General features: G+C 65.6%; 49 protein-coding genes, 1 tRNA gene and 2 pseudogenes (1 of these 52 running past the window's edge). 16 read left to right on the top strand and 36 right to left on the bottom strand.

All coding sequences use genetic code 11. The annotated features are described in order from the left end of the window. Both E3T42_RS00905 and E3T42_RS16565 read right to left on the bottom strand, forming a co-directional pair. On the bottom strand, window positions 1-1,051 hold the 5' portion of the coding sequence (locus E3T42_RS00905) for an ROK family transcriptional regulator (RefSeq protein WP_241975743.1). The gene continues 200 nt to the left of window position 1, outside the view; the window shows 1,051 of its 1,251 coding nt (coding positions 1-1,051); its start codon is at window positions 1,049-1,051; the stop codon falls past the left edge of the window. 9 nt (window positions 1,052-1,060) lie between these two features. Continuing rightward, complete coding sequence (locus E3T42_RS16565; RefSeq protein WP_166805290.1) at window positions 1,061-1,210, bottom strand: hypothetical protein; 150 nt, start codon at window positions 1,208-1,210, stop codon at window positions 1,061-1,063. A 90-nt stretch (window positions 1,211-1,300) separates the two neighbouring features. Between E3T42_RS16565 and E3T42_RS00900 the strand changes: the two genes are divergently transcribed. Beyond that, window positions 1,301-2,479, top strand: coding sequence for a helix-turn-helix domain-containing protein (locus tag E3T42_RS00900; RefSeq protein ID WP_166806091.1), 1,179 nt, complete (start codon window positions 1,301-1,303; stop codon window positions 2,477-2,479). Between the two features lie 18 nt (window positions 2,480-2,497). Here the strand turns inward: E3T42_RS00900 and styD are convergent, their stop codons facing one another. From styD to E3T42_RS00885, 3 genes are all read right to left on the bottom strand, one after another. After that, entirely contained in the window at window positions 2,498-3,988 is a 1,491-nt protein-coding gene (gene styD / locus E3T42_RS00895) for a phenylacetaldehyde dehydrogenase StyD (RefSeq protein ID WP_134402299.1), read from the bottom strand. Window positions 3,989-4,013: 25 nt separating this feature from the next. Beyond that, complete coding sequence (locus tag E3T42_RS00890) at window positions 4,014-5,576, bottom strand: GMC family oxidoreductase (RefSeq protein WP_134366616.1); 1,563 nt, start codon at window positions 5,574-5,576, stop codon at window positions 4,014-4,016. Window positions 5,577-6,072: 496 nt separating this feature from the next. Beyond that, window positions 6,073-7,731: a hypothetical protein gene (locus E3T42_RS00885; RefSeq protein ID WP_134366615.1), complete on the bottom strand. Its 1,659-nt coding sequence runs from the start codon at window positions 7,729-7,731 to the stop codon at window positions 6,073-6,075. 588 nt (window positions 7,732-8,319) lie between these two features. Between E3T42_RS00885 and E3T42_RS00875 the strand changes: the two genes are divergently transcribed. After that, window positions 8,320-10,053, top strand: coding sequence for an alpha/beta hydrolase (locus E3T42_RS00875; protein ID WP_241975742.1), 1,734 nt, complete (start codon window positions 8,320-8,322; stop codon window positions 10,051-10,053). A gap of 271 nt (window positions 10,054-10,324) precedes the next feature. Here E3T42_RS00875 and E3T42_RS00870 read toward each other — a convergent pair whose 3' ends face one another. Then, window positions 10,325-11,011, bottom strand: coding sequence for a nuclease-related domain-containing protein (locus tag E3T42_RS00870; RefSeq protein ID WP_241975741.1), 687 nt, complete (start codon window positions 11,009-11,011; stop codon window positions 10,325-10,327). A gap of 444 nt (window positions 11,012-11,455) precedes the next feature. Between E3T42_RS00870 and E3T42_RS00865 the strand changes: the two genes are divergently transcribed. Further along, complete coding sequence (locus tag E3T42_RS00865) at window positions 11,456-12,178, top strand: hypothetical protein (protein WP_134366612.1); 723 nt, start codon at window positions 11,456-11,458, stop codon at window positions 12,176-12,178. A gap of 205 nt (window positions 12,179-12,383) precedes the next feature. After that, window positions 12,384-12,842 (top strand): hypothetical protein, encoded by a 459-nt coding sequence (locus E3T42_RS00860; RefSeq protein ID WP_134402298.1) that lies wholly within the window; start codon window positions 12,384-12,386, stop codon window positions 12,840-12,842. Between the two features lie 41 nt (window positions 12,843-12,883). Here E3T42_RS00860 and E3T42_RS00855 read toward each other — a convergent pair whose 3' ends face one another. The 4 genes from E3T42_RS00855 to E3T42_RS00840 form a co-directional block, all read right to left on the bottom strand. Next, entirely contained in the window at window positions 12,884-14,143 is a 1,260-nt protein-coding gene (locus tag E3T42_RS00855; RefSeq protein WP_134366610.1) for an IS256 family transposase, read from the bottom strand. 651 nt (window positions 14,144-14,794) lie between these two features. Then, window positions 14,795-15,130 carry a hypothetical protein gene (locus E3T42_RS00850; RefSeq protein ID WP_166805284.1) on the bottom strand — a complete coding sequence of 112 codons (336 nt, stop codon included), beginning with the start codon at window positions 15,128-15,130 and terminating at the stop codon, window positions 14,795-14,797. Further along, window positions 15,076-15,810 (bottom strand): FRG domain-containing protein, encoded by a 735-nt coding sequence (locus E3T42_RS17525; protein WP_166805288.1) that lies wholly within the window; start codon window positions 15,808-15,810, stop codon window positions 15,076-15,078. The genes E3T42_RS00850 and E3T42_RS17525 overlap by 55 nt, the downstream gene beginning before the upstream one ends. 383 nt (window positions 15,811-16,193) lie before the next feature. After that, the gene (locus tag E3T42_RS00840; RefSeq protein ID WP_134402295.1) at window positions 16,194-20,861 is read right to left on the bottom strand and encodes an ATP-binding protein; all 4,668 of its coding nucleotides are present in this window, start codon (window positions 20,859-20,861) and stop codon (window positions 16,194-16,196) included. A 380-nt stretch (window positions 20,862-21,241) separates the two neighbouring features. On the opposite strand from E3T42_RS00840, the gene E3T42_RS00835 reads away from it, so the two are divergent. Continuing rightward, window positions 21,242-21,772, top strand: a complete 531-nt coding sequence (locus E3T42_RS00835; RefSeq protein WP_134402294.1) for a hypothetical protein — start codon at window positions 21,242-21,244, stop codon at window positions 21,770-21,772. A 268-nt stretch (window positions 21,773-22,040) separates the two neighbouring features. Here the strand turns inward: E3T42_RS00835 and E3T42_RS17095 are convergent, their stop codons facing one another. The 4 genes and pseudogenes from E3T42_RS17095 to E3T42_RS00820 all read right to left on the bottom strand — a co-directional run bounded on the left by E3T42_RS17095 (window position 22,041) and on the right by E3T42_RS00820 (window position 25,558). Beyond that, entirely contained in the window at window positions 22,041-22,415 is a 375-nt protein-coding gene (locus E3T42_RS17095; protein ID WP_241975740.1) for a DUF559 domain-containing protein, read from the bottom strand. A gap of 33 nt (window positions 22,416-22,448) precedes the next feature. Beyond that, window positions 22,449-23,543, bottom strand: a pseudogene (locus tag E3T42_RS17520) (zinc-ribbon domain-containing protein); the annotation flags it as partial. A gap of 407 nt (window positions 23,544-23,950) precedes the next feature. Next, window positions 23,951-24,793, bottom strand: a complete 843-nt coding sequence (locus E3T42_RS00825) for a metallophosphoesterase (RefSeq protein ID WP_134402292.1) — start codon at window positions 24,791-24,793, stop codon at window positions 23,951-23,953. Window positions 24,794-24,961: 168 nt separating this feature from the next. Then, the gene (locus E3T42_RS00820; protein WP_134402291.1) at window positions 24,962-25,558 is read right to left on the bottom strand and encodes a hypothetical protein; all 597 of its coding nucleotides are present in this window, start codon (window positions 25,556-25,558) and stop codon (window positions 24,962-24,964) included. Between the two features lie 304 nt (window positions 25,559-25,862). On the opposite strand from E3T42_RS00820, the gene E3T42_RS00815 reads away from it, so the two are divergent. After that, window positions 25,863-27,632, top strand: a complete 1,770-nt coding sequence (locus tag E3T42_RS00815) for a hypothetical protein (protein WP_134402290.1) — start codon at window positions 25,863-25,865, stop codon at window positions 27,630-27,632. Between the two features lie 216 nt (window positions 27,633-27,848). On the opposite strand, the gene E3T42_RS00810 is transcribed toward E3T42_RS00815, so the two are convergent. Further along, window positions 27,849-28,283 carry a hypothetical protein gene (locus E3T42_RS00810; protein WP_166805286.1) on the bottom strand — a complete coding sequence of 145 codons (435 nt, stop codon included), beginning with the start codon at window positions 28,281-28,283 and terminating at the stop codon, window positions 27,849-27,851. Between the two features lie 282 nt (window positions 28,284-28,565). Between E3T42_RS00810 and E3T42_RS00805 the strand changes: the two genes are divergently transcribed. From E3T42_RS00805 to E3T42_RS00780, 6 genes are all read left to right on the top strand, one after another. Beyond that, window positions 28,566-28,922, top strand: coding sequence for a hypothetical protein (locus tag E3T42_RS00805; protein ID WP_134402288.1), 357 nt, complete (start codon window positions 28,566-28,568; stop codon window positions 28,920-28,922). Beyond that, the gene (locus tag E3T42_RS00800) at window positions 28,922-29,227 is read left to right on the top strand and encodes a hypothetical protein (protein WP_134402287.1); all 306 of its coding nucleotides are present in this window, start codon (window positions 28,922-28,924) and stop codon (window positions 29,225-29,227) included. Before E3T42_RS00805 ends, E3T42_RS00800 begins: the two co-directional genes overlap by 1 nt. 39 nt (window positions 29,228-29,266) lie before the next feature. Beyond that, the gene (locus E3T42_RS00795) at window positions 29,267-29,569 is read left to right on the top strand and encodes a hypothetical protein (RefSeq protein ID WP_134402286.1); all 303 of its coding nucleotides are present in this window, start codon (window positions 29,267-29,269) and stop codon (window positions 29,567-29,569) included. After that, window positions 29,566-30,474 (top strand): site-specific integrase, encoded by a 909-nt coding sequence (locus tag E3T42_RS00790; protein WP_134402285.1) that lies wholly within the window; start codon window positions 29,566-29,568, stop codon window positions 30,472-30,474. Before E3T42_RS00795 ends, E3T42_RS00790 begins: the two co-directional genes overlap by 4 nt. 92 nt (window positions 30,475-30,566) lie before the next feature. Further along, window positions 30,567-31,568 carry a tyrosine-type recombinase/integrase gene (locus E3T42_RS00785; protein WP_166805285.1) on the top strand — a complete coding sequence of 334 codons (1,002 nt, stop codon included), beginning with the start codon at window positions 30,567-30,569 and terminating at the stop codon, window positions 31,566-31,568. Continuing rightward, window positions 31,565-33,490, top strand: coding sequence for a hypothetical protein (locus tag E3T42_RS00780; RefSeq protein WP_134402283.1), 1,926 nt, complete (start codon window positions 31,565-31,567; stop codon window positions 33,488-33,490). The genes E3T42_RS00785 and E3T42_RS00780 overlap by 4 nt, the downstream gene beginning before the upstream one ends. Window positions 33,491-33,733: 243 nt before the next feature. On the opposite strand, the gene E3T42_RS00775 is transcribed toward E3T42_RS00780, so the two are convergent. Continuing rightward, a tRNA-Pro gene (locus tag E3T42_RS00775) sits at window positions 33,734-33,810 on the bottom strand. Between the two features lie 442 nt (window positions 33,811-34,252). Between E3T42_RS00775 and E3T42_RS16945 the strand changes: the two genes are divergently transcribed. Continuing rightward, window positions 34,253-34,630, top strand: a complete 378-nt coding sequence (locus E3T42_RS16945) for a GNAT family N-acetyltransferase (RefSeq protein WP_198415926.1) — start codon at window positions 34,253-34,255, stop codon at window positions 34,628-34,630. On the opposite strand, the gene E3T42_RS00765 is transcribed toward E3T42_RS16945, so the two are convergent. The 11 genes from E3T42_RS00765 to E3T42_RS00725 form a co-directional block, all read right to left on the bottom strand. Beyond that, window positions 34,627-36,324, bottom strand: coding sequence for a chitinase (locus E3T42_RS00765; RefSeq protein WP_134402282.1), 1,698 nt, complete (start codon window positions 36,322-36,324; stop codon window positions 34,627-34,629). The genes E3T42_RS16945 and E3T42_RS00765 overlap by 4 nt on opposite strands. Further along, window positions 36,321-36,806, bottom strand: a complete 486-nt coding sequence (locus E3T42_RS17515) for a hypothetical protein (protein ID WP_370261373.1) — start codon at window positions 36,804-36,806, stop codon at window positions 36,321-36,323. Before E3T42_RS17515 ends, E3T42_RS00765 begins: the two co-directional genes overlap by 4 nt. Before the next feature lie 39 nt (window positions 36,807-36,845). Beyond that, window positions 36,846-37,679, bottom strand: coding sequence for a glycosyltransferase family 2 protein (locus E3T42_RS17510; RefSeq protein ID WP_370261371.1), 834 nt, complete (start codon window positions 37,677-37,679; stop codon window positions 36,846-36,848). An 18-nt stretch (window positions 37,680-37,697) separates the two neighbouring features. After that, on the bottom strand, window positions 37,698-38,630 hold the full coding sequence (locus E3T42_RS17505; protein ID WP_370261369.1) for a hypothetical protein: 933 nt from the start codon (window positions 38,628-38,630) through the stop codon (window positions 37,698-37,700). Between the two features lie 282 nt (window positions 38,631-38,912). After that, window positions 38,913-40,403, bottom strand: a complete 1,491-nt coding sequence (der, locus tag E3T42_RS00755) for a ribosome biogenesis GTPase Der (protein ID WP_370261434.1) — start codon at window positions 40,401-40,403, stop codon at window positions 38,913-38,915. Window positions 40,404-40,426: 23 nt separating this feature from the next. Beyond that, window positions 40,427-41,113 carry a (d)CMP kinase gene (gene cmk, locus E3T42_RS00750; protein WP_134402281.1) on the bottom strand — a complete coding sequence of 229 codons (687 nt, stop codon included), beginning with the start codon at window positions 41,111-41,113 and terminating at the stop codon, window positions 40,427-40,429. Between the two features lies 1 nt (window position 41,114). Further along, entirely contained in the window at window positions 41,115-42,197 is a 1,083-nt protein-coding gene (locus E3T42_RS00745; protein ID WP_241975739.1) for a prephenate dehydrogenase, read from the bottom strand. A gap of 22 nt (window positions 42,198-42,219) precedes the next feature. After that, window positions 42,220-43,032, bottom strand: a complete 813-nt coding sequence (locus E3T42_RS00740; RefSeq protein ID WP_134365045.1) for a pseudouridine synthase — start codon at window positions 43,030-43,032, stop codon at window positions 42,220-42,222. Continuing rightward, a complete protein-coding gene (locus E3T42_RS00735; RefSeq protein ID WP_134365044.1) occupies window positions 43,029-43,649 on the bottom strand; it encodes an SMC-Scp complex subunit ScpB in 621 nt (206 codons plus the stop codon). The genes E3T42_RS00740 and E3T42_RS00735 overlap by 4 nt, the downstream gene beginning before the upstream one ends. Then, window positions 43,639-44,448, bottom strand: coding sequence for a ScpA family protein (locus tag E3T42_RS00730; protein ID WP_134365043.1), 810 nt, complete (start codon window positions 44,446-44,448; stop codon window positions 43,639-43,641). The genes E3T42_RS00735 and E3T42_RS00730 overlap by 11 nt, the downstream gene beginning before the upstream one ends. Further along, window positions 44,432-45,352 carry a ParA family protein gene (locus E3T42_RS00725; RefSeq protein ID WP_241975738.1) on the bottom strand — a complete coding sequence of 307 codons (921 nt, stop codon included), beginning with the start codon at window positions 45,350-45,352 and terminating at the stop codon, window positions 44,432-44,434. Before E3T42_RS00725 ends, E3T42_RS00730 begins: the two co-directional genes overlap by 17 nt. 153 nt (window positions 45,353-45,505) lie before the next feature. Between E3T42_RS00725 and E3T42_RS00720 the strand changes: the two genes are divergently transcribed. Next, window positions 45,506-46,819 (top strand): glycosyltransferase, encoded by a 1,314-nt coding sequence (locus E3T42_RS00720; protein WP_241975737.1) that lies wholly within the window; start codon window positions 45,506-45,508, stop codon window positions 46,817-46,819. Further along, window positions 46,816-47,613 carry a PIG-L deacetylase family protein gene (locus tag E3T42_RS00715; protein ID WP_134402280.1) on the top strand — a complete coding sequence of 266 codons (798 nt, stop codon included), beginning with the start codon at window positions 46,816-46,818 and terminating at the stop codon, window positions 47,611-47,613. Before E3T42_RS00720 ends, E3T42_RS00715 begins: the two co-directional genes overlap by 4 nt. A 94-nt stretch (window positions 47,614-47,707) precedes the next feature. Here the strand turns inward: E3T42_RS00715 and xerD are convergent, their stop codons facing one another. The 9 genes from xerD to E3T42_RS17090 form a co-directional block, all read right to left on the bottom strand. Then, complete coding sequence (gene xerD, locus E3T42_RS00710; protein WP_134402279.1) at window positions 47,708-48,703, bottom strand: site-specific tyrosine recombinase XerD; 996 nt, start codon at window positions 48,701-48,703, stop codon at window positions 47,708-47,710. Between the two features lie 134 nt (window positions 48,704-48,837). Then, the gene (locus E3T42_RS00705) at window positions 48,838-49,515 is read right to left on the bottom strand and encodes an NUDIX domain-containing protein (RefSeq protein ID WP_370261363.1); all 678 of its coding nucleotides are present in this window, start codon (window positions 49,513-49,515) and stop codon (window positions 48,838-48,840) included. Window positions 49,516-49,519: 4 nt separating this feature from the next. Continuing rightward, entirely contained in the window at window positions 49,520-51,271 is a 1,752-nt protein-coding gene (locus E3T42_RS00700; protein ID WP_134365056.1) for a CTP synthase, read from the bottom strand. Between the two features lie 44 nt (window positions 51,272-51,315). Further along, window positions 51,316-53,013: a DNA repair protein RecN gene (recN, locus tag E3T42_RS00695; protein ID WP_134365039.1), complete on the bottom strand. Its 1,698-nt coding sequence runs from the start codon at window positions 53,011-53,013 to the stop codon at window positions 51,316-51,318. Window positions 53,014-53,022: 9 nt separating this feature from the next. After that, window positions 53,023-53,943 carry an NAD kinase gene (locus E3T42_RS00690; RefSeq protein WP_134365038.1) on the bottom strand — a complete coding sequence of 307 codons (921 nt, stop codon included), beginning with the start codon at window positions 53,941-53,943 and terminating at the stop codon, window positions 53,023-53,025. Beyond that, window positions 53,940-54,755, bottom strand: coding sequence for a TlyA family RNA methyltransferase (locus tag E3T42_RS00685; protein ID WP_134402340.1), 816 nt, complete (start codon window positions 54,753-54,755; stop codon window positions 53,940-53,942). The genes E3T42_RS00690 and E3T42_RS00685 overlap by 4 nt, the downstream gene beginning before the upstream one ends. Window positions 54,756-54,796: 41 nt before the next feature. Then, entirely contained in the window at window positions 54,797-54,979 is a 183-nt protein-coding gene (locus tag E3T42_RS00680) for a hypothetical protein (RefSeq protein ID WP_134365037.1), read from the bottom strand. Between the two features lie 10 nt (window positions 54,980-54,989). Next, window positions 54,990-56,021, bottom strand: coding sequence for an HAD-IIA family hydrolase (locus E3T42_RS00675; RefSeq protein WP_134402278.1), 1,032 nt, complete (start codon window positions 56,019-56,021; stop codon window positions 54,990-54,992). Then, complete coding sequence (locus tag E3T42_RS17090) at window positions 55,996-56,910, bottom strand: hypothetical protein (protein WP_241975736.1); 915 nt, start codon at window positions 56,908-56,910, stop codon at window positions 55,996-55,998. Before E3T42_RS17090 ends, E3T42_RS00675 begins: the two co-directional genes overlap by 26 nt. Here E3T42_RS17090 and E3T42_RS00665 point away from each other — a divergent pair. Further along, window positions 56,875-57,671: pseudogene (locus E3T42_RS00665) on the top strand (hypothetical protein); the annotation flags it as partial. The gene E3T42_RS17090 and the pseudogene E3T42_RS00665 sit on opposite strands and share 36 nt — an antisense overlap.

Genomic DNA, 57,671 nt, shown 5'->3' with positions numbered 1-57,671 from the left:
CGCCGAATACCACGCGATCGACGTCGAGTAGGTTGGCGATAACAGCCACCGCTTTCGACATCCGAACGGCTGATCGCTCCACGATCTCGATCGCGGTGGCGTTGCCCGCCTCCGCAGCCGCACACAGCTCCGTGAACCTCGAATCGACAGTTCGCGTGTCGTTGGCGACCCAGGTAGCGTCAAGGACACCCAATCGCTCTGCTTCCTGAACGAGCGCCTGGGGCGTACAGGTCACAGCGATGCACCCGCGCAACCCGCAGAAGCACTGCGGGCCTGCTGGATCGGTGACGATGTGCCCGATCTCTCCCGCGTTTCCGGAGCTTCCCCGGACCACTTCGTCGTGCATCACGAGACCGACCCCGATGCCAGTGCCAAGGTAGAAGAAGGCAAAACTGCCCAATCCGGATTCCCCGCCCGCCCACATCTCGGCGATCGCTGACGCGGTGACGTCCTTGTCGAGGATCGAGGGAAGCCCGACGCCCGACTGGAGCGCGTCCCGCAGCGGAACCCGATGCCAACCGGCCAGGTGCGGCGGGTCGACCACCGTACCCAGCAGATTGTCGATCGGCCCGGGGGCCGCAATGCCCACTCCGCCGATCCGTTCCCGCGGCACTCCTGAGTCGTCGATTAGCTGCTCGAGCGTCGCGACGATCTCTTCGATGATTAGGGTCGGGTCCATCACCGCCGGGGTCGGAAAACTCGACCGTCTCACGACGCTGCCGGTGAGATCGAGCATGACGAAGGTCACGACCGTCGGATCGACGTGAACTCCGAGCGCGTAGCGCCCGCCGGGATTGAGCCGCAACATCGTGCGGGGTTTCCCAGGCCCGGTGCCCGTCTTGCCGGCTTCCTCTATGAACCCGCTATCAAGCAGGCGCCTGGTGATGTTCGAAATGGTCTGGGGCGAAAGCCCGGTAGCCGTCACGAGCTCGACGCGACTCAGGCCCGTGGCGGATCGACGGATGGCGTCGAGAATAACCGACTGATTGAAGTCGGCCATCGCTGGGAGGTTAGTGCCGCGACGCGCCGTGACGTCCATATGGTCGCTCATGTCACGACGCTAACGCGTCGACACAGCTTTTTCGACGATGAAAGCCTTCACGGCGTTGTCGTGCATCGCGTGATCTTGGTCGGTTGGCATGAACTCGATGTTAGCGGTCAGCCACAGGGGAGCCATATCAACGCCGCAAAGGCCGCCAAGTACAGACACCTGAGTGGCCTTCCTGGCAGCGAATCCTGCCAGGAGAGCACGCACTCCCTAGGAGTCGATACTCACGACAACCCGCAAAGGCATGGCGAAATGCTCAATTCCTATGAGGGGTTACTCACTGAACGTTTGTTCTGTATGGTTCGGAAGAAGCAACGTGCTTGGAACCAAAGCCTCAACGAAACTCGTCACATCGACCCGGAGCCACAGAGTAGTGGCCGGCGAACAGTCGCCGAAGGATTGTGCACAGTGGGATATGTCCAACCAAAAGCACTGGCGCCGACTAGAGCGCGCTCGATTCTTGACTGTGCTTCGCTCGAACCCGGCGATCGATTCGATGCTTGGACCGATGCAGTCAGCAGAAGCTTCGTACCTCTCCGAGCTGACTTGAAAGATCCAGTCCACGGCCGGGGCTTCGATGGGCGTATTGTTTCGCAATCACTCGGTCGCTCGGAGATCTCCACTGTTGCGGGCTCTGGCATGGCAGTGCACCGCTCGCCTCGAGCTATCGCACGCAATGATCCAGGTTTCATCAAGCTCGGCCTCCAGGTGCGCGGTTACAGCGTCATCTCGCAGGACGATCGCGACGCGGCGCTGGCGCCCGGCGATTTCGCAATCTATGACACGAGTCGGCCATATGTTCTCGACTTCGCAGAATCGTTTGAGATGTTCGTGGTCATGTTTCCGGCAGAACTCATCCGCTTCGATCGCAGCCTACTGTCGACCCTCACAGCATCCCGCTTTTCGGGCCGGAGCGGTCTCGGAGCAATCACGTCGAGTTTGCTGCGCGAGATGAGCCGGCAGCTCGACGCGGAGCCGCTGGTGGGAGACTTCTCTCTCGGCGACGCTGTTCTCGACCTCGTAACTGCGAGCCTTGCTGAGCGACTCGGCCCAGACGGTGTTACCGATGAGGACAGCCGCCGACGGTCCCTGCTCGTCCGCATCGAGACCTACATCGCAGCGAACCTCAGCGATAGCGACCTCAGCGTTGCTGAGATCGCAGCCGCACACCATGTCTCCGTGCGCTATCTCCAGAAGCTCTTCGAAGAACAGCACGAAACGGTGAGTGGATGGATCCGCCACCGCCGACTCGAACAGTGTCGCAAAGATTTATCGAATCCTGCTTTCGCCGACCGCACGGTCGGGGCGATCGGATCAGCCTGGGGATTCCCTGGCGCTGCCAGCTTCTCGCGTGCATTTCGCCAGGAGTTCGGCCTGACGCCGAGCGATTTCCGTACACGGCGGAACTCGGCTGACGACCTATGGTCGTAGCCGAGTCCCAGCTCCGTACTACAGCACGATGGTGATGACCTTCTCCTCTGTGTTGGCGAGAATTCCTGCGTAGCCGAGTTCACGGCCGACACCGGATGTCTTCATCCCCCCCCCCCACGGCAGAGCGGGATCAATGGCTGCCCACCCGTTGACCCAAACTGCGCCGGCCCGAATTTCGCCCGCGACGCGGTGCGCGGTCGAGACGTTCGACGTCCAGATGGACGCAGCGAGTCCGTATGGCGTTGCGTTGGCAATCTCGATCGCCTCCGCCTCGGTGTCGAAGGGGATCACGACGCCGACTGGGCCGAAGATTTCTTCTTGGGCGATCTTCATGCTGTTGTCGACGCCGGCGAAGATCGTCGGTCGAACAAAGAATCCCTCTGACTGTCCGGAGTCTCCCCCGGCGACGAGGCGGGCCCCCTCAGCTTTGCCCTCCTCGATGTAGCCGAGCACCGAGTCCTGCTGCTTCTTGTTGATGAGCGACCCGATCGACGTCGCCGGATCGAACGGGTCACCGAGTACCTGAGCGGATGCCGCGCCGGCCAGCCCTTCCACGACCCGATCGTAGATCGACCGATGCACCAGGATCCTCGTGCCGGCAGCGCAGACCTCACCTTGGTTGAAGAACAGCCCCATGGCTGAGCCGCCGATGGCCGCCTCGACGTTCGCATCGGCGAAAATGATCTGCGGCGACTTGCCCCCGAGCTCGAGCACGACGCGCTTGAAGGTCTGCGCCGCGGTGGCACCGATTCTGCGTCCGACCTCAGGGCTGCCCGTAAAACTGATCTTGTCGACATCCGGGTGCTCGACCAGGGCCTGACCGGCCGTGGCACCGAGCCCCGGCACGACGTTGACCACACCGTCGGGCACGCCGGCCTCGGTGATCAGGGTCGCGAGGTGCAGGATCGACAGAGGGGCATCTTCGGCGGGCTTCACGACCAGCGTGTTGCCGGCGGCGAGGGCCGGCGCGATCTTCCAGGCGGCGATCATCAGCGGAGTGTTCCAGGGAACGATGGCACCGATGACGCCGATTGGCTCGCGCACGGTGTACGACAACGTCGGCTGCCCCATTGCCCCGGCGGTCGGGATGGTTTGGCCCTGGATCTTGTCTGCCCACCCGGCGAAGTGTCGGAAGGTCGCTGCCGCATTCGGGATGTCGAGCATTCCGGGCTGGGCAACGGGCTTGCCGATATCGAGGGCCTCGAGACGGGCGAGGTATTCACCGTCGCGCTCGATGAGGTCCGCGATCTTGTTCAAGAGCTTGCCGCGCTGAACGCCCGGCGTCTTCTTCCACACTCCGTTGAGGGCTGCGCGAGCAGCCTTGACCGCATCGTCGATATCCGCGCCCGTGCCGCTCGCGATTTCGGCAAGCGGCTGGCCGGTGGCCGGGTTGAGGTCCGTGAAGGTTTCGCTTCCCGGGCGCCACGTCCCTCCAATGAGCATCCCGGTGGTGAAGACCGGCTCATTCGTGCTGTCGTGCGGGGTCGCGGTGGGGGTCTCAATTGTCATGTTGTTCTTCTCCTGTGCTCGTGGCTCAGCGTGAGGTTGTGGCGAGGGCGGGTTCAGACTTGGTGCTCGCACCCAGCAGGATCTCGGCGAGTTTTTCGCCGATCATGATCGATGCGGCGTTGGTGTTCGCGCTCGGAATACTCGGCATGACTGAGGCATCCGCGACGCGAAGCCGGTCGATACCGAAAACCTTCAGGGTGGGGTCGACGACCGCGAGGTCGTCGGTTCCCATCCGGCAGGTACCGACCTGGTGGTGGTACGTGCCTGCCATGCGACGGCAGTATTCACGGAGCTCATTGCGCGTGGTGACGTCTGGTCCCGGCTTGAACTCCAGTTTGCGGAACGGTGCGAACGCATCCTGCTGACCGATTTCACGGCACAGGATGAGCGCGTCGACCATCGCTTCGAGGTCATAGTCCTCGGAGAAGATATTCGGGTCGGAGATCGCCTGTTCGTTCGGGTCGGCCGAGGCAAGCTTCAGGGTTCCGCGCGATGCGGGGCGCACGATGCCCGGCGCGATGGTGTAGCCGTTCTCAGGGGTCGCCCCCCCGTCAGTCGGGTACGGCAAGTGGAGGAACAGAGGCTGCAGATCTGGCGCCGGCCCGTCCCACTGGCTGCTGCGAGCAAAGAGCTGGCTCTCGAGCAGGTTCGCTTTACCGGGGGCCAGCGGTTCCTTGGACTCGTAGATGTTGCTCACGAGAAGATGGTCGTGGAGATTCTCACCGACACCTGGGAGATCCTTCACCAGAGCAATGCCATGCTCCTTGAGCTCTGACGCCGGACCGATGCCTGACAGCATCAGAATCTTCGGGCTGCCAATGGTGCCGGCGCTGATGATCACTTCGGCTTCGGCGTATGCACGCTGGACCACGCCGGCCACGGCGAACTCGACACCGACAGCGCGGCCATGCTCAATGAGGATGCGGTGGACCAGTGCGCCGGTCGTGACCGTCAGCCGATCGCTATCAAGGATCGGCACGACGAAGCTCTGCCATGCGCTCGCGCGCTTTCCATTCTTTGTAGTCGTGTGGTTGAAGCCGACACCATCGAGCTTGTCCTCGTTGAAATCGTCGGTCTGCTGAATGCCAGTGGCCTTGGCCGCTTCGACGAAGGCCTGCCCGGCAGGGTGACGATCAGCGAGGGGAATGCGCTCAACATGCAGCGGTCCGCCGGCGCCGTGGTACTCGGTGGCGCCGTCCTGGTGATCCTCAGACTTCTTGAAGAGCGGGAAGACATCTTTCCAGCCCCAGCCAGTGGCACCTGCGGCCTCCCACGCGTCGTAGTCGCTTTTGTCACCGCGCATATAGATCATGCCGTTGAGAGAGCTGCTGCCACCCAGGACCTTGCCACGTGGCCAATAGAGCACGCGATCCGCGGCGTGCGACTGCGGCGCGGTCATCACAGCCCAGTCGTCTTCGGACATGAGGAGACCTGGCCAGCCCTGGGGACTGTGGATGTTGGGATTGGTGTCCACCTGGCCGGCTTCGATCACGTGCACTGAATGCCCTGCGTCGATGAGACGCCGCGTAATTGCACTTCCCGCGGAGCCCGCACCAACGACGACATAGTCCGATTTGTGGTTTTGCATCTCTGTTCCTCCTTGAACCGATTCGACTGCGACACGACTAACTCATTCGCTCGCACCACCGCCACCAGCTTCTGCTACCGAGCCACCATCGAATGAGCATCACGCGCACACCCCTGTGCACGATCGGCACGATGATCTCTGGCCTCATCCAGCACAGGGCTGTTTCAGCCCATCCATCATGGTGAGTTCGGATCCTTCTCCGGGTAGAGCTGCCTGGATCGGACAGTCACCGATGGCATGGCCGACGGGCGGGGTTCTAGCCATCGTCGAGACGGACGACCGTTTAGTCCTCTTGGGCCGCGTCCTGCCATTTCGCCACAGGCCAGCTACCCGAGCGGCATTCGGTGAATCGGATCGTCTACCGCGTCCGGAAGAGCTTCGAACGACCAAACCGGTTGAGCGACCAGTGCCGGTCATCGAGAAACCTTGGCAAGGTACTCGGCCGCGCGGCCCGCGCCATCGCAACGAAGTCGGTGAGGCAGGCATCGAGCGCCTGCTAAGCGGGGACATGAAACGTGTACGGGATACCCAACTCGTCAAGAAGGTCGAGCACCGGCTCGCTCGCTCCCATCGTGTTCGAGCTAGAACTGGCGAAGAAGTCCCAGTGAGCACCTTTGATATCGCCCTTCTGCACCAGGTAAGCATCTGACCTGATCTGTCTCTCGATCGACGGGCTCAAATTGACACGACCCAATTTTGACTCGTGAGCCACTTCGTTAGCCACGACATCGAACCTCCGAACAACGGCATTGCAGACCTCAATGCAGTCTTTCGTGGAATGTCCGACCTGCGTGTACTTACCGCCATCCTTCACTCCATGCGTGCTGGCCAGGTATGCTTCTGCCTTCTTAGGCGTGGCGAAGAACCGAGCGCGGCCAGCGGCTTTGACGTGACCGGGGCGCTTCATGGCCTCAGCGAGACTCTCGGGGCTGACCCTGCCCCCCTGAAGCCGGAGAAGCGACTTATCGCTGAAGCCGGAGGCCTGGAGGTCCGGCCAGCTCTTCGTGGTCTGCGCGAGGGTCGCCACCTTGACATGGTCCGGAACCCACTTGAGGGCCACGATGGCAGCACCGACAGCGGGGGCAAGCTCGGGGTGACGTAGGACGAATTTCGCAGTCTTGGCGGGGATAGCGACCGCGTCGCCAGCGACCGGTACCAAGCCGACGACGCTAAAACCCGCGCCGACCCAGTCGGCGTGGATGCTCGACCCGACGGCATCGCGTAGGTCGGCAACCCCGCCGACCACCGTGCCGACTCCGGGAATGACGCTGGCGCTTCCGGAGGCAAGGTTGCCGGCAAACCAGGCGAGAGAATCACCCGGCCTGATCTCGCCGTAGACCGCTCCCTGAGCGAAGTCCCGCGCATAGGTCGATGGCTCGACCGGTTCATCAAACCATAATGGGTCGAGTCCCTGGCTCTCCTGGTTGTCGACCTCGTACCCGTCCTCGAAACCGTCGCCGTCGGTGTCAGCGACATCCGGAGCGGTGCCGAAATGCACGACCTCGCGGCCGTCCTCGAGCTCATCGCCGTCGCTGTCGCGATCGAACGCGTCTAGGGAGAGATCGGCCTCAGCGGTGTCAGACAGTCCGTCCTCGTCAGTATCGGGTATCAGCGGGCTCGAGAAAGCCCCGAATTCGATGCCCTTGCCGGGGTCATAGATCGCCGGGCCCGCTTCGTCCCCGTCGGTGAGTCCGTCGTCGTCAGTGTCGGGATCCATCGGATCGGTTCGGTAGACCGCACCCTTCGTGCTCAGCCAGCCGCTCGTCTCATGCTTGTCGTGGAGATCGTCGTCGTCGGAGTCGACCTTGGTGGGGTTGGAAATTCCCGCGTAGATCGTGCTCTCGTCGATGTCTGAGACCACCTGACCGGCCTCGTCTCCGTCAGTGAGTCCGTCGCCGTCCGTATCGGCCGCAAGAGGATCCGTGGTGAACGTGCTGCCACCGAGCGTGCCCCAGCCGAACACCTCGACGCGATTCGTCAACCCGTCGTGGTCGGAGTCCGCCTGGCCGGTGACGTAGCCAAGGCCGATGACAATGAGGACCACCACCAATGCGCCAGCGAGTGCCTCCAGGGACCAGCGGCGGCTCCTTGCAGCTTTGGTGACGGGCTCCCGCGATGCGACGTCCCTCTGGGCCGGCACGTCAGGTTTACTCACGCTTGGATTCCGGTCTGCGTGTGACCGTCGACCGAACCAGTCTCGGCTAGCTCGCCGAAGGAGTGCGCGCGGACAGTCCGGTCGCGATCAGCTCGTCGATCGCTTTCAGGAACCGTGGAGAAGTCCGTCCATTGGTCGCCGAGCACACCACCGATAGCGTCAGAAGCCGCTCTCATCAGTCCCATCAGAACAGCCCCCGGTCTGTATAGCCAGCAGCCAGCAGCGTGCCGCTGTCATTCAGGGTAGTGGCCCGAGGAGAGAAAACCGCACGGGGGTCGCTGCAGCCGCCGAACGGTGCAGCCAAGATCCGGCGATCAGCCCGGTCAAGGCCTCGCGCACGGGGCGTCCCGGCGGGCGCTTGTACGCCCGGATCGCAGTCACGAGTACTCCCCTGTGTCCCTTGGGGAGGAGATTTCAGGGCCGCAAGGAGTTCCGAGTGGACTCGCTAGTCTTGACTTGAAGTCTTGGGTATTCAGCTCTGAATGCCGAAGGGCGGCGCGGACTGGGGGCTCCTTTGTCGAACGAACCGATTCTGCTGTTCTTACATGGGTTGGGGACGGCGATCAAGACGACAATTGGAAGATCGCTGTGGCAGAGGCACTGACCCGTCTGGGATACCCCGATCTGAACACAGTGCGAGTGATCGCGCCCAAGTACGCGCACGCACTCAAGGGCTGGGACGACAAAGTCCCGCTGCCGGGTGTGACGATCAAGCAGCCTCCCCGCGATGCGGCCAGGCAGAACCGCCGGGACTTCGAGCGCCGTATGGGCGCCGTCGAGTTCAGACTCGGACGTCATGATCGCGGCGATGGCCAGCTAGGTAGAGACACTATTATCGGTGTCGCCGTCGGACTGCCTTTCTTCAAGCAGGCGCACAACTACCTCCACAACCCTGAGATTCGCGCGCAAGTCCTGCACCGTATCCTCACGAAGCTGCCCGAGTCAGGGCGGCTTGTGATCGTGGGCCATAGCCTCGGCTCCGTGATCGCCGCCGACCTCGTGCGTCGCTTGCCGGTTGGGCTCACGGTTGCCGGCATGGTGACCATTGGGAGCCCGTTGGCGAACGGAAGCTTCGATGTGGACAAGCTGCGGGAGACGCTCAAAGAACCGCCGACGAACCTGGCATGGTGGGTGAACTTCTGGAACGCTCCTGATCTCGTGGCCGCCCACCGTGGTGCGTCATCCGTCTTCCCGTGGATGGTCGATTTTCGGATTGACACGAAGAAGGTGGGAATTCAGGCCCACGCCGCGGTGGAGTACCTCTCCGACGAGGCGGTGGCGACGGCCATTGGCTTCGCGCTGTTCGGGTCCAGGTCAAAGGAGCTTGCGGGCATCGACAAGGGTCTCGACATCCCCGTGGACGCCATAGAACGTATGGCTCTGGTCGCGCTGCGGTACGCCCACCTCCTGAAGATGAGATTGGAGGGTGACCAACAGGATCGTTTCGCCGGTGCGCTGCGACACGTACAAGCAGCCGTCGTCGACGACATCCGACGACGGAACGACAGCGAGGACAGGCATCGCCGAGGAATGCCGTCGGCGATTGCACGCCTCGCCTTCGACCTGTCCGATCCGCACGCGACTGTGCCCGAACCACTCCCGTGCAGCCATATCCCCAAGGACGAGGCCGTCGTCCTGTTGACGATCCTCGCAGCAGAGAACGTCATCCGACCGTTTGAGATCTCCATCTCGAAAGACAAGTGGCAGGATGCCATGAAGGATCTTACCGCCGAAATGGGATTGGGAAGCCAGTACGGCGCCGATGTCTTCGCGGCCGCCAAACGCGCTCAAGAGGCACTGAGCGGCGGAGTCAACTGGATGAAGTGGGGTGCACTGGGTGCCAGCGCGGCGCTGATTGTCCTGGCGACCGGCGGCCTGGCCCTCGCGGCTGGCGCCGGTCTGGCCGGAGCCGCAGCGATCACCAGCGCGCTGGCGGCCTTCGGGCCGGGCGGGATGATGGGAGGCCTCCTGACGGCTGGCACCCTCCTCACTGCGGGTGGCAGCGGCCTCGCATTCGGTCTGGCGAGCGCCGGAACCACCGCGGCAACCCTCGAAGCGGTTGTCGAACGCCAGCTGGCGGCGGCAATTCTGCGGAAACTTCATGACCTCGAGCAGGATCCGGCTGCCTGGAGAATTCTGGCCGAAACCGAGATTGAGGTCAGGCGTGAATATGAGCGGCTCGACGAGTTCTCGGACGAATCGTCACCGGGACTCAAAGAGCTGAAGCGGAAGATCGAAACCATCGAGCGCGCGCTGAAGCATCTGAAAGACAACGGCCTCGAGCCAGACACCACCCCCAGCGTTCCCGACCAGACGGAATGAAGCGGCGAGCAGGCTCAGTACGGCGAAGCCAGGCCCGGCCGAGACGACCCGCTACCCCGCAGTGCACCGGCGAGCCCGCTCGAACGCTCTCCCGGTGAGTATGGGTGGGATTCTGCACGTCCGATAATGCCCGGTTATGTCAGCAGGTCCGAAACCCGCCAGTCCCCCGGTCCGGCCGGGGTTGAAGGTCTGCGGGCGAGGTCGGCTGGCGATCGCGGACAACCGGTCAGACCGACAGCGCGGACGGCGGCGGACGGCGGCGGCCGACCGGTCACGCGGCCGGGAACGACGACGCGAGGGTGCGATGAATCTCCCCGGCCCGCTGGTCGTTCAGGGGCCCAGGTTTCTCGACGAGCTCGAGTGCTTTCCTGGGCCAGAGGACGTGGACGCCGCCGGTCGTGAAGGCGCCGCCGATCAGGGGCCAGTCGGCGTCCACGAAGCAGAGCACCCCGTGCACCGGGATCTCCACCAGGCCGGGGTCGTCGAGGGCAGCTCTGACCAGGGCGACCTGCTTGCGCGCGCCGGCGATCAGCGTGGTGCGGTCGCGCGATCCCACCATCAGGGTCTCGGTCCGCGGCCGAAACAAACCTCCGTCGACGCGCAGACTGGGGCGGCCTGTGTACTTCTTGGCGTCGATGACGAAAACCCCAGTGGGGCAGACGACGATGTGATCGATGTTGGCTCGGGTCCCGGGGATGCGCCGGTCGTGCAGAACGTGAACGCCAGGCCCGGCGATCCGGTCGAGACGCTGACCCAGGACTTCCTCCCCGCGCGCTCCGATCGCCCACGCCCGCGTGCTGTGCGGCTCATCACTCACGGCCAGGATGAGAGCACCCAAATACGGGTGGGCTTCCCGGATCCGAGTCTCCCGTTTGTCCTTACGTCGCTCATATTCCCGTTTGGCCGACGCGCCGGCCTTTCCCGCGAAGATCTCGACGGGCTCTGGCGAGGGTGCCACGGCGCCGAGCCTCGAGGCGTCACCGGGCTCAGCATCGGTCGGGGCAGCGGACTCAGACACGGCCGCTGGTAAATCCGGCTGGCACTGCGCGCAGGTCACGGTCTTGGTTTCTCGCTCGTACACCGCCATCGTGCCCGCGGCGATCTCAACGGCGCAGAGTCGGCACTGCCCGGGATACCGAAGTCTCATTCTCTTCGGCGTCAACGCCGCGTCCCCGGTCACGATAGACACACTACGGCAGGCGCTACGGCGACTGCGTCGCAGTCTTGATGGAGAGCTGCGCCGGGGTAGGACGATTCCCCTGGCGACCCAGGTTGCCTGGGGGCACGTTCGCAAGTCACCACAACCTCAATGGCGGTTACGATCTCCACGGCCACACACCGGCAAAACCCTCAGCGGCAGAAGAGCCCTGACGGCTGGACTCGGTCAACTAGAGTTTCGAGCATGAATGAGGCACCAGTGATCGACACGGCTTTTGACGTCCGGTCGGATGCTAGCGGACGAGACCCCGACCAGTACAGTCCGACATTGCGGCGTTATCACCAGTTCCTCTGGAGCAAACCGCTGCCCGGTGGTGCACCCTTCACCTTGGACGCGTCCACCCCGGGGGCCTACCTTCATCATCGCTCCGATCTCGGGGAGTTCTCCCTGGCGAGCGACACGATCATCCATACGTTCTCGTCATGGATTCGAATGGCGGACATCATCGCTCAAGTGGACGTTGAGGACCGAGCGGCCTTCCATCGCATCGGTCGCACGATCGGCGGGACGATTCTTTTCCCCGGTAATCGGGTCGAGGGCAAGCCAACGATCAACGGCGCGCGCGGCATGCATCCACGGATCCGCGATCGATTCGACCTCACGCTCGAATGCATCCGCCGCCACTACCAAAGTGCACCCAGCCCGCTCGAAGACACGCTCCTCCGCTACGCCGACTTCTTCGGGCTGTTCGAGGATTTCCGGGGTTACGTGGACTTCTTCCTCCTTCAAGACCTGGTCCGCCCTGACTATTCGGCTGTCGAATTCTTCACCCCGTTCGAGAACTTCACCACTTCTGCGCTGCCGAGGAGTCTCACGGGCTACGAGCAATATCGCACGGAGACCGTCGGATTCGTCCAGGCGAGAAACGGGCGGATCGCGGGCATCGAAGTGCTGGAAGGCACGTGAGGCTTGACCGAAGGGGTTTCATTCAGGATTCCACTCGTAGCGGTCCTAGATCTAAACGGAGACTCCTCGGCCCATAGCAAACCCGCCGATGGTGCTCTCATACAGCAGATCCTGCAACTTGAACAGGTTGCGGATCGGTCCGGGACTCACCCTCCTCGATCGTCGCTGACGACTTCGTTCGAACGCTAGGGTCAGAATCGTGAGCATGGCCTTGAACATCGACGTCACATTCGACTTCCGCTTCGACGCAGGTGGACGAGATCCTGATAGGTGCAGTCCGACCCTGAGGCAGTACCACCAGCTCCTCTGGAGCAAGCCGTTGCCTAACGGTGCACTCTTCGATCTGAGGGCCGCGACGCCAGGTAGCTATTTGCATCACAAGTCGGAGGTCGGAGAGTTCTCTCTGTCGAGTGATTCAGTAATACCGACATACGAGTACTGGAAGACTCCCCCGACGTATTTTGCGCAGGTTCCGGTGGCCGAGCAAGAGGAGTTCGTCCGAATCAGCTACACGATCGGCGGCATGATGGTCTTTCCAAGCAATCCGATCGATGGAAAATGGACGATCAACCAAGCGCGTGGCACGAACAGGACCACGATCGGAGACAGGTTTGATCTCACGCTTGAGTGCATCCGTCGGCACTACCAGGTCACGTCCCGCTGAGTGGTGGAGTTTCTCGACACCGTGCGGGTCAGTTGATTTGATTATGCAGCAATGAGCTCGGGAATGGGAATCACCCCCGTCAGCGTGCCGGCGTCGGGGGTGGTGAGGGCGGTGTTGAAGGCTTCCAGCTGCCGCATGGAGTCTTCGGAGAGGTAGCGGCGGGCGCCGGCTTCCCATTCGTCGTGTTGCTCGACGAGGACGGCTCCTGCGAGGCGGAGGAGGGCCGCGGGGTTGGGGAACACGCCCACGACATCGGTGCGGCGTTTGATCTCTTTGTTGAGACGTTCGATCGGGTTCGTCGACCAGATCTGCCGCCAGTGTTTGGGCGGGAATCCGCAGAACGCGAGGATGTCGGCGCGCGCGTCGTGGAGCATCTTGGCAACCTTGGGGTGGGTGCGCTCGAGCATCCGGGCGACCTCGTCGAACTGGGCCTGGACGTGCTTCGCGTCGGGTTGGGCGAAGATGGTGCGGATGACGGCGGCGACCATGTCCTGGCTGGCCCGCGGGACGATCGAAAGCACATTTCTCATGAAATGCACCCGGCAGCGTTGCCAGGCCGCGCCCTGGAAGACGGTGCTGATGGCTTTCTTCAGGCCGGTGTGGGCGTCGGAGATGACGAGCTTGACACCGTCCAGGCCGCGGGCTTTCAACGAGCGCAGGAACTCGGTCCAGAAGACCTCGTTTTCGCTGTCGCCGACATCGAAGCCGAGGACCTCGCGGCGACCGTCGGCGGCAACACCGATAGCCACGACCATGGCTTGGGAGATGACGCGGTGGTTGACGCGGGCCTTGCAATACGTCGCGTCGAGGAACACGTAGGGGTAGCCGGTCTCGCCGAGGTCACGGTCGCGGAAGGTGGCGACTTCCCCGTCCAGATCCGCGCAAATCCGGGACACTTCCGACTTGGAGATGCCGGTATCCGCGCCGAGGGCCTTGACCAGGTCATCGACCTTCCGGGTTGACACGCCGTGGAGGTAAGCCTCCATAACGATGGCAAACAGGGCCTGATCCACCCGACGGCGCCGCTCGAGGAGGGCGGGGAAGAACGACCCCTGGCGCAGCTTGGGGATCTTCAGGTTAAGGTCCCCGGCTGTCGTCGTGAGGACGCGGGGGCGGGTCCCGTTGCGCTGGGTGGTGCGCTCATCGGAGCGTTCGAACCGGTCGGCGCCAATGTGGGCGGTGGCCTCGGCGTTGATGAGTTCTTGGTAGAGCGTTTCGGTCACCATTCGGATTCGATCGGTGACGCTGGTGAGCTTGAGTTCCGAGAGGAGCGCGAGCAGGGCAGACTGGTCTAGAGCCATCGTGTGATGTGTCTTTCTGTGAGGAACTTTGAACGGTTCTCACTGACCATCGCACGGTGGTTTCCTACGTTGTTAATCCAACGATCGAAACCCGGGAACTACACCACTCGAGGGGACGCAACCTGGGCGCTTTCGTCCGTCATGAGAGACCTTCGCCGGCACCCCACGAACCCGATCCTTGAGCACGCATGGAACCAATACGGCTACATCGACGCGCGTGGCCCTGAGGTCGCTCCGGCACCGGTCGAGCAGCGCTGATACTAGATGTTCACTGGCTGGCTTTGGACGCCAGAGCAATCCCTTGTGCTCGAAGCCCTGAACGTCTGCGGCGATGACATTCGTGGCCATACCCCTACCCTCGACCCGCGGTCTGCCGAAGCCCCCCAGTCCCCCAGTCCCCCAGTCCCCCAGTCCCCCAGCTATTAGGCCATCATGCCGGAAGTCGCTTCAGTTCCTGCCATCGCATCGACGCTGATTCAACTAACCATGACGGGAGACGGGGTCTACCCGGTCCGCGTCCGACATCGCCGCGAAAGAGGATGGCGGCGGCGTTCTCCCTCGACTAGCTCCGGAAAAACAATACGATCGGGACGGCCACGATCAAGACCTAGCTCCGGCCATGCTCCAGACTCAGAAGTCCACGTCTGAGACTCACAAATGCGCAGACAAGTGGCGACAGAGCCCCTCAATATCAGGATAGATCGAGGAGTCCGCGTAGCCGAAGAGGTTGTGAAGACGGTCTCGAATATCAAGCTTGCCCTTGCTCGTAATCGTGATGGTGAATGTCGAGGCCATGTTCCGGGTAGTGCTGGCATTTTCTTCGTCGGGCTTAACTAGCTTCATGTAGATGGATCCGGCTGCAAGGAGATCAGCCATCCGCCAATTGTCGTTCTTCCTGCCCGTGTTCTTTTTCCTGAAACTTGATTGGATTGTCATACCGCTAATGGGAACGCCATCGATGACGAACACGGCATTCTGAGCGAGCATTCGGCTGTCATAGGCCGGGGGACCCAAAACCGCCGAAGCGACCCATTGCCCCAATTATTTACATTTCGAAGTTCCTTTGAATTCCAGGCGTGCCAAGGGAGATTGTTCCCACCCCACACTTCGTCAAGTAGTATCTGAGGTTCTGCGGCAGCTCGGTTCGGCCCATGCGTCGCAAGGGCGAAAAGCCGCCCCTCCACGCCGTCATTTGCAACCTCTGCCGTTGCAAACCAGGCCGCGATATATGGGTTGAAACTGAAATCGATCAATCGGGTCGGACCGCCATGGTGGTGTATTCGCGCCAGAATCTCGAGCGACCTTTGCGAATCGAAGCGCCACTCCCTGCGGGCGATGTCCAACGTCCTGGCCTCCGCTTGAACCATCGCGTCCTCATCTGGAAATCTCTGCAGGTCTGTGTACATGGACTCCGTTGGAGTTTCGCGAATGAGATTCGTCCCCTGGCGCTCGGCCAGGGTCCTGAATAGGGAACTATGGAGCCCCCAAGCAGAGTTCTCTTGACCACGCCACAGAAGCTTGCCCCGGTGATTAGCCTGAATTCGATCCACGGTCCGAGTTAGTTCGTCAAAAGAGCCGACGGAAACGTCCGACTCAGAAAAATAGGAACTCGGAGATTCAAATTCTCTGGAATGTCGCCACGAAGCGGGCTGGTTACTTTTCCCCATGCTTTGCACCTTCCCCACGAAGCTGACTCGATAAGGCCAATTCGGCCTTGTCCGGCCGAATGCAATCTCCACCCTACTGGCCCGTTGCTGAAACATGCCGCTGAACAGGGATAAAGAGTGGGCTGCTGTTAAGCTGCGTTGCCGGTGCGTGCAGGAGTTGAAGGAAACGAGCACTCATGACGGGGGGCAACTGGCGTCAGACCCTTGGGGCGCTTCCAGGTCGTCATCCAGCTGTCCGTTGCCCAAGATATTCGCGCTGCTGACTCTGCGCGCCCGTCCGGCGCGTGGGCCACGCCGCCGCCGTACAGCCGGATCCCCTCACGGCCCGACCAAATCCGAATGCCAACGACCTATCGGCCCATTTCGGTCACTCGGTCACTCGGTCACTCGGTTGCAGCGGCCGTGGCAAGGTACGTATCATCGTTGCCACCCTCGGCCTTGACCGCGCCGTAGGCATACACCTGCTTCGGCCTCAGAGCACCGTATTTCCAGCCGTCGGCATCCAGATGCGCGATGTGGTCGAACTGCTTCCACACCTTGTTTGCCGGGGCTAAAACCCGGCGTTCTCCGAGCATTCCTGTAACAAGCACCCATCCTTCGTCGGCGAGCCTGGACACGAGCCAAACCTCGTCGACGACGAGCACTGAACCACGCGTCGTGCCCACATCAAACCTGACGTTCGCCGCTATGTGCTGCCGGCCGTCGTACCAGTCTGCGGTGTCGGGGTGGCGGTGCACGGTCTTTGTGTCGAGCAGTGCCGCCGACGGGATGGTGACGCTGACCGTTTCCTCGATCGAGCAGTCGGCGGTGCTGGCCTCCCAAAGGTATCCGACGGAGGCGGGCAGAACGAGAACGTCGTCGATCCCGGAGTTGTCGTCGGGCGCCCTGTGGCCGATCGGCTCCGCGATCTCCGGCCCGAATCGCGCGGCGGGCTCTCCTGTGTCTTCGGCGTCGACGTTGCGCCACGACGGCGACCATCCGTGTTCCCCGAGGTAGCTGGAAGTGCGGTCCCCTCCTTCCGGCATCCACCGGCCCATCAGCGTCTGGGCTTCCAGTGCCTTCACCAACGTCGCGGTGTTTCCTGCTTTGACCAGCCAACCGTAGATGTGCGTCCATTCCTCTGCCCGGCCGTCATCCCAGGAGTTCGTGGTCGACGGACCCGAGTGGGTCACCTGTTCGGACAGCACGACCCATCTACGGCCGTCCGGGGACTGGCGAATGAGCCGTTCATCCAGGGACGGCAAGTCGATGTCGGACAGAACCCACGCGTCGGCACCCGCGAGTTCAGGGAGCGAGCGGGGTTTGATATCCCACACGGTCGCTGGAGCATCAGTGAACGTCGAGCCGTTGGCCCGGGCCGGCAGTCCCAAGGTCGCCCATTCACCGTCATCCGATTCGTAGTAACTCGGCGGCTCAAAGTAAGCAGGGGGAAGGCTCGGATCGATGTCTCGCATGCCGAGTTGCCAGGCGCCAGCGTAGTCGTCGGAGGTCGCGCCGTTGCCCTCGCTGTACCTGTGGTTATCGAGTAGTTTCGCGACTAGGCGGAACAACGCCATCCACTGGTACTTCTTGCCGATGCGCTCAGCCTTGTGTCCTTGCCTGCCGTCCCACTCGCGGATGAGACGCGATTCGAGCTCCACGAACCGCTCCGGGGTCCAGCCGAGCCTGACCACTTCCTGGAAGACCCAGCGCCGCGCCCACTCACCGGAGACCGTCTGCGGTGCGGGTTCGAGGGGGGACGAGCCCCCGAGCTGCAGCCCAGCCGACCCCCCGTAGAGGGCTGCAATAATTTCCTGGTACTGCAGCCTTTCGGCATTCCGTAAGGCGTCGGCACCCGTGCCGTCGGAGGCCGCCGGGCTCTCGATTCCCTCGCGAACGTGGTCGACCTGATTATCCACGACCGGCACTGTAGAGGCACGGCTTGAGCGTCTAATGTGGCGGACGGCCGACTCGATCTCATAGATTCCGAAGTCCCCGTGGGAGAAGATCGAGTAGAAGATGCTGGCCCATGATCGTGACCGTTCCTTGCTATCTCGATCGAAGCGTTGCTCCAGAGCCTCCTTAGTCGGCGGGTTCTGCGGACGCGTCGCCGAGTACGGCGGCTGAATACTGGACTCGAAGTCCGGAAGCAAATCAGAAGCGAGATCGACGATCCCTTGTGCCGCGTCGCGGGCAAGTACGTCCGGGTACTGGCGGTTCACTGTGGAGCCGCTGCCGAGAACGTGGTCCCGCATGAAGTCGGCCACCGTCCGCATCGTGACCAGGTCGGCTCTCCCCACGCGCATCGCCCATCCGTAGGCGACCGTGATGAGCCGTTGCGTTACGTATGCGTCGTCGATTTTCCGCACGTCGTCGAGGACGAATCGCTGCAGCAACCCCACGAGCACCGAACCGTGTCCCAAAAGCAGCTGGACGAGGGCCTTCGTGGTCCGATCGCGGACGAAACGATTGCTCGAGGTGAGCAGCCAAACGAGGGTCGTCGCTGCGAGTCGGACCACCTCCGTGTCTGCACCGCCGTTCCGTGTGGTCCCCGACCAACCGGGCTTCAGCCACGGCGGCGTTTCCGTCTGTTCCGCCCACCTGATGAGGCGGAGCAGCGGGGAGGTGTCGTCGGCGAGGACGTGCCAAGTGCATGCGATCCAAAATTCGTCCCGCTGCACCCTGCCGAGATTGAGGAGTTTGGTGTGCAGGCGGTCGGCGTTGAGGAGGTGCCCGGGTTCGGCCGTGACGGCGACGGCGCTGTCCCAGAGGTTCGGTTGCGATTGGCGACTTTGGCCGAGGTTGGCGAGATCCGCGGTTCGGGCGGTCACGCTCGAGGGGCGTCGATGTGGGATCGTTTCGACCGTCATAGCCAGCAGATCCCGGAGATCCTCGTGTCCGGCCCACGATTGGGCAGCGAGGCACTCGTCGTACGTCGCGGAAGCATCCACGAAAAGACCGTCGAGGAGCTCATGGCCGGTGGCCTCCGGGTAGAGGACGACGAGCGCCAGTCGGAGGTTCTGGGCCGCCCCCGCGTACCACGCGCGCAGGCCGCTAGCCACGCCCAGCAGCACCTCGCCGTCGCGGACCGCGTCGATCTCAGCACCATGCAGTGCGAGCGCTGCGGAAGCGATCCGGTAATCGCCGAGCGCCTGGTAGGCGAACTGGACTGCCGACCGCTGTTGGTGGTCGACGAACAGCACCGCTTCGCCGATTACACCTTCAGACATCAATTTCTTGAACAGAGTATCCGGCCATTCCGTCCGCTCAGGCACGAAGGAAGTGAACAGGTCGCTTGCCTCGACATAGCCGAGTTTGGAGTTCCCGGTGCCGGATAGACGGGCTTCGAAAGCTCGCAGGGCTTCTTCGACACGGTGCTGACCCGGGTCCAGTCGGAGGGCCTTGTTGATCCGCTCCACACGCGACTCCACGAACCGGTCGAAAACCGCCGACCGATGCTTGTCGTACGCCGCAGGCTGCTGACCCACCTCGGCGAAACCGCCGGCATACAGCTTCACGAACAACGGGTTGCTGAAGTCCGGCTGCAAGAGCGGCGCCTTCGGCCAAGCGTTCGGCACCGACTTGAAGTATGCCTCCAGAGCTTCCAGTTCGCGCCCGAGGAAACCCGGGTGCCTCCGCTCCACGACGCCCAACGCCTGGCGTTTCGGCGGAGGCGGAAGAACGAGCGTTGTGAAATCCGTTCGGCAGGAGACGACGAGCGCGAGGTCCGGGTATTCGGCAAGGGCGGACACGAGACCCACGAACTCGGAGGGCCACCGGTCGAACGATGCAGACTCGTTCAACGCGTCAATCGAAATCAGGAGGCGGCTCGACGTGGTCTGCGCAGCGGCGGAAAGCGCTTCGAGGAACGTGTGGTGCGCCATCGAACCCAGGCCCAGACGCTCGGCGATCTGGGTGAGGATGTCGCGGCTCGCGTCAAGGACTTCGCCGAGGATGCAGATCGCGAGGCCGCCGTCCGCCATGGCCCGCCGGCTGGAGTCCACGAGCAAATGTGTCTTGCCCTGACCGGCCTCTCCGGTAATCAGGAGGCTGCCGCTGTGGGCGGCGGCCGCAGCCGTGGAGCGATTGAGTCGGAGCAGGAGCGAGACTGCCTTCTCGGCGTTGCGGACACTATCCAGGAGAAGGTTCGACCGGTTTGACACCGTCGCTCCCCCGTGCTCGCGCTCGCGCGGTTCCGAGTGCTCGGTGATACGTGGGATCGCATCGCCGAGCACCTGGCTGACGCGGGCAAGCCGTTCGATGTCTGTGATGTCCGACGGGGCGAAGGGTGCCAACAGCCTCGCCCGCACCGTGCCGTCGGACCGGAGCGTGTCGAGCGCGTCGAGGACATCGGCGATCCCGGGCCCGTATGCCGCTCGGGTCCTGCCATCGTTGACCAACGCCAACATCTTTGTCACAGCCTCGTGGGCTGCGACTTTCGTCGCAGTCATGGTCTGGGCGAAGCGCGGGGCGAAGCGCAGGGCTTCGATGTCACGGCCAATGACGAGGTTCACGTTCGAGGCCGGCGTATAGCGCTCGTCAGCGAGTTCCACAGTGTGGGTGAGCTTCGTCTCGAACCACTCGCGCCCCAAATGTTCCCGGTCAAAGAAGTACTTCAGGCGGCCTTCGTTGCCGGGTTCCAGGATTCTGTCGAGGATCCAGCCTGCAGTTTCAAGCCGCACCTCTATGCGGGCACCGTCGGGCAGTCCCTTGCGCCATTTGTTCACGGCGTCGTTCCATTTCGCCCGTGCGCTTTTCACCAACTTGCCGCTGGCGTTCCTATCCGCTGCATCCGGCAGGTCGAATGGCGCGTAGAACGTGAGCGTGCTGACGTTGCGCGCAGCAAGGTTGCCGGCCACGGTGTCGAAGCTGGACTTCGCCGCGGCGATTAGGTCGGCGATATCCCAGACGAACTTGCATTGGAAGCCAAGGACGTCGCCGCCGGGCGACGTGTGGTACCACTCGACGCCACCGTCGGGGTCGCCGGTTTTTGTCGTCTGCCAGCCCCCGGGCGCCCGATCGGCAAGTTGAAAGCAGAGGTTCTCGAACCCGCGGGCCTGGGTTCCGCCCACAGTACGGATGTTGCGCAGTTCAAACGAGCTCGGCACTTTCGGTCCCCGTCAACGTCAGACCGGAATCGTCCGTCCGGCACTGGTACAGGCCGCCGAGCGGAGACGGAGTCGTCAATCTCGTTCACGTAGTCCCTGTAGTCCGAACCTAGCTCACTCAGGCAGGGGTCGACATCATCTTCGATTCACCGGTCCTCTTTCCCACTCTATTGACCCCGCCACCGCATGTGCGGCGGATCGTCGTGAACGCCATCGCGCCAACGGCATAACCACAACGGTGCTACTTCGGCGTCGTCTCCGTATCGCCATTGGCCTTTGATTCCTTGAAATGTCCCAACGCACGAAGGGATAGCGAGCAAGAAATTCATGCGAGCCTTAAGAGGATGAACATGCCACCAGCACGCACTAACCCCACCGCCCTCTCCGATCGAGATTCGGAGGAACGCGCTCAATACGCACTCATTTTTGTTGATTGGGTGCGCAGTCTGATCTCTGGTGGCGCACCAGCGATCACGTCCGCGAAGCAATCTGTTGACCTCGTATTTGGTGGATGCTTCGTCGCAGCAGCCATCGGGCAGTACGCTGCCGACGGACTCATCACAACGGTAGGGGGGTTCTTCGAATCCGTTCAAGCGCGAGTCGACGAGGGCGCTTTGACAGCATCCATGTGTGATCACGACGGCGAACACGACGCACAGCAAAACACTCTGATCCGCGTCCTGATTGCGTCTGTGGCACATATCGCTATGGACCAGCCAACGGCGATCGAGTGCGAGGCAAGTTGCACTGACCCTGCCTACTCGGTCGCCCTCATCGTGAACACATCGCTGCACGATGCATCAGCCCGAACGGGCGTAACGCCCAGTTCCATTTTGGATAGCGTTCACAGCGCAGTCCAGGAGTGCCGACACTGAATCGTCCGGAGTCGGGGAGTCCTGCAGCTCGTCATTAGATTGCCGCCCATGCTGATCCCGCGCTCGACCTCGACCTCGACCACTCGGACTTTCCGCGAGTATGCATTTTCCAGCCCAACGGGGTGCCCCGGTGTGCAGGTTTCCAAGCACGAGGGGCAATGTGGCGGGTCTATCCTTGCCAGCTCATCCATCTCGTGGGGCACGCGCTCCGAATCTTCTCCAGCGGCCGGTATTTGCGGTTCGGTCGATCAAGGGCGACGACGGCCAGTCACGAGCGACTTAACTCGACCCAACGGCGGACGCGTTCGAGCATGCCTTCAGGGTCGATCGCCGTCGAGTAGACCACCATCTCGGCGTAGCCCGCTGCACTGATAGACAGACCTGAAAGCGGCTGCTCGCGTAGCCGCACGACCCGCCAGCCGGCTGCAAGCAGGTCTAGGCTCTTCTTCGTGTCCACGTCTTGCCTGTCCGCGTGCCAGTAGGAACCGTCGTATTCGATTGCTAGGCGGCTACCGTCTGCGAGAGTCACGGCGATGTCGACGGTCCACTGGCGATTCGTGGTGAAGCGCTCGTCGCGGATCGTCTCACCGCTGCGCACGTCGCTCCAGACTGCTTTTGCGGCAGCGCAATGATCGAGTTCCACTCGGGATTTCCCAGCTTCCCGACAGTCTGGACAGCCAGAACCCGCGTTCCGCGACACGAGGGTCGCCTGCCACACATGGGTGGAATTATTCGTGCATATCCATGTCGGCACGTAATCTGACTGCCCGGACGGACGCACGTGCCAGGCCGTCTCGGGGTTCTCTGGAGACCACTCCGCGGCGAGACCGGGACAAACCCATCCGAGCGAGTCCAGGATTGTCTGGCATTCGGGGCAGCGGAGTCGGTAGCGGCGATTTCGGTCGGCAGGCCTTTCGGCCCATTCGGCCCCGCAGTTCAGATCCCGCCACCAAATCAGCCGTTTCGAGTCTTCCCCGACCTTCGCCGGGTCGATGCCATCGTTTCGGGTCGGGTGCCACTGGGAGAACATCTCAGGGGCCGTGACTCTGATGGACCGGGAATCGTCGAACGCAGGGTCGGGGACCTCATCGAATTTTTGGCAGTACGGGCAACCTCCGCGACGGAGATACGTCTCTGCCCTCATCCTCGGGTGGTGGCCGTTCGCGCACGTGAATCGTCGCTGCTCCCAGTCCGCGCCGATTAAGACCGAGTGGGGGTCGGCGGGGTCGTCCCATTCAGCGAGAAGCAGCGGGAATGCGTCGACCGGAGTAACGGCGAGTCGCGCCCGTTCAGCGGCGCGCAGTTTGGCCGTGCGCTCGGCCTCAGCCGGTCCACAGGCTGGGCACTCGGGCCCCGCGACCATGTCGCGAACCCGTGACTTGAACCGGTGCTGGCAACCTGGGCACACGAAGCTGGCTTGTCGAGTCGAGCGAACGGTGACCGTGTTCCACTCAGCTTCGGGGTTTGCGTCGTGGTCCCACCAGTGTTCGACAGCGTAGTTCGAGCCTTTGACAAGATCAGCCTGCGGGTCAGCGCTGCGAGTGGTCTGCCGACTGCGTCGCGGGTTGACGCGGCACGAGCAGCCCCACGCGATGTCTGAGAGCCGCTCTGCGGAGAGACGACCGCATTGGTTGCACTGCACATAGTGCGGGTCGCTGGGGAGCGACGGGGCGGTGAGTGCACCAAGGTACGTGTAGTTGTGCGCCTCGGACGATTGTCGCGCGTCCTCGATTGAAACTGCCTCCGGCTTTGGGAGGTTGATGCGCAACATCCTGCGCGATTCCCCCGCCCAAGCGCGCCAGTAACAGGCTCGGCAGGTGGGCTCTCCGAGACGATTCTTCTCGAGCGTGTACTCCAACCGGTAGTGGGCCTTGACCCCGCACACCGTGCACTCGCATAGCCGGAAGTCCTTCGGCGCCGTAAATGGCCCGAGCGGACGCAACCCGCCCGCAGCGAGGATCGCAGTTAAGTGTTCGTCGCACCACGTTGACTTCGTCCGCGTCTTGAACTTGGCAGGACGATCGCAGTCCACCGCGGAGCATGTCTGTTCAGTCACTATCCCCCCGCCCTTACTCGATCCATTCTCGTCGCCTCGGCCGACATAGCCCGCTGTTCTGTCTCAAATGGCAGCTTCGGCTACGCCAAGGCATCGGTTAGTGGACTGAAAGTTGTCCGCATTCACCGCCCGTTCCTCCGGCTGACACCGTCGCGGGCGATGTATTCCAGTTCGAGGGTCTCCAGGTCGAGGATGGCCTGGCTGGTAGCGGATGCGGAGCCGCCTTCGTCCAGGATCACGACGCGGGTCTGGAATTCGGCGTCGCCGGTCATATACGTGACCAGTTCATCGATGTGCCGGTGGTAATGACCGCCCAGGTAGAGCCGGGGCTGCACCTGCAGGCAGCCGCGGTGAAACATGGCTCGTCCTTCGGCGGAGTACTTGAGGCCGGCTGGGGGCCACCCGTGGTCCGTTGCCGCCAGCCACGCGTCCAGGGTCGGGAGGTGCAGCGGTGCATCATGGCCGATCAGCACGTCGGCATGGCCATGCCCGAGCGCGGTCAGGTCTGCCTCCGTGATTGATTCCTCAGCCCAGACGGAGCGCCCCAAGACACGATGGCCGATGTCGACCGAGTTGGCGCCGCCGAGGGCAGCAAGGGTGGCGCCGCTGGCAAGTACGGTCCTGTAACCACGCGGGATGTGGACGATGTTCGGTCGAATCCAGCGCAGCCCGTCATCGGCGACCGGGAACTTGTAGAGGAGGTCGAAGTCCTCGTGATTGCCGTCAACGAACGCGAGGGTCTGGGCCGTCATCTTGAGTCGCCGGCTCAGCTTGTCAATATCGATACCCCAGTTGCGCCCCGGCCACAGAAACCCGAAATCGCCCAGGACCACCAGATGTTCGATCCCTCGGGCTGACATCGTTCGTGCCACGGTCAGCACGTGTTGCATGTCGCCGTGGGTGTCGCCGAGGAATCCGATGCGACTGGCGGCCGACAGTGCGCCCGGCCCGGCCGCAGTGATCACTGCGGCCTCGCCGTCTTGTCCCGCGCTCGGCGATCACCGAGCGCGAGACACCCGCATCGGGACTGCGGTTCGTGAACAGCCATGTCACCAAATTACGGTGCGGTGTTCCCTTTGGGGTGCACGCCGGGCATCCGTTGTCGACGAGTCGGTCTTTCGGGTATCCCGTTCTCAGCGGAAGTGGCGGAGTCCAGATCCAGTGTTCTGCAGGGCCATGAGCACAGCGAGCTGCGCGGCCCGGCTCTCGGACTGTGTCCCCACCTGCAACTGTCGGAGCTGCCGGCCCAGCCATCGGGCCAGCGCGAACTCCACCTTGTCTACACCGTTGAGGTACGGCAATTTCCCTGTTAGGTCGACGTGTTGGACGCAGTCATCGAAGTTTTCCTGCCAGGCGTGGTCGTGGGGATCCCACTCGAATGCCGGTGAGAGGTCGAGCCGAAGGAGCTGGTATCGGCAGAGTTTGTCTTCGAAGCGGCGCTGGTATCGGGCCCACTCGCCCCGGCGCCGTTCTTCCGCGGGGAGGGTGGCAAGGTTTCGGGTCCGTTCGCGCGGGGTTCGCCCGTTTTCACGCCAGTAGTCTTCGTAGCCATAGAGGGCAGAGACCCAGTTGGCTGGGCGTTTGGCTGCGGTCGGTCGGGAAGCGTTGCGGTGTGCACTGTTCTTGTCGGCTTCCGCGTAGCAGGCCGAGCGTGGGTCCGGATCTGGATCTTTCAGCCAGAGCGCCTCGGCTTTGGCGTACAGGTTCTCTTGGGGATTCGTGCCGTTCATCGGTAGCCCGTCGTGGCCACCGGGGTGGCGGCCTCGACGAGGTCATGCGCGGGGAAGCCCGAAGATGCGTGGTCATTCGCGGACTCACGGAACTTCGTCTATGAATCGGCGGATTGATCCGCGAATTCTTCCTACGGTTGTGGTGCGAGGCGTTCCAATATCGACGGATCCGACAATCTCAGAATTTCTTTTGAAATTCTTTTTCTGCAATTGATCAGGCATTACCTTCAGGCAGGGGGTTGGACGATGACGAATATGGCCGAATTCTTCTCAGGGCCCGAAATCCGCCGCACACATATGTTTTATGACAAACAACCGATTCACCGACAACCTCAACTCCGACACCAACAGCCTCGCCACGCTGCGGGCAACCATGACTGCTGACTCCACCACACCGGACACCACCGATTTCGGCGGCATGAGCGCATCCGAAGTCAACTCCGGTGGCCGCACAGACCATGTCTTCACTTCGCAGCAGGTGGCTCTGGCCCACTCCCGGGTTCTCCAGACCGGAATCCTTGACAAGCTGGATGCGTGGCGAAGCGAAGATGCTCACTTCACCGGTGCCAGCGCACGGCCCGCCCTCATTTCTGACCACGCCATCCTGGTTGGGCTTCTCCTGCTCGCCAGCGAACACGGTCCGCTCCAGATCAGTTCCCTAGCACTGGTTATACAGAACCGACTGACCCCCGAATCCCGCACGCTTCTGCACCTCTCCGAGCCGGCACCTGGTTTCGCAGGTCACGCTCGCGAGGAGAAGCGCTGGTTGGCCCGCACTCACCATGCCTTCCACCGCATGCTCGGCCTGATGGATCCCTTCCCTCAGGAACGGAATACTTCGTCCACCTACACGGAGGTCCAGGCCGTTCTGGATGCGCACGACGCCGACCGCGAGAAGAAGATGAAGATCCGGTTGGACGAGTTCACGGCGGCGTTCCTGCACATGACATTCATGCAGCAGCCGCAGCACATCCGTCTTGCTACCAGTCGCATCGACCTCGCCGTCGACCAGACGTTCATCGCGTCGCCCACCACCCGCGGCTTCTCAAGTAAGACCCTGGCACAGAAGGTTGCGGATGAAATTGGCACCGATCCTCTGCTCCGTCAGCCAGCACCTGTCGACGTGTTCGCCGGATGGTGGTTGGGCACGGCTCACAACGGCAGGAGCGACTCCCGCTGGGGCTGGATGGCCAATATCGCCGTGCGCGTCGACTCGGAACACCCCGGGGAATCCCAATTCCCCAAGCTGGCGATCAGTGCGACCCTCAGCATGCCCAACATCGGGGTGGCCGAAGAAGCCGTTTCGCTGATGCGTTCGGCACTCAGCACCGGCCGCGCACCCGGCATCCTTGATGCCGACAAAGCCTACTTCGCCAGCTCTCCTGTCGAACGTCTCCATGAGCCCACGTTCAACCTCGGGTTCACACGGTCGACCGATTACCGCGTCGAGCGACTCGGCGTACAAGGCGGCCAGTACGGAGCAACCTTCATCGAAGGCAAGGTCTACTGCCCCAGCATGCCCACGACACTCCAAAACGCGTCCAGGGATCACGTCAACGGCGCCATCGACGCAGAGACATATCAACGTCGCATTCAGGCACGCGTTCGCTTCGAGCTTCGTCCCAAGGGCAAGCCCGATGACCAGGGCCGGGTCCGCATGATGTGCCCCGCCGTCGGGTCCAAACCGACCGTCACCTGCCCCCTACGCGAAAGGTCCGCGAGCGACGTCAGCTCGGCCAGTCCTCGCGTCGCCGAGGACGACCTCGCGGAATATCCCGACAAGATCTGCATCCAGCATTCTGTGACCTTTGGCAAACAGGACGGTCTGCGTGAGCGTCAGGCCTTCACGTATGGGAGCCCGGAGTGGGAGGAATTTCATACTCACTCACGGAACTCCGCTGAAAGCCTGAACGCCGGCGTCAAGAGCCCCGCTCTTGAGAGCCTGGACGACGCCTCCCGCCGAAGCGTGCGCGGGTTCGCTGCTGACCAAGTCTTCGTGACGATCTTGCTCACCAACTACAACCTGCGCACAATCACCGCCTTCACACGCGCCAACATTCGCGATCAGGCTTAGAAGACGGCGGGCAGAACGACCACGAACGTTCCGCGCGAAGACCGCCGCGGGTGGGCCAACACGTTCGCCGCATCTGCCCCGGGTGAACGTGTTGTGCACGCGAGGACGGTGCTGCGCTTTGGAGTCGAATCCAAGAAGTCGCTCCTGTGGAATCTCAGGAGCGACTTCCTGTTTGGGACCGGTGACAGCCCAGGGTCTGGACTGTCAGCCCAACAGTCACCACCGGGCCTCGAACTGATTCTTGGCCGCACGCAACACTGCATCCGGTTGCTCGAGATGATCGACGGGACGGTCCTCCGCGTCAAATGCCGTCGTCGGACAGCACAGCCATAGCAACAAATTCTCTTCGGACCAGCCGTTTGCCGCCGCCAGTTCGATGAGCTGCGCCATCACCGGGATGATCTTTCCGCGGGCCCGATCGAATTGGTAACCCGGATACAGGACAGCATTCCGCCGGACGACACCGGCGATCTGATGCGCAGCGCGCCGCCGCGCCGCCAGCTTCCGGTTTGACGGCCTGGCACCCAGGAGCTCGGCGACCCGCCCGCTGGTCAGCAACCCAAACTCTGTCGCGATACTGCGCCACATGTTCTCGGTCGCCTGCAAACTGCGCGCGAGCTGCGGCGAAACCACATCGGGACTCGCCGCCATAGCCCGTCGGAGCCGCCACCCACCGGGCTCGGGAACCCCCGAGGCGTCCTGTTCCCCGGGACGCTCTGATCCGGCCATGATCCACCTCCGCGTCGCTGTTTGCCCCCGCAGCCTAATGCTGAAGCCGCTGAACAGATCCGGCGCCATGCCTTCCACCACGGGGCTGGCCGGGTTTGTCGCTGAGTCGGCTGATTGAAACCCTCAACTTTCGTAGCGTTGAACTTCATCAGGCTGAAGTGGTCCGACAGGTGGACACCCGGTCCGAGAGAAACGGGGTGCGGCATGGTTGACATGGCTGAAGGCGCTGCAGGCGACTGCGGGGCGAGTGGACCGGATTTCCTGTGGGGTATCGAAGGCGGATGCTGGCTCATCACGACGGAGGACTCGACCTATCGGATCGACCTGGACGCCATGACCATCGACAGGTTTCGGTTCCCCGATCCCTCGTCCACCCCCACGGATAATGGGCCCACTCGCCCGCTGAGGGAGATCGTGGAGTGCAGGGTTGGAAAGCTCGGCTACTGGCTCCTAAACCCCGAAGGCCCCGACATTGAGACCGTTGAGTACTACTGGCAACGTTCCAGCACCGTCGTGCGCATTGAAGCTGTGCCCGCTCAGCCGGCAGATCGCCCCGAGTGATGGCCAGCGAGCGCACGGAAGAGCTGACCGGTGCCGAGGGCGGCCGCTGGATTGTGACGACGCTGAGTTCCACGTATCGATTAGATCTGGACGCGATGACGGTCACCCGAATCCCCGGCGAAGGTGCCAGTCGAACCGTGAACGATCGGACGCGGCCGCTCCGTGAGATCGTGCGCTGCGGGGTCGGCGCACGGGGCTACTGGTTGATGAATCCCGAGGATGACGAGTCGGCCTTCGTCGAGAACTACTGGCAGCTGTCCACCACGATCCAGAGCATCGCACCCACACCCGCACCCGCGGAGTGATCGGCGAAATGGGCTAGTCGGGCCCGGAAGGAGCACAGCGTGGATACTTTGACGGATCACGCAACCGGCTGTTACGTCATAACGACGGCCTCCGCCACTCGCTACTGGCTCGACCTCGACCGACGGCTACTTCGACGTGTGACCAGTCCCGGGGTTCATTCGCCCCTTCGCCTGCGCCAGGACGGCGACGACATCGATTTACTCGAGGTTGTCCAGTGTCACATCGGTCGGCCCATGGTGTTGCTGATCAACTTGAATGTGCCGGGCGTGTGGTTGACGACCCGCGAATCCACCCCCGTTGTCCGCATTGATTCCGTGCCGAAGACGTTGATCCGGCGATGACCGACTACCAGAAGCCGCCCTACGACTACCGGCCCATCAACGCGCTGCCCTACTGGGACGTCATTGGCGAGTTCATCACCTCCGCCGTGACCGAAACCGCAGCAGCAACGGGTCGCGAGGAGCGCTCGCTCTACCCCGCTGCCGTCGCGTTCGTCTTGTGGTGTTGGCAGAGCCGCGGCACGCCACTTGAACGGAAACGCATTTTCCGCCGGGCCACCGTCGAAGAATTCATCCATCTGGCAATGACGAGATACACCAAAGGCAGCAGAGCCACTCACCGGGCAACGCTCTGGCTGATGATCGAAAACCTGAACCCCGCCGACATGAACCGCAGTCGCCGGCCGATCTCCCGGTCGACACCCACGAAACCCTATTCGACCTCAGAAGTCGCGGCGCTCTACAGCTGGGCCACATCGCAGGGAACCGAACATCGGCGGCGAGACGCCATCGCTCTGCTCGCCCTCGGCCTTGGGGCCGGCCTGGCCTCGCGCGAGCTCCTCGGTGTTCGTGTCCGGGACCTCGACACCAGAACCGGCCGCATCCAGGTGATCGTGTGGGAGGGGCGGCCCAGGGTCGTCCCACTCCGGCCCGACTGGGAACGACCCCTCCGGCGAATCCTCGATGACCTCCAGCCCGAGGATTGGCTTTTCCGCCCAGGTCGACTCAGCGCGACCTCCGGACAGGTGACGGACTTTCTCCTGCGCGCCCGCACAGACCTGGACGTTCGCCCCAGTCGTATGCGCGCCACCTGGCTGCTCGACCATCTTCTGAGCGGCACGCCACCCCAGGAACTACTGCGGATCTCAGGGCTGAAAAACCTGGCGGCCCTCGACAAACTAGCCATTTTCACCCCCAGAACGGGGGTAATCCCACCTTTTCCCGAATCACTCACTAAAAAGCTCTGATCAGGCCTTTGGCTGCGCTGCGGTGATCAAGAATGGTGCGATTCAGAGAAATCCGCTGCTGGCCCCGAAAATCCGCCGCACACACACTCTGGGTGACTACAAAAAACCGACTCAACGACAAATTCCTCGCCGACTCCCAGGCCTACGCCCACCTCCGCGCCCTGGACCCAGAACTCCCCGACCACGTGTGGCACGTCATCATCCGCTACCGGCCACAACTCTCGAATGTGCAATGGGATGCGGTGCGTGAGTTCACGATCGTGAACGCCATCCGGATGAAACCCCGCACCTTCGAGACCGTGCGGCGGCTGATGACAATGTCGGCCCGGTTCAACGCCTGGGTATGGACCTCAACGGGCACCACACTCACCGTCGAGCGCGTGTACACGCAGGACCACATCTACCGGTATCTGCAGGAACGTCTCCCCAAGCATTCCAAAGCCCACAGGTGGGGAATCGTTCGTCAACTCGGAACAATCGCCGAAACCCTGGCCGACACCGACGTCACAGGTCTCCCCTCACTCCATCGCAATCCCAGTCGCCGCCCGTTCACCAGCGCCGAGGTCGCGTCCATACACAGCTGGGCGGCAAGCCTCACCACAGCGTTGAAACGACAAAACGCCCAGGCTCTCCTCGGCCTCGCCGGCGGCGCTGGACTGCGCCCAGACGAGATCATCGACATGCGCATCGGTGACGTCGACGTGGTCGACGGCCGAGTCTTTGTGAACATCCCCGGCAGGCATGCGCGCCGGGTTCCTGTAAGGACCCCGTGGAACCGCACCCTGATGCGCAGCCTCGCCGGGCGCACAGATGCCGACGAGTACATCTTCCGCGCCTACCGATTCGAGGAGTACCGGCCCCGCGCCATCCAAACCTTCCTGACCAATCACCCCAGCCGGGTGCGCCCCACGGTGTCACGGCTTCGCTCAACCTGGGTCGTCACCCAAATCGACAATGGTCTCCCCCTGCCAATACTCATGGCCATTGCCGGTTTCAGCACGAGCACCAGCCTCCACGACCACCTCGTGCACGCCCGCCCACTCAACGTCGCTGACTACGTCGGCCTCATCATCGGCGAAGAGGTCGCCCGATGAGCGCCGGCGACATCGACCACGGGTTCAGCGGATACGAGCCTGATCTCGGCGGAATGACGCAAGCGGAAGTCATGGGCCGCGGTCGGATCCACCAGCTCATTGACGACGACACCGTGAAACTCATGGAGAGCCGGGTTCGAAAGACCGGTGTCCTCGAGAGACTGCAGGCATGGAGGGACGAAGATGCCGCTGCGTTCAGTATCGGCGGTCGCCCGTCCCTCATCTCGGAACGCGCCATTCTGACCGGGATGCTGCTGCTGGCTAAGGAGGGAACGGCGATGCACCTGACATGCGTGCGCGACCTGTTGATGTTCCGCCTCAGCGACGCCTCCCGAGAACTTCTCGGGCTGGAGGCCCCTTCAGCAGGCTTTGTCGGCCATATCGCTGAGAAGAACCGCTGGTACGCCAACACCAGCCGGGCCTTTCACCGCATCAACGATCTGATGGACCCCTTCCCTCAAGAACGCCGACACTCGAAGACGTACACCCAAATTCAGGAAATTCTCCGCGCTCACGACGCGGTACTGGCCGACAAACGCAAAGCTCGCCTGGACGAATTCACACAGCTATTCCTCGTCATGACCTTCAACGAGCAGTCACGCGACATCCGTCGCGCCTCCAAGAAGGTCGATATTTCCTTTGACCAGACGTATGTCGGCACCCCGACGACGAAGGGATACTCGCGCAAAAGCCTCGCCAATCGCGTGAAACAAGAGGCCGAAGTCGAAGAAAAGAGGACGCTCAAACCAGGACCTGTTGACGCTTTTGCCGGCTGGCACGTCACTACCGGCGAACGTACCGATGCGGGCACAGGACAAGTCGACCTCACCACTCCCGACAAGAAGGGCGGAACCGCAAATTACCGGTGGGGTTGGGAAATCAACATCGCCGTTCGTGTCGATTCAGAAGCTCCCGGAGACCACAGATTCCCCGGCCTGGCCGTCGCCGCTACCATGAGCCTTCCGAACGTCCGCGTCGCCGAGGAAGCGGTTTCCCTAATGCGGGCAACCAAAGCCCTCGGTTTGGAACCCGGAGTCGGAGATGCCGACAAACAGTACTGGGCGAACTCGACCCCGGAACGGCTTCACGACGATGCGCTCCGTGCAGGTTTCACGCCGTCGACGGACTACCGTATCGACCGCCTGGGCCACCAGGGCGGCGACCACGGCGCCCTCTTCATCGAAGGCGGCACCTATTGCCCCGCCACACCCAAGCCGCTGCAAGACGCGACCAAGGAGCTCCTGGGCAACATCATCGACACGGCAACGTACCGGGAGCGAATCAAGAGCCGCACCGCATTCCAGCTCCACGTCAAAGAGAAGCCCGATGCCAAAGGCCGCGTCGTGCTGCGCTGCCCCGCCCTGGGCCCCAGCCCGACCGTGACCTGTCCCCTACGAGAACTACTCAAGACCGTGACGGACAAGGCCCGCCCCGCAGTCGACGGAGATGACGTGCCCGACTTCGCTGACAAGATCTGTTCTCAGCACTCCGTGTCGTTCGACACTGCAAAGTTCACTCGCACGGCGCAGGCCTTCGAATACGGCACCCCGGAATGGGACAAGTTCCACACCCATGCCCGCAACTCCATCGAGTCGCTGAATCACCAGATCAAGAGCGGCGGAACTGAAGACATCGAATCCGCCAGCCGCCGCCGCGTCCGCGGCTTCGGCGCCGCCCAGATCATCGTCACCATCCTGTTGACGAACTTCAACCTCCGCAAAATCGCGGCCTTCCTCAGCGACAAAATCAAAGACGAAGCCAAGAAGCACGTCCACGGGGAACCCGCTGTCCGTACGATTCGCCGACGGGACCGCGAATTCCACAACCCCTACACCGACACCTACCCGGCCGGCGTGATGCGGCCGGACAAGGCCAAACACCCTGCATCGGATGAGACCGGCGGACCACCGCTAAGGACCTAACCGTCCGACTCAGGAACCGATACTGCCCGAGAGGGCAAACACCCAGCATTCGAGACAATCCGACGCGCGTAAAAACGCCCGAAGACAACCTGAACAGCCGAGATCCCGCACACAACTCAAGAATCGCGACCAGAAACGGACGCGAGAACCCCTTAAACCAGAAATCGCTCCTGAGAAGCCTCAGGAGCGATTTCTTTTTGTTTCGACCGGACCGTTTCGTGAAGAGTTTCGCGAACGGCCCATTGGTCGGGCTGACAGGATTTGAACCTGCGACCCCTTGACCCCCAGTCAAGTGCGCTACCAAGCTGCGCCACAGCCCGCCGCTCCTGCGCGATTTCAACGAGTGGAATCAACAGGAGACAACTCGAATAGCTTACCGCGTCCGCGGAGTGCTCGCGGACACCATCCGTCGTTTGAGCACGGGATCTGCAGACGGGTGGCCTGAACGTGCGGCGCCAGCGTCACGCGGGGGCTGCGCGGCGAATCCGCAGCCGTGGGCGTAGCGTGACCCCATGACTGCTGACGCCCAGTTCAGGATCGAATCCGTCGCATCCGTGCCGTGGGTGGACCTGGAGCGAGTGTTAGGCACCCGCGGAGACCCGGCGGGGTGCTGGTGCCAGTACTTCAAGCTGCAGGGCAAGGCATGGGCGGAGGTCACAACCGACGCGTGCGCCGGGATGCTGCGGGAACAGGTGCGGGCGAGCTCCCCCGGGCCCGGCGTGGTGGCGTATCTCGACGAAGAAGCGGTGGGATGGTGCGCTGTTGAGCCGAAGACCGCGTACCCGCGGCTTCGCCACGAAGGTGGTCGTTCAGGGCAGCAGGCACGAAGCGGACGACGCATCCGTGTGGGCGGTGACGTTCTTCGTGGTGCGGGTGGGGTATCGGCGCCGCGGGGTCGCGGCCGCACTGCTCCGCGCGGCTGTCGAGCAGGCTCGCAGCCAGGGCGCCCGGGTGATCGAGGGGTACCCGGTGGACGTCACCCGGCGGCCGGGGGCGCCGTCGGCGGAGCTGTATCACGGCACGCAGACGCTGTTCACGGCAGCCGGATTCGCGGTGGTGTCACGGCCGACGGAGGACCGCTCGGTGATGGAACTGGTGCTGCAGGGCCGAGCGGCCGCCTCGAGTCAACCGAAGACCTAGCCGGCCGGTGTCGGCGCGGGCGTCGGAGCATTCGTCGTCGCCGCGGGTGCAGGAACGACGGGTGCAGGAGCGAGCGGCGCAGGCACGACCGGCGCCGGCGGCGGGGTCGCCAGGAGGGCGGCCACCTCGGCTGCGCTGAGCGGGGTCCACGGGGAACCGTCGGGGTTCGAGAAGGCCGCCTCGGGGCTTTCGGCCTGGTTCCACCACTTGGCCTCGAAGGGCGCTCCACCCAGCAGGATCCGGTCGCCCTTCTGGTAGGTGGCGGCGCCGTCCCAGCTCGGGTAGGTGCCGGCCGGCAGGGAGGGCGCCTGGATCGGCTTCTCCCCCGGCAGCACCGGGCCGATCAACGTCCACGGCGTCTCCCACGCGTTCAGAACGGGGTTGTCGGGCAGGTCGCCGCGCGTCCACCACTTGGCCTGGTACACGTTGCGGTGCCAGACGATCTTGGTTTCGGACAGGTAGGAGGCCTCCGCGGCCCAGATCGGGTACGGGCTGGTCTCCGGGTCGTCGGTGAGGTCACCGATCTTGTCGGTCTCGTCTGTGGTCGTGGTCGACGCGGATGCCTCCGGCCGCCCCGTGAACCCCTTGGCGAGCAGATCGGCGAAGCGGGTCTCGCCCTGGCTGACGCCGCTGCAGGAGTCGGACACCCGTTTGAGGTCGGCGTAGTTCGAGCCGCAGGTCTGGTCGCGGTTCAGCGACCACATCGACATGCGCCCGATTTTGTTCTCCTGCGCGAACCTGCTCAGCCTGGTGGCGTCCTTGAGGCTGAAGACCTCGCTCGGCACGTCGTTCTGGCCGATCATCGGGGTGGCGCCGATCTTCGACCACAGGGTGGCGTCGGTGAGGTCGGTGCCGGCTCGCGCGTACAGGGCGCCTAGCTGCCGGTGGCCGGCCTTGAGGGCGGCGATCGACGCGGTGGCCATGCTGTCGCCCTCGGCGCGGCTCGAGCCGTAGTCCATCGTCATCAGGTTGACGCCGGCCAGGTCCACCCCGGCGTTCAGCATCTGGCTGACGGCATCCGTGCCCTGCTCCGTCATTCCGGCGGGCGCGACCGGCAGGGTGAGCCAGACGGCGAGGTCCTTGCCGTCTTTGCGGCGCTGCTCCTGCAGGGTCTTGATCGCGGTGGCGCGGCGGAGGCCGGCGGCGGTGTCGCTGAGGTTCTCGGCCTCGATGTCGAGGTCGATGGTGGTCACCTGGTAGCGGTCGACCACGGCCGCGTAGGCGTCGACCAGGTTGCCCGGGTCGGTGCACACGGTCGAGAGTTCGTCGTTGCGCAGCCCGCCGAACGAGACCACGACCTGGCCGCCGAGCTTCTCGGTGCGGGCCAGCCGGCGGTCGAGGTCGAGGGATTCCGAGGCCTCGTCGAGGGTGAACGCGGTGCCCCAGGTCGGCACGCAGGGCGCGTCGGTGGCCGCCACGATGAAGGACAGCACCACGTCACGGCCGGCATTCGACGCCGAGGTCTCGAAGTTGAAGGTGGGCGTGGCCGTGACATCCGTGTAGCCGGCGAACCAGGGCGTGTACGCCTCGGATGCCCGGGCGGCGGTCCACATCTGCACGCCGAGGTAGCCGCCCACGCTGAGCACGCCCACCAGCAGCATCGAGAGCAGGACCCGCACCGGGGACAGCCGGCGCGAGGCCCGGGGCGGGTCGGCCTGCACCGCGTCGGCCTGCACCGGCACCGCCTCACTCATGAGGCGACCCGCACGTTCTGCAGGGAATGCCGGTGCACGGATGCCCCGTCCACGCCCGCAGGCACCGCACCCGGCGCGTAGCCGTGATAGATCACCGCGCGCCAGTCCAGCGCCGGTTCCGGCTGCCCGCCGGCGGTACCCGGCGAGGCGGCGCGGGGCTTACGTTCCACGTAGAGCCAGCGGGTGCAGCCGAGCCAGACGTCGACGACGGAGTTCCAGAGACCGATGGTCGCGAGGATCGCCGCACCGGCCAGCAGCAGGTTGAACGCCGCGAAGGCCGCGTTGCCCCAGTTCTGGGCGAGCACGTCACGCCACAGGGTCAGGCCGGAGAACGCGACGATCAGGTAGGGCGTCAGCACGAACAGGAGCGGCGCGGCGGTGCGGTTCTTCACCTTGGGCGTGCGGGCGAAGGGGATCTTCTTGCTCGTGATCGCCTGCTCGAGGGACTTCAGCACCCCGGCCAGGTTCACCGGCAGCAGCACCAGGTTGAAGCCATAGATGCGGAAGATGTCGCTGGCCTTCTAGCCGCAGTAGCGCAGGTCGCTGCCCATGGCGAGAAAATATGGCAGGGCGGCGAACACCACGACGGGGCTGAGCAGCCGGCTGTCGTAGGGGTAGGCCAGCAGGAACACCAGGCCGAAGCTGGCCCAGGCGATCGAGGTCATGTAGTTCACCCGCAGGAACAGCTCGGTCAGGCTGACCGGGTGACCCTGGCGGCGGCGCTCGCGCAGCTGTTGCCAGAGCTTCGGCAGGATCAGCAGCCCGCCGTTAGCCCAGCGCCGCCTCTGCACGATCAGCGAACCGAAGTCGGGCGGGGTGGCGCTGTAGCTGAGGCGTTCGGGGTAGTTCACCAGGGTCCAGCCGTGGGTGCCGAGGTCGATGCTCGACTCGGTGTCCTCGATCACGGTGCGGTCCTGCACGTAACGGCGCACCTCGAAACCGCCGACGGTCTCCACCTCGACGATGTCCTCGAGGGCGCGCTTGCGGATGACGGCGTTCGCCCCCACCCAGAACGTGGCGCCGTAGTGGGACATGCCCTGGTGCAGGATGTGCTGGATGTCGGTGGTCGCCCCTGCGAGCCGCTCGATGCGGGTGGGCGCCCCGCGGAACGACGAGTACGGGGTCTGGGTCACGGCCACGCGGGCGTTGTCGGGCTGCTCGAGGAAGTAGACCAGGCGCAGGCAGTAATCGCGCAGCAGCAGCGAGTCGGCGTCGAGGGTGAGCAGGTAGTCGGAGTCCGACACGACGAAGTCGGCGTCGGCCCGGTCGGCGACGGGACGGAGGATGGTGCCGTCCGGCCCCTCCTCGCGGCGGAAGAAACCGCCCATCAGCCCAATGTAGGCGTTGAGGTTCATGGCCTTGTTCGCCTCGTGCTACAGCGAGGCGTAGAGCTTGCGCTCGAAGGTATCGAGCTCGGCGGAGAAGGTCCAGACCAGGCGGCGGTGGAGTTCCAGCATCCGTTCTTTCGTGGGCGCCGTGTTCTCGTCGGCGGCCGCGTTCAGGGCTGTCGCGGTGAGGGCCAGCTCGGCGGACAGGCCGCCGAGCACCTGCTCGACGAAGAAGGTGTCGACGTGGTCGGTGACCTTCTCGGCGGCCTTCATGCGGTCGAGCCAGCCGGCCGCCCAGGAATAGTGGCCGGCCAGCTCCCGCACGGCCTCCACGGACACCGCGGGGTCAGCGGCCAGCTCGAGCTCGCAGATCAGCAGCTCGTCGCTGAATCGCACCCTCGGTTCGGCCAGCGCGGCCTCGATCTGCTGGGCGATTCCCCGCGAGTAGGCGAGGCGCTCGGCCACGACGGCGTCGGTCGGATGCGGCGGGTCGCCCAGGAGCAGCACGACGCGCAGGGCGGGGTACTCCTGCAGCGCCGCCGACCAGAGTGTGGCCCGCACGACGGCGGGTTCCTCGCTGTAGGACGGCACGAGCACGGTCATCGACCGCTGCTGGGCGCCGAAGTGGCTGTCCAGCTCGGCGCGGGGAACCCGCACGTGGTCGCGGAAACGCTGCAGGGCGCCCTGGCGGGCGACCAGGTACATCAGCGCGGAGAAGGTCAGGAATGTGACCACGACGAGATAGGAGATCGCCTCGGTGGTGAAGCGGAAGCTCTGGGTGCCGTTGTTGAGAAACTCGCGCATGATCGTGTACACGAGGTAGGTCAGCCAGGCCAGCACGGTGACCAGGATGGCGAGGCGCCCCCAGGTGATCTTCGAATCACTGGGGCGGTCGTGCACGATCGGGAGCGGTGTGGTGCTGCGTTCGGAACCGAATTGCCGTTTGCGGGCAGGCGAAGCTAGGGACTTCGTAAGCATGGAGAAGCATCCTCGAGGGGCAGGATTGGAACGATTCGTGCGAGTGGAGGGTCTGGCGAACCTGTGGGGCTGTGGGCACAGACGTGCCACGAGAGATCGGGCACCTCGGATTTCGGGTCCGGTGCCGTGGGGCGTTAGTGCGGGGGGAATGTCAGATGGGTCGTGAATCGAGCTGTGAAAAAACTCGATACGAAAAATGTCGGTGCAGGGCCCGGCAACGTAAAAGACCCCGAACGGGGGTGCCGTTCGGGGTCTTTCAGGTTCGCTGCTGAGGGCTGCGGCTTAGCGCTTGCGCTTCTCGCGCACGCGCATGCTGAGGTTGATCGGGCTTCCCTCGAAGCCGTAGACCTCGCGCAGGCGACGCTGGATGTAGCGACGGTAGCCCGGGTCGAGGAACCCGGTGGTGAAGATGACGAAGGTCGGCGGGCGACTGGAGGCCTGGGTGCCGAACAGGATGCGCGGCTGCTTGCCGCTGCGCACGGGGTGCGGGTGCGACGCGGCGAGCTCGGCCAGGAACGCGTTGAACTTGCCGGTGGCGACGCGGGTGTCCCACGACTCCAGCGCCAGTTCTAGTGCGGGGACGAGCTTCTCCATGTGGCGGCCGGTCTTGGCCGAGATGTTCACGCGCGGGGCCCAGGCGACGTGCGCCAGGTCCTGCTCGATCTCACGCTCGAGGTAGCGGCGACGGTCGTCGTCGATCTGGTCCCACTTGTTGAAGGCGAGCACCAGGGCGCGGCCGGATTCGAGCACCAGGTCGATCACGCGCACGTCCTGCTCGCTGATCACCTCGGTCACGTCGATCAAAACCACGGCGACCTCGGCCTTTTCGAGGGCGGCGCTGGTGCGCAGCGAGGCGTAGAAGTCGGCGCCCTGCGAGAGGTGCACGCGGCGACGGATGCCGGCGGTGTCGACGAAGCGCCACACCTTGCCGCCGAGCTCGACCTGCTCGTCGACCGGGTCGCGGGTGGTGCCGGCGAGCTCGTTGACGACAACGCGCTCCTCGCCGACGACCTTGTTCAGGAGGCTCGACTTGCCCACGTTCGGGCGGCCGAGGATGGCGACGCGGCGCGGTCCGCCGACTTCCTGCTTGGCGACGGCGGAGATCTCGGGGAGTTTCTCGAGGATCGCGTCGAGCAGGTCGGCGACGCCGCGGCCGTGCAGGGCAGAGACTGGCCAGGGCTGGCCGAGGCCGAGCGCCCAGAGGCTGGCGGCTTCGGGTTCCTGACGGATGTCGTCGACCTTGTTGGCGACGAGGAAGACGGGCTTGCCGGCCTTGCGCAGCAGGCGCACGACGGCCTCGTCGGTGGAGGTCGGCCCCACGTTGGCGTCGACGACGAACATGACGACGTCGCAGAGTTCGATGGCCAGTTCGGCCTGAGCGGCGACGGAAGCGTCGATGCCCTTGGCGTCGGGCTCCCAGCCGCCGGTGTCGACGAGACTGAAGCGGCGTTCGTGCCATTCGCCCTTGTAGGTGACCCGGTCACGGGTCACGCCGGGGGTGTCCTCCACGACGGCCTCGCGGCGGCCGAGAATGCGGTTCACCAGGGCGGACTTGCCCACGTTCGGGCGGCCGACGATGGCGATGACCGGCAGGGCCGGCAGGTACTGGATGGCGTCGGGGTCTTCGGTCACCGTGTCGAGGACGTCGAAGTCCTCTTCGTCGAGCTCGTACTCGTTGAGTCCGGTGCGGAGTGCGGCAGCGCGTTGCGTCACCAGGTCTTCATCGAGGTCGTCCAGGCGTGTTACCAGCTCGGTGTCGATGGCTGGGATCATGTCGTCGAAGTCGTTGTTGTTGGTCATGCGATGGCCTCGCGGTAGGTATTGATGACGTCGAGGACCGCGTCAATGGTCGCTTCTAAGTCGAGATGAGTGGAATCGACGGTGGTCACACCGTCTGCGGCGCTCATGAATTCGACTACCTGTGAGTCAGCGCGATCCCTCGATCGCATCTGTTCCGCCACGGTTTCAGCCGATTGGGTCGATATTTCCGCAGAGCGCCTAGCCATTCTAGCCTCCTCGGAGGCGGTGAGCAGTATGCGGATCTCGGCGGTGGGGGCCACCACGGTCGTGATGTCCCGGCCTTCGATCACGATTCCGGTGCGCTTCGAGCTCGCGGCGATCGTGCGGAACAGCTGCGTGAGGTGCGCGCGCACCTCCGGGATGCGGGCCACGGAGCTCACGATCGCGGAGACGGCGGGGTCGCGGATCGCGTCGGTGACATCCGTTTCACCGATCCGGACGAAGTGCTCGTCGGGGGCGATTCCGATGGAGTAGTCGAAGTCGGCCAGGGCGGCCACGACGGCGTCGGTGTTCTCCGCGTCGATCCCCCGGTCGTTCACGAACCAGGCGAACGCCCGGTAGGCGGCGCCCGTGTCGAGGTAGTCGAAGCCGATGCGCAGGGCCGCGGCGCGGCTGACGCTGGACTTGCCGCTGCCGGCCGGTCCGTCGATGGCGACGATGTGGGGGCTTGAGTGACGACCCATATTAACCAGCAATCCGCCAGCCGCGGGCGGCCAGCTCTTCAGTGAGGCGGGAAACGGCCTCGGGGAGTACGGAGATTTCGGCCAGGCCGATCTGGGCGCCCGGCGAATGCTCCAGGCGCAGGTCTTCCATGTTCACGTTCAGCTCGCCGATCTCGTTCAGCAGCCGGGCGATCTGGCCGGGCCGGTCGTCGATCATCACGATGAAGGAGGCGTAGCGGCGGTCCTGGCCGTGCTTGCCCGGCAGCCGGGAGACGCCGGCGTTGCCGCCGGCGAGTTCCTCGGCCACCTTGCGCCGGGCGCCGGGGGCGGCCGGGTCGGCGAGGGCGTCGATGAACCGGTCGAGGTCTTCGCGGTAGGCGACCAGGATGTCGCGCACCGGGGCGGCGTTCGCGCCCAGGATCTGCACCCACAGTTCCGGGTCGCTCGCCGCGACCCGGGTCACGTCGCGCAGGCCCTGCCCGGCGAGGTTCAAGGCGGAGCCGGGGGCATCCGTTAAACGGCGCGCCATGATCGTGGAGACGACCTGGGGCACGTGGGAGATGAGTGCGACGCCGCGGTCGTGCTCTTCGGGCGTCATCTCGACCAGGGTCGCGCCCAAGTCGAGGATGAGGTCGTCGATCGCGGTGGCCTGCTGGTAGCTGATCGCGTCGTGTGCGGCGACCACCCACGGGCGCCCGACGAACAGGTCGGCGCGACCGGCGAGGGGTCCCCCGCGTTCGCGGCCGGCCAGGGGGTGGCCGCCGATGTAGCGGGACACGTCGGCTCCGCGTTCGCGGAGCTCCTGCAGCGGGGCCAGCTTGACGCTCGCGACATCCGTCACGATCGCCTGCGGGTAGGCGGCGAGTTCGCGCGCGACGATCTCGGCGGTCACGTCGGGCGGCACGCAGACCACGATCAGCTGCGGGGCGTCACCGGGCAGGGCGGCGCGGCCGGCGCCGTAGTCGACGGCGATGCTCAGGTTGGTCGGCGAGGCGTCGTCGAGGATGACGTCGATTCCGCGCGCGCTGAGGCCCAGGCCGACGCTGGTGCCGAGCAGCCCGGCGCCCACGACGCGCACGGGCCCGATCAGGCGGGATTCAACCACGTGGGGACTCCTGACGGCCGGCCTAGTTCTTCGTTTCGGCCCGCGACACGGTGAGCAGCTGACCGAGTTCAACCTTAGTCAAATCGCGCGCATCGCCGACCCGGAGGGTGCCGAGGTGCAGCGGTCCGAACTGGCGGCGCACCAGGTCGACGACGGGGTGGCCGACGGCCTCCATCATGCGGCGCACGATCCGGTTGCGGCCGGAGTGCAGGGTGAGCTCGACCAGGCTGAAGCCGTCGCCGGGAGGACTGGTCAGGATGCGGGCCTTGTCGGCGGCGATGGGGCCGTCGTCGAGTTCGATGCCGTTCTGCAGCAGCTGGATGGTCTGCGGCGACACGCGGCCCTCGACCTTGGCGATGTAGGTCTTCAAGACCCCGAACGACGGATGCGCGAGCACGTGTGCGAGGTCGCCGTCGTTGGTCAGGATCAGCAGGCCGCTCGTCATCGCGTCGAGGCGGCCCACGTTGAACAGGCGTTCCTCGAACTGGTCGGTGAACTCGCGCAGGTCGGGGCGGCCGCTCTCATCCTGCATCGAGGAGACGACGCCGACGGGCTTGTTCAGCATCACGTAGCGGCGGCTGGTGTCCAGCTGCACGGCGATGTTGTCGACCATGATCTGGTCGGAGTCGGGGTGGATGCGGCGGCCCAGCTCGGTGACGACCTTGCCGTTCACGCGCACGCGGCCGGCGGCGATCATGTCTTCGGACACGCGGCGGGAGGCCACGCCGGCGGAGGCCATGACCTTCTGCAGGCGCACGCCGTCGGCGGCGGCCTCCGGGTTGGTCGGCGTGCCCTGGGGCGGAGTCCCCGGTGTCTCCTGGTAGTCATTCGTCATGGCAGATCCTCAAATCCGTTGGCACCGTCATTGAGCAACGGCGATATATAGGGCAACTCGTCGAGCGAGTTGATTCCGAGCTGGGTGAGCAACAAGTCTGTGGTGCCGTAGTTGATCGCACCGGTCTCACTATCGGTGAAGGCTTCGGTGATCAGACCGCGGCCCAGCAGAGTGCGCACGACCGAGTCCACATTAACGGCACGAATCGAGGCTACAGCCCCGCGGCTGATCGGTTGCTTGTAAGCGATCACCGCGAGGGTCTCCAGTGCGGCCTGCGAGAGCCGGCTGGGGTTCTGGGTGACCACGAAGTCGGCCACGGCCAGGTCGTGCTCGGCGCGCACGTAGATGCGCCAGCCGCCGGCCACCTCGCGCAGTTCGAAGCCACGGCGCACGGTGCCGGCGAGGCCGTCGAAGTCGGCCACGAGCCGGTCCACGGCCGCGCGCACCCGGGGCAGCGGGGCGTCGACCGCCGCTGCGAGGTGCAGCAGGCTCTGGGGCTCGTCGGCGACCATCAGGATCGCCTCGAGGGTGCGTTCGAGGGCCGGCTCGGCGGCATCCGTGGGCTGCGTGTTCTGCTCGGCCCGGGCTGGCTGGACGGCGTGAGCGTTACTGGTCATAGTCGGCTCCGAGGTTGGCGAGGGTGTCTTCACTCCAGGATTCGGCGCTCCAGTGCAGGCTGAGGTCGCCGAGCGGTTCGAGCTGGTCGAACGAGATCGCGCCGAGCCGGTAGAGCTCGAGCACGGCCAGGAAACGGGCGATCACCATGCCTTTTTGCGGGGTGTCGACGATCAGCTCGCGGAAGGTGAGGGTCTCCCCCGGGCGCAGCATCATTACGATCCAGGCCGCCTGTTCACGGATGCTGACCAGCGGCGCGTGCAGGTGGTCGAGCCCCACGGTGGGCAGCTCCCGCGGGGTGAGGGCCAGCGCGGCGAGGGCGCCGAAGTCGGCGAGGGAGAGGGTCCAGACCAGCTCGGGGGTCTGTTGCCGGAACTTCTCCTCGAGCCGCACCGCGCGCACGTGCCGGGTGGATTCGGTGTCGAGGTGCTCCTGGAACCAGAGCGAGGCGGTCTTGAACGCGCGGTACTGCAGCAGCCGGGCGAACAAAAGGTCGCGGGCCTCGAGCAGGGCGGCGTCTTCCGCGTCGACGAGCTCACCCTGGGGCAGCAGGCCGGCCACCTTCAGATCGAGCAGGGTCGCCGCGACGACCAGGAATTCGGTGGCCTGGTCGAGTTCCTCGGTCTGGTCGAGGCCGCGCAGATAGGCGATGAATTCATCCGTCACCCGGCTGAGCGAGATCTCGGTGATGTCGAGTTCGTGCTTGCCGATCAGGGTCAGGAGCAGGTCGAACGGGCCCTCGAAGTTGCCGAGGGCAACCGAAAATGTCTTCGGAGCGGCCGCGTCAGGCGACGGCGCCACGCTGGATCAGTTCCCGCGCCGCCTGCTTGTAAGCCTTGGCGGCCGCGTGCTCTGGCGCGAATTCGGTGATCGGCACCCCGGCGACGCTGGCATCGGGGAACTTGACCGTGCGGCCGATGACGGTCTCGAGCACGCTCTCGCCGAAGGCGTCGACGACGCGCTCGAGCACCTCGCGGGAGTGCAGCGTGCGGGAGTCGAACATGGTCGCGAGGATGCCGTCGAGCTCGATGGCGGGGTTGAGGCGGTCGCGCACCTTGTCGATGGTCTCGATCAGGAGGGCCACACCGCGGAGGGCGAAGAACTCGCACTCGAGCGGGATGAGCACGCCGTGGCTGGCGGTGAGGGCGTTCACGGTGAGGATGCCGAGCGAGGGCTGGCAGTCGATCAGGATCACGTCGTAGTCGGCGGAGATCTTGCGCAGCACCCGGGCGAGGATCTGCTCGCGGGCGACCTCGTTGACCAGGTGCACCTCCGCGGCGGACAGGTCGATGTTCGCCGGGATGATGTCGAGGTTGTGCACGGACGTCTTCTGGATGGCGTCGTGCGGGTTGACCGATCCGCTCAGGAGCAGGTCGTAGATGGTGGTGACGTCGTGGGTGGGCACGCCGAGACCGGCGGACAGTGCGCCCTGCGGGTCGAAGTCGATGGCCAGCACGCGGCGGCCGTAGCCGGCCAGCGCGGCACCCAGGTTGATGGTGGTCGTCGTCTTGCCGACGCCGCCCTTCTGGTTGCACAGGGAGATGATCCGGGCCGGGCCGTGACTGACCAGTGTCACCGGCTCGTCGAAGTCGCGCTTCGGGCGCCCAGTCGCACCGACTGGTACCTCGTCCAGACCGGGGAGTCGTACCCGGTCATCTTGCTTGCGCGCCACTGAGATGTCCCCGATCCGTCCTGCACCAATCACTGTGTTCGAGTGTACCGATTCACGGGGGCACATTTGGGCAGGGATCGCCGAAAAGGCCGGTCTGCCAGCCAAATCCGGAGGTGAATCCGCGTCTGGGGGGACGCTGTGAACCGGCACAGGGGGCGTCACAGGCTGGTGAGTTAAGATTTCACAGTGCCTCACCTCTCTGCGCCCGTCCCTGCGCCTCTCCGTATCGCGCTCGTCTGCCTGCACACCTCGCCGGGTGCCGAGCCCGGTTCCGGCGACGCCGGCGGCATGAACGTGGTCGTGCGGCACCAGGCCGAGGCCCTCGCCGCCGCCGGGCACCAGGTCGAGATCCTCACCCGGCGCTCCTCGACCGAGCTGTCCGACGTGCAGCTGACCCCGGGGGTCACCCTCCGGTTCCTCGACGCCGGCCCGGCCCGTCCGGTTCCCAAGGGCGACCACGAGGGCTTCATCGACGCGTTCCGGGTGCGGATGGCCGCGCTGGGACCGTACGACGTCATCCACTCGCACCACTGGTTCTCCGGCATGGCGGCCCTGCCGCTGGCCCGCCTGCGCGGTGTCCCCCACGTGCAGAGCTTCCACAGCATCGCCGCGGACGAGTCGACGCCGCTGTCGGCCGGCGAACGCGCCGAATCCCCGGGCCGGATGGCCGGGGAGGCCTGGCTCGCCCAGACATCCGACGCCATCGTGGCGATCAGCGAAGCCGAGGCCGACACCGTCGTGCGGCGGCTCGGCGGGTCGCCGGACCGGGTTGCGATCGTGCTGCCGGGCGTCGACGGGACGCTGTTCCGGCCGACCGGGGTCGCTTCGGCGGCCGGGGTCACTTCCCCTGCCGAGGTCACTTCCCCGGCCGGGGCCTCCTCGCCTGCCGGGGCCTCCTCGCCTGCCGGGCGGGGCTACGCCGTCGTCGCCGCGCGCCTGCAGCCGCTCAAGGGTCTGGACCTCGCGATCGAGGCGATCGCGGCCGTGTCGGCGGAGCTGCGCCCCGAACTCGTGATCGCGGGGGACGCCTCCAGCGACTACGACGGGTACATCGACGAGCTGCAGGCCCTCGCGGCCCGCCACGGGATCGCGTCGGGCGTGCGTTTCGTCGGCCCGCAGTCCCGCGCCGACCTGGCCGGGCTGCTGCGCGGCGCCCGGGTGGTGCTGGTGCCGTCCCACTCGGAAACGTACGGCCTGGTCGCGCTGGAGGCTGCCGCCAGCGGCGTGCCCGTCGTCGCCGCCGCGGCCGGCGGGTTGCGTGAGGCCGTGGTCAACGGGGACACGGGGGTGGTGCTGGACTCCCGGGATCCCGAGGTGTGGGCGGAGGCGCTCACCGGCATCCTCTCGAACCCCGCCTTCGCCCGCCGGCTGTCCCTGGCCGCCCGGGAGCGGGCGGAGCACCTGGACTGGCCGCGCTCGGCGGAGGGTCTGCTGGCGGTCTACCGTTCGCTCGTGGGCCCCGGCGACGAGGGTTGGCGGCACACGCTCCTGAGCGCATGAGCGGGGCTGGCGGCGCTGCTGATTTTGACCGGCCGGGCTTCGGCGGGCCGGATTTTGACGGGCCGGGCCTTCTGGACGGGGTGGCGTCGGTGCTGTTCGTGCACGCGCACCCCGACGACGAGACCATTTCGACCGGCGCTCTGATCGCGGAGCTGGTGGCCCGCGGCATCCGGGTGTCGCTGCTGACCGCCACCCGCGGCGAGCAGGGCGACGTCGTGCCGGGGCCGCTGTCGGTGCTCGAGGGCACGGATGCGCTCACGCACGAGCGCGAGCAGGAGTTGCGGCGGGCCGCGGAGACTCTCGGCATCGCTGCGCGGTTCCGGCTCGGTGAACGTCCCGCGCGGGCCGGTCACCTGCAGCGCCGCGTCTACCGTGACTCGGGCATGAAGTGGATCCGCCCCGGGCTCGCCGGGCCCGCCGACGACATCGACGATGACGCCCTGGTGCGGGCGCCGCTGGCGGAGGTGGCCGCCGATGTGGCCGCGCTGATCGCGCAGCTTCGGCCCGACCTGGTGATCAGCTACGACAACGGCGGCGGCTACGGGCATCCGGACCATGTACGCATGCACGAGGCGACCCTGGCGGCCTGCCGGGCGGAGAGCGCACCGTTCGCCGAGGTCGTGCACGATCCGGCCCCGGACGCGGAGTGGTTCGCCCTCGACCGGCACCTCGCCACGGTGACCGCAACCCTCCGCTGCCACGCCAGCCAGCTCACCGTCGACGGCGCGCACATCGTGCACTCGGGCGGGCAGCGCGAGCCGATCACCCTGGCCGTGGGGCTCCGCGCCCTCTGACCCGGTCTGCGCCGCTCCCACGGGGGCCGCGATAGTTCCCGTTCCGGTCGAGAGTGACCGTTACACCGGGCACTCTCGACCGGAACGGGAACAGTTAGGCGGGGTCTGGCCCCGAGGGCGGGATAGGTGAGACGGGCGGGACGGGCGAGAACGGGACCGGCGAGGCCGGCGGGACCGGCGGGACCGGCGGGACCGGCGGGACCGGACGGGCGCGGGGGTGCGCGGTCGTGTACATGTCGCGGAGGGTGTCGGCGGTGACCAGGGTGTAGATCTGGGTGGTGGCGACCGAGGAATGGCCGAGCAACTCCTGCACCACGCGCACATCGGCCCCGCCCTCGAGCAGGTGGGTGGCGAAGGAATGCCGCAGCGTGTGCGGCGACACGTGCCCCTCGAGTCCGGCCCGCTCGGCGGCGGCACGGATGATCAGCCATGCATTCTGCCGGCTGACCCGCTGTCCGCGGAGGCCGAGGAACAGGGCCGGAGTGGCCTTGCCTCGCCCCGACAGCAGGGGCCTCCCCCGAACCAGCCAGATGTCGAGGGCCGTGCGCGCGAAGCTGCCGACGGGCACGATGCGCTGCTTGTTGCCCTTGCCGGTCAGGCGCACGACGTCGGGCTCGAGCACGTCGTCCACGTTGAGATTGACTACCTCGGACACCCGTGCGCCGGTGGCGTAGAGCAGCTCCAGCAGGGCCTTGTCGCGCAGGTTCTGCACCTCGTCGCCGTCGGTCGCCGCGAGCAGGGCCGTGACCTGCTCGACCGAGATGGCCTTGGGCAGCCGGGTGCCGAGCTTCGGCGGCTTGGACTCGTGCGCGACATCCGTCTCGACCACGCCCTCCTCGAGCAGGAACCGGTGGAAGCCGCGCACCGTCGACAGGATGCGCGCGATCGACGCCGCCGTCAGCGGCGACTCCTCCCGGGAACCCAGGAACCGCACGAACTCGGAGATGTGCTGCGCCGTGATCCCGGCCAGCGCGGCGAGGTCGGCGGCGGCGAGCCAGCGGCCGTAGATCACGAGGTCGCGCCGGTACGCGGCGACGGTGTTGGCGCTCAGCCCGCGCTCGACCGCGACGTGCCGCAAAAAGGAATCCATGGCCGAAGCCACGGCCGGAGCAACCGTCGGAGTATCAGCCGGAACCACGGCTGAGCGCGCAGCCGCAGTCGCAGCCGAAGGCACAGCCGCTGCCGGCACCACAGCCGACTCCCCGCCCGCAGCCGCCGGGGCGGTCACACCTCGTGGTCCCAATTGGTCGGATGCCGCGGCCACGGCGTGTCCGCCGGCGCGAGGCTGCTCCACCCGCGGGCCCGGGCGGCGTGCGCGGCCAGGGCGCCGATCACGAGCGACGGGTTCTGCACCTTGCTCGCCAGGATGGCGTCGACGCACTCGTCAAGGGGAACCCAGCGGATCTCGATGTCGGCTTCCTCCTCGGTGCGCGCGAACACGTCGTCGGCGACCGCCAGGCCGCGGGCCAGGTAGATCCGGATGACCTCGTTGCTGCCGCCCGGCGAGGTGTAGAACTCGCTGAGCATGTCCCAGCGGGTCGCCGTGAGGTCGGCTTCCTCGGCCAGCTCCCGCTGCGCGCCGACGAGCGGGTGTTCCCCGGCTTCGTCGAGCAGGCCGGCGGGCAGTTCCCACTCCCGCACGCGCACCGGATGCCGGTACTGCTTGATCAGGAGTACGCGGTCCTGCTCGTCGAGGGCGAGGATCGCCACGGCGCCCGGGTGGTCCAGGTACTCGCGGATGATGCCCGAGCCGTTGTAGCCGAAGGTGTCGCGGCGCACGTCCCAGACCTTGCCGTCGAAGACGATCTCGGTGGCCGTGACCGGCGCGAACGCGAACTCGTCCGCCAGCGCCGACGGGTCGGATCCGGTGGAGTTGTCGGCGCTGACCGAGGTCTCAGTCACGGCGTCAGACAACGGCCGGGACGTCGAGATCGTCGACGGCTTCGCCCGCCTCGACCTCGAACAGACGGCTCGACTGCTGGCGGTCCAGGGCGGCGCCGATCAGGCCGCGAAACAACGGATGCGCGTGGCTGGGCCGGCTGCGCAGCTCCGGGTGCGCCTGCGTGCCCACGTAGAACGGGTGCTCCGAGCGCTTCAGCTCGACGTACTCGACCAGATGGCCGTCGGGCGAGGTTCCGGAGAACCACAGGCCGGCATCCGCGATCTGGCCACGGAACGCGTTGTTGACCTCGTAGCGGTGGCGGTGGCGCTCGGACGCCTCGGGGGCACCGTAGAGCTCCGCGACGATGGATCCCTCGGCCAGGGCGGCCGGGTAGAGGCCCAGGCGCATGGTGCCGCCCAGGTCGCCGCCGGCGATGATCTCGACCTGCTCCTCCATGGTCGCGATCACGGGGAACTCGGTGTCCTCGTCGAACTCGGAGGAGGAGGCGCCGGTCAGACCGGCCTTGTTGCGGGCGTACTCGATCACCATGCACTGCAGGCCGAGGCAGAGGCCGAGCACGGGGATCGCGTTCTCGCGGGCGAACTTGAGGGCACCGAGCTTGCCCTCGATGCCGCGCACGCCGAAACCGCCGGGAACGCAGATGCCGTCGAGCTCGCCGAGCAGGCGGGCGGCGCCCTCCTCGGTCTCGCAGTCGTCGGAGGCGATCCAGGTGACGTTGACCTTGGTCTGGTTGGCGAAACCGCCGGCGCGCAGCGCCTCGGTCACGGACAGGTAGGCGTCGGGCAGGTCGATGTACTTGCCGACCAGGCCGATGGTGACGGCGTGCTTGGGCTCGCGCACGGCGTCGAGCACCTTCTGCCAGCCGGTCCAGTCGACGTTGGTGACGGGCAGGCCGAGGTGGTCGGTGATGTAGCGGTCCAGGCCCTGGTCGTGCAACATGGTCGGGATCTCGTAAATGCTGGGCACGTCGATCGCGTTGACCACGGCGTCTTCGTCGACGTCGCACATGAGCGCGATCTTGCGCTTGTTCGAGTCGGAGACGGGACGGTCGCTGCGCAGCACGAGCGCATCCGGCTGGATCCCGATGGAACGCAGGGCGGCGACGGAGTGCTGGGTCGGCTTGGTCTTCTGCTCGCCCGCGGCGGCCATGAACGGCACCAGCGACACGTGCACGAAGAAGACGTTGTTGCGGCCGAGCTCGTGGCGCACCTGGCGGGCGGCCTCGAGGAACGGCTGCGATTCGATGTCGCCGACGGTGCCGCCGATTTCGGAGATGATGACGTCGGGGCGCAGCTCGTCGCTGGCCTGCAGGCGCATGCGGCGCTTGATCTCGTCGGTGATGTGCGGGATGACCTGCACGGTGTCGCCGAGGTATTCGCCGCGGCGTTCCTTGGCGATGACCTGCGAGTAGACCTGGCCGGTGGTGACGTTCGCCGCCTGGCTGAGGTTGATGTCGAGGAACCGCTCGTAGTGGCCGATGTCCAGGTCGGTTTCGGCGCCGTCGTCGGTCACGAAGACCTCGCCGTGCTGGAACGGGTTCATCGTGCCCGGGTCCACGTTGAGATAGGGGTCGAGCTTCTGCATGACGACGCGGAGACCGCTGGCCGTCAGGAGATTGCCGAGGCTGGCCGCCGTCAGGCCCTTGCCCAACGAAGAAACGACACCACCGGTCACAAAGATGTGCTTGGTCGTGTCGTCGCGTGCTGAGCCGTCAGAGCGTGCTGAGCTGTCTGAGCTGTCTGAATTGTCCGAGATTTTATTTTCCACCACGGGCTTCGACTCTATCACCTGGGTTCGGCCTAACGGTTGGAGTGGGCAAGGTTCATGAGTTCGCGCGCGTGTTCGAGCCCGCTTTCGGAGTCGGGCAGTCCCGACAGCAGCCGGGCCATCTCGGCTGCGCGTTCGTCGCCCTGCAGCTGGCGAACGCTGCTGGCGGTGACGGAGCCGTCGCTGTCCTTGACGACGCTGAGGTGGTTGCCGGCGAAGGCGGCGACCTGCGCCAGGTGGGTGACCACGATCACCTGCGCGGTTTCGGCAAGCCGGGCGAGTCGGCGGCCGATCTCGATCGCCGCGGCCCCGCCCACTCCGGCGTCGACCTCGTCGAAGACGAAGGTCGCCACCGGGTCGGTGGCGTTGATGACGACCTCGATCGCGAGCATCACCCGGGACAACTCGCCACCGGATGCCCCGCGGGCCAGGCTGCGCGGCTCGGCGCCCGCGTGGGGTCGGAGCAGGATCTTGACGAGGTCGCGCCCGGTGAGCGAGATCTCGGCCCGGCTGTCGACCTCGACGACGAGGGCGGCATTGGGCATCGCGAGGGCGGCGAGTTCGCCGGTGACGGCGGCCCCGAGCGACGCGGCCGCCGTGGTGCGGATGGCGGTGAGGCGGTCGGCGAGGGCGTCCATGGCGGCGCGGTCGGCGTCCGTCTCGGCGCGGAGGGCGTCGATCCGGTCGGTGTCGCTGTCGAGTTCGAGCAGCCGGGCGCTGCCGGTGTCGAGGAAGTCGATGGCTTCGTCGAGGCCGCCCACGTATTTTCGGGCCAGGGCGGTCAGCGCGGCGCGGCGTTCCTGCACGACCTCGAGTTCGCGGGCGCCGTCGGCGTCGAGGCCGGCGAGGTAGCTGGAGAGCTGTGCGGCGATGTCCGCGACCAGGAAGCCGGCGTTCGCGAGCGCCTCGGCCAGGGGCGGCAGGGCGGGGTCGTGCTCCCCGGCGCGCTCAAGCCGGCGTCGGGCGGAGTCCAGCAGGGAGACGGCGTCGGGCAGTCCGTCGGGGTTCTCTTCGGCGGAGAGCAGTTCCCGGGCCTGGGCGGCGGCGAGGCGCAGTTCTTCGAGGTTGCCGAGGCGTTCGGCCCGTTCGCCGAGCGCGTCGTCTTCGCCGCGTTGCGGTGCGACGAGTTCGACCTCGGCGATGGCGGCGCGCAGCTCTTCGGCTTCCAGCCGGCGCTGCTCCTGCTCGTCGACGAGACGGTCGAGGTCGGTCTGGTTGCCCTGCCACCGGTGGTAGGCGAGCTGGAAGAGGTCGAGGGTCTCGGCGAGGTCGGGGCCGGCGAACCGGTCCAGGGCCGCGCGCTGGGCGACGGCCGACCGCAGGCGCACCTGGTCGGACTGCCCGTGCACGACGACCAGGTCGCCGCCGAGGTCGGCGAGCACACTCGCGGGAGCGCCGCGGCCGCCCACGACGGCCCGGCTGCGTCCCTCGGCCGAGACCGATCGGCTCAGGAGGAGCTCCGGCCCGTCGAGGTCTCCCCCGGCGTCCCGCACGCGCTGCGCGACGGCGCCGTCGGCGGGGATCAGCCAGCGGCCTTCGACCCAGCTCTGCGTCTGGCCCTGACGCACGAGCCCCGGGTCGGCCCGGTCGCCGAGCAGCAGGCCCAGCGCGGTGACGACCATGGTCTTGCCCGCGCCGGTCTCCCCGGTTACGGCGGTGAAACCGGGGCCGAGCGGCAGGGTGGCCTCCCGGATCACGCCGAGATCCCGGATCACGAGTTCCTCGATCATGCGGAACCCCTATTCACGGCCGACCGGGCCTCTCCAGCCCGTCACGGGCAGGTTGAACTTGTTGACCAGGCGGTCGGTGAACGGGGCGACGTGCAGCCGGGCCAGGCGCACCGGGACGGGCGAACGGCGAACGATCACGCGCGACCCCGGCGGCAGGTCCTGCACGCGGCGGCCGTCCGCGCAGAGCACCGCGGCCCCGCCGGTGCGGGCGAGAACCTCGACCGCGAGCGACGAATCCGGGCCGACGACGAGCGGCCGGGCGAAGAGGGCGTGCGCGCTGAGCGGCACGAGCAGGAGGGCGTCGAGCGTCGGCCAGACGATCGGGCCGCCGGCCGAGAAGGCGTAGGCGGTGGACCCGGTCGGCGTGGACATGACCACGCCGTCGCAGCCGAAGGAAGAGAGCGGCCGGCCGTCGACCTCGATCACGACCTCGAGCATCCGTTCGCGGCTGGACTTCTCGACGGTGGCCTCGTTCAGCGCCCAGGTCTCGTAGATCACGTCGTCGCCGAGCTTGACCCGCACGGCCAGGGCCATGCGTTCCTCGACCAGGTAGTCGCGGGACAGGGCGCGGCGCACGGCCTCGCCGAGGTCGTCGCGTTCGCTCTCGGCCAGGAAGCCGACGTGGCCGAGGTTGATGCCGAGGAGGGGAGCGGAGCAGCCGCGCACGAGCTCGGCGGCGCGCAGGATTGTGCCGTCGCCGCCGAGCACGATGGCGAGTTCCAGTTCGGTGGTCTCGACGCTCTCGTGCAGGATCGCCAGGCGATCGGTGAGTTCTGGGCAGGATGCGAGCAGGTCGGCCCGCTCCTCGCGGGCCATCACGGGCGCCGCACCGGCGGCGAGGAGCTGCTCGCAGACGGTGACCGCGGCCTCCAGCGAGTCCCGGCGCCCGGTGTGGGCGACGACGAGGAAGTGGCGGGGTGCTTTGCTCATTTCGTCACTCCCACCAGTGCAGTCGTCTGCTCGATCCATTCTGTCGGATTGCTGCCTCCCGTGCTGGTCAGCCAGCACAAATACTCGCGGTTCCCGGCCCCACCGGCGATCGGCGAGGCAATCAGGCCGCGGGTGCCGAGGCCCAGGTCCCAGGCTGCCCAGAGCACCCCGGCGATTGCGTCGGCCCGGAGGCCCGGATCGTGCACGACCCCCTCACGGATGCTGCCCTTGCCGACCTCGAACTGCGGCTTGATCAGCAGCACGAAATCGGCGCCGGGCAGGGCGGTGGCCACCAGCGCGGGCAGAACGGTGGTCAGGGAGATGAACGAGAGGTCGCCGACGACGAGGTCGGCGCGCTGCGGCACCCCGGAGGCGGCCGCGATGGACTCGGCGGTGGCGTAGCGCAGGTTGAAACCCTCGACGAGCACCAGCTTCGGTTCATTGGCGAGCAGAGGCGCGAGCTGCCCGTGCCCGACGTCGACCGCGATCACCTGGCCGGCGCCGCGTTCGAGCAGCACCTGGCTGAAACCGCCCGTTGACGCGCCGGCATCCAGCACCGTGCGGCCGGCCACCGGCAGCTCGAAGACGTCCAGCGCGGCGATGAGCTTGTGGGCACCGCGGCTGACGTAGTGGTCGGTCGCCGCCACCTCGATGGTCTGGTTCTCGCGCACCTTCACGGATGCCTTGACCACCGGTTTGCCGTCGACCGTGACCAGCCCCGCCACGATCAGCTGCGCGGCCACGGTTCGCGACCGGGCCAGCCCGCGTTCGGCGAGGGCCGTGTCGAGGCGCTGCGGCTCAGGTTCGGGCATCTCGTCGGGTACAGGGGATTGGTCGGGCATCTGTCCCTCGGTCATGAGTTCGTCGATCGTGGAACGTCTCCACCCTCGAGGTGGTCGCGCAGCCGGTCGTGCACCTGCACGTACGCGGCTGCGCGCTCCTCCAGGGGCTGGTCATCGATCGCGGCGAGCTGGCCGACGAGTTCGTCGGCCAGCCCGTCCGCGGTCGAATCCTGGTTCACGTCGTCTGTTTTCACGACTTCAACGTTACCGTCCGAGATACAGTCGCTCCGGGACGTTGAGCCCGTAGATGGGGCGACCGGATGCCCAGATCACGGCGCAGGCGGCGCGGAGTAGGTTGATGGCGCCATCCCCCTCGGCCACGATCTGCACGTCGGCGCCCTGGATCCGCACCGTCGCCCCGGCGACCGTGGCGGAGGTGCCATCCTTGGAGAAGACGGTCTCCGGGTACGGTTCGTGCAGCTGGCGCAGATCGTCGAGGATGAACTGCGGCCGGGAGGTGGGGTCGGCGGCCAGGGCCTGCTTGGCCTTGTCGATGCCGGTGAGCACCAGTACGGCCGGGATCCCGGCGCGGTTGGCGCCGAGGATGTCCGTGTCGAGGCGATCGCCGATGAAGAGCGGCTGGGCGGCCTGGAACCGGTTGACCGCCTCCGTGAAGATGGCGACCTCCGGTTTGCCGGCCACGATCGGCAGACGCCCGACCGCGGTGTGCACCGCGGAGACGAGCGTGCCGTTGCCGGGAGCGATCCCCCGGGCGACCGGGATGGTCCAGTCGGTGTTGGTGGCGATCCAGGGGATCTGCACCCCGTCCTCGTTGGGGTGAAGAGCGAAAGCGGCTTCCGCGAGGTCCTTCCAGCCGAGTTCGGGCGAGAAGCCCTGAATCACGGCGGCCGGCTCGTCGTCGGCGGACCGGGTGACGACGAAGCCACCCTTTTCGACCTCGGTGACGAGCCCCTCTCCCCCGACGACGAGGATGCGGGATCCGGCGGGCACCTCGTTCGCGAGCAGCCGCACGGCGGCCTGGGGCGAGGTGACGACATCCGTCGCCGTGGCATGCAGGCCGAGCTCGGTCAGGTGCGCGGCGACGGACCGGTCGGTGCGGGACGCGTTGTTGGTGAGGTAACCGACCCGGGCGGTTTCCGCCGCCCGGTTCAGGCTCTCCACGGCGAACGGGATCGCCCCCGGACCGGTGTAGACCACACCGTCCAGGTCGGCGAGGACGACGTCGACGCCGGTCAGCGGGGTCACCGGCTCAGGCACGCGGCGACGCCTCAGCATCCTGCTCCGCCCCGTCGTCGGGGTCGGACGCGGAGTCGCCCTCGTCGTCGGTGTCTTCGTGGTCGTCGTCGTCTTCCTCTTCCTCTTCGGTGTCTTCGTCGTCGTCACTGTCGGCAACGTCGTTCTCGCTGACGTCGTCGCCGAGTTCAGTTCCCTCGAATTCCTCGTCTTCGTCGTCTTCTTCGTCGATCTCGAGGATCTCCATGGTTTCATCCAGGTCGGTCGTGCCCGAGACGGCCGAGTCGGCACGTTCGGCCCGCTCGTTCCAGAGTTCGGCTTCGTCTTCACGGCCGAGCTCGGCCAGAACCTCGGCGTAGGCGGCGAAGAGTTCGGCGCTGTAGGAGTACGCGGTCTTCGGGTCCAGCTGCGGGATCTGCAGTTCGCTCAGAGCGGCCTCGGTCTCGCCGAGGTCGAGGCGTGCGCCCGACATTGCGATGGCCAGGGCCACCTGAACGGATGCCGGCAGCGAGGAACGCTCGACGGAGCGTCCCAGCTCCAGCGCCCGGTCGGGGCGACCGACACCACGCTCGCTGTCGACCATCAGTGCCAGCTGGTCGTTCGAGCCGGAGATGCGACGGTAGGTGCGGAGTTCCCGCAGTGCGAGGGCGAAATCGCCGGTCGCGTAGGCGGTGATCGCCAGGCTCTCGCGCACCACGGCGATGCGCCCGGCCCGACGGGCGGCGGACATCACGTGGCGGTGGGCGAGTTCCGGATCCTCGTCGATGACGCGCGCGGCCATGGCCAGGTGGCGGCCGACGGCCTCCGCGTTGTCCTTGCTGAGGGTCTTGAGTTCATTGCGGGCGATCCGGTCCAGATCCTGCGACGTGATGTCGTCGGGCAGTTCCGGGTCGTCGTGACGAGGCCGCACGGAGCGGAGCTCGCGCTGCATGCGCTGCTCTTCGGTCATCTCCTCTTCGACGACGCGCGCATCGCGGTCGCCGCGGGCCGGAGCGCCGTCGCGGGTCCACAGCTTCTTGCCGGCGTCGCCGCGCGGTGCACCGGCGCGGTTCGGCGAACCGCCGCGCTGGGTCCACGGCTTGTCGCCGCCCTGCTGGGGGCGGTCACTGCGCTCGGGACGTGCGCCATCCTTGGTCCACGGCTTGCGCTCCGCGCCGCCGCTGGGTCGGTCGCTGGATCGGTCGGAGTTGCCACGGTTGTACGCAGGACGCTCGCCGTCCTTCGCCCACAGCTTGCGCTCCGCGCCGCCACTGGGCCGGTCGGAGTGGCCACGGTACGGAGGACGCTCGCCATCACGCTGCGGACGGTCAGAGTTCCCACGGTACGGAGGACGCTCACCATCGCGCTGCGGACGATCAGAATTGCCGCGGTAGGGGGCACGCTCGTCGCCGCCGGTGGGGCGCTCGGAATTGCCACGGTAGCCGCCCGTGGACGGGCGATCGGAGTTACCACGGTAAGGAGGACGCTCGCCGCCGCTGCTGGGACGCTCGGAGTTTCCACGGTAGGGGGCACGCTCGCCGCCACCGGTGGGGCGCTCGGAGTTGCCACGGTACCCACCCGTGGACGGACGCTCGGAGTTACCACGGTAAGGAGGACGCTCGCCGCCACCGGTGGGGCGCTCGGAGTTGCCACGGTAGGGAGGACGCTCACCATCGCGCTGCGGACGATCAGAATTGCCACGATAGGGGGCAC

The sequence above is a fragment of the Cryobacterium sp. TMT4-10 genome, assembly GCF_004403275.1.
Taxonomy (GTDB): Bacteria; Actinomycetota; Actinomycetes; order Actinomycetales; family Microbacteriaceae; genus Cryobacterium; species Cryobacterium shii.
Note: the sequence above shows the minus strand (reverse complement) of the source record. Positions and strands in the feature narration are given on the sequence as shown.

Excerpts from the sequence above, each read along its gene's own strand:
- xerD (WP_134402279.1), bottom strand. The coding sequence starts at position 48,703 with ATGGATTCCTTTTTGCGGCACGTCGCGGTCGAGCGCGGGCTGAGCGCC.
- E3T42_RS00810 (WP_166805286.1), bottom strand. The coding sequence starts at position 28,283 with ATGGCGGCGAGTCCCGATGTGGTTTCGCCGCAGCTCGCGCGCAGTTTG.
- E3T42_RS00765 (WP_134402282.1), bottom strand. The coding sequence starts at position 36,324 with ATGAGTGAGGCGGTGCCGGTGCAGGCCGACGCGGTGCAGGCCGACCCG.
- recN (WP_134365039.1), bottom strand. The coding sequence starts at position 53,013 with ATGATCGAGGAACTCGTGATCCGGGATCTCGGCGTGATCCGGGAGGCC.
- E3T42_RS00815 (WP_134402290.1), top strand. The coding sequence starts at position 25,863 with ATGACAAACAACCGATTCACCGACAACCTCAACTCCGACACCAACAGC.
- E3T42_RS17090 (WP_241975736.1), bottom strand. The coding sequence starts at position 56,910 with ATGCAGCGCGAGCTCCGCTCCGTGCGGCCTCGTCACGACGACCCGGAA.
- E3T42_RS17510 (WP_370261371.1), bottom strand. The coding sequence starts at position 37,679 with ATGAACCTCAACGCCTACATTGGGCTGATGGGCGGTTTCTTCCGCCGC.
- E3T42_RS17505 (WP_370261369.1), bottom strand. The coding sequence starts at position 38,630 with ATGCTTACGAAGTCCCTAGCTTCGCCTGCCCGCAAACGGCAATTCGGT.
- E3T42_RS00850 (WP_166805284.1), bottom strand. The coding sequence starts at position 15,130 with ATGCTCGCTCAGAATGCCGTGTTCGTCATCGATGGCGTTCCCATTAGC.
- E3T42_RS00685 (WP_134402340.1), bottom strand. The coding sequence starts at position 54,755 with ATGCCCGAACCTGAGCCGCAGCGCCTCGACACGGCCCTCGCCGAACGC.
- E3T42_RS00865 (WP_134366612.1), top strand. The coding sequence starts at position 11,456 with ATGAATGAGGCACCAGTGATCGACACGGCTTTTGACGTCCGGTCGGAT.
- E3T42_RS00790 (WP_134402285.1), top strand. The coding sequence starts at position 29,566 with ATGACCGACTACCAGAAGCCGCCCTACGACTACCGGCCCATCAACGCG.
- E3T42_RS00800 (WP_134402287.1), top strand. The coding sequence starts at position 28,922 with ATGGCCAGCGAGCGCACGGAAGAGCTGACCGGTGCCGAGGGCGGCCGC.
- E3T42_RS00900 (WP_166806091.1), top strand. The coding sequence starts at position 1,301 with ATGCTCAATTCCTATGAGGGGTTACTCACTGAACGTTTGTTCTGTATG.
- E3T42_RS00715 (WP_134402280.1), top strand. The coding sequence starts at position 46,816 with ATGAGCGGGGCTGGCGGCGCTGCTGATTTTGACCGGCCGGGCTTCGGC.
- E3T42_RS00835 (WP_134402294.1), top strand. The coding sequence starts at position 21,242 with ATGAACATGCCACCAGCACGCACTAACCCCACCGCCCTCTCCGATCGA.
- E3T42_RS00735 (WP_134365044.1), bottom strand. The coding sequence starts at position 43,649 with ATGACCAGTAACGCTCACGCCGTCCAGCCAGCCCGGGCCGAGCAGAAC.
- cmk (WP_134402281.1), bottom strand. The coding sequence starts at position 41,113 with ATGGGTCGTCACTCAAGCCCCCACATCGTCGCCATCGACGGACCGGCC.
- E3T42_RS00740 (WP_134365045.1), bottom strand. The coding sequence starts at position 43,032 with ATGACGAATGACTACCAGGAGACACCGGGGACTCCGCCCCAGGGCACG.
- der (WP_370261434.1), bottom strand. The coding sequence starts at position 40,403 with ATGATCCCAGCCATCGACACCGAGCTGGTAACACGCCTGGACGACCTC.
- styD (WP_134402299.1), bottom strand. The coding sequence starts at position 3,988 with ATGACAATTGAGACCCCCACCGCGACCCCGCACGACAGCACGAATGAG.
- E3T42_RS00855 (WP_134366610.1), bottom strand. The coding sequence starts at position 14,143 with ATGGCTCTAGACCAGTCTGCCCTGCTCGCGCTCCTCTCGGAACTCAAG.
- E3T42_RS00675 (WP_134402278.1), bottom strand. The coding sequence starts at position 56,021 with ATGCTGAGGCGTCGCCGCGTGCCTGAGCCGGTGACCCCGCTGACCGGC.
- E3T42_RS00820 (WP_134402291.1), bottom strand. The coding sequence starts at position 25,558 with ATGAACGGCACGAATCCCCAAGAGAACCTGTACGCCAAAGCCGAGGCG.
- E3T42_RS00690 (WP_134365038.1), bottom strand. The coding sequence starts at position 53,943 with ATGAGCAAAGCACCCCGCCACTTCCTCGTCGTCGCCCACACCGGGCGC.
- E3T42_RS00805 (WP_134402288.1), top strand. The coding sequence starts at position 28,566 with ATGGTTGACATGGCTGAAGGCGCTGCAGGCGACTGCGGGGCGAGTGGA.
- E3T42_RS00890 (WP_134366616.1), bottom strand. The coding sequence starts at position 5,576 with ATGCAAAACCACAAATCGGACTATGTCGTCGTTGGTGCGGGCTCCGCG.
- E3T42_RS00780 (WP_134402283.1), top strand. The coding sequence starts at position 31,565 with ATGAGCGCCGGCGACATCGACCACGGGTTCAGCGGATACGAGCCTGAT.
- E3T42_RS00860 (WP_134402298.1), top strand. The coding sequence starts at position 12,384 with ATGGCCTTGAACATCGACGTCACATTCGACTTCCGCTTCGACGCAGGT.
- E3T42_RS17525 (WP_166805288.1), bottom strand. The coding sequence starts at position 15,810 with ATGGGGAAAAGTAACCAGCCCGCTTCGTGGCGACATTCCAGAGAATTT.